General features: G+C 70.3%; 42 protein-coding genes and 1 tRNA gene. 18 read left to right on the top strand and 25 right to left on the bottom strand.

The window, feature by feature from the left end; all coding sequences use genetic code 11:
* Window positions 1-748: electron transfer flavoprotein subunit beta/FixA family protein (locus tag VGL85_RS04080; protein ID WP_331586257.1), on the top strand; the 748-nt coding region annotated here is incomplete at its 5' end.
* Window positions 748-1,692, top strand: a complete 945-nt coding sequence (locus tag VGL85_RS04075; protein WP_331586255.1) for an electron transfer flavoprotein subunit alpha/FixB family protein — start codon at window positions 748-750, stop codon at window positions 1,690-1,692. The genes VGL85_RS04080 and VGL85_RS04075, both read left to right, overlap by 1 nt.
* A gap of 299 nt (window positions 1,693-1,991) precedes the next feature.
* Here VGL85_RS04075 and VGL85_RS04070 read toward each other — a convergent pair whose 3' ends face one another.
* Window positions 1,992-3,341 carry an amidohydrolase family protein gene (locus VGL85_RS04070; RefSeq protein ID WP_331586253.1) on the bottom strand — a complete coding sequence of 450 codons (1,350 nt, stop codon included), beginning with the start codon at window positions 3,339-3,341 and terminating at the stop codon, window positions 1,992-1,994.
* Between the two features lie 110 nt (window positions 3,342-3,451).
* On the opposite strand from VGL85_RS04070, the gene VGL85_RS04065 reads away from it, so the two are divergent.
* Window positions 3,452-4,384 carry a LysR substrate-binding domain-containing protein gene (locus VGL85_RS04065; RefSeq protein WP_331586251.1) on the top strand — a complete coding sequence of 311 codons (933 nt, stop codon included), beginning with the start codon at window positions 3,452-3,454 and terminating at the stop codon, window positions 4,382-4,384.
* Between the two features lie 190 nt (window positions 4,385-4,574).
* Window positions 4,575-5,453, top strand: coding sequence for a 3-hydroxybutyryl-CoA dehydrogenase (locus tag VGL85_RS04060; RefSeq protein WP_331586249.1), 879 nt, complete (start codon window positions 4,575-4,577; stop codon window positions 5,451-5,453).
* 378 nt (window positions 5,454-5,831) lie between these two features.
* Here the strand turns inward: VGL85_RS04060 and VGL85_RS04055 are convergent, their stop codons facing one another.
* From VGL85_RS04055 to VGL85_RS04035, 5 genes are all read right to left on the bottom strand, one after another.
* Window positions 5,832-6,770, bottom strand: a complete 939-nt coding sequence (locus tag VGL85_RS04055; RefSeq protein WP_331586247.1) for a hypothetical protein — start codon at window positions 6,768-6,770, stop codon at window positions 5,832-5,834.
* A gap of 103 nt (window positions 6,771-6,873) precedes the next feature.
* Entirely contained in the window at window positions 6,874-7,518 is a 645-nt protein-coding gene (locus VGL85_RS04050) for a hypothetical protein (protein WP_331586245.1), read from the bottom strand.
* A 12-nt stretch (window positions 7,519-7,530) separates the two neighbouring features.
* Window positions 7,531-8,328, bottom strand: a complete 798-nt coding sequence (locus tag VGL85_RS04045; protein WP_331586243.1) for an alpha/beta hydrolase — start codon at window positions 8,326-8,328, stop codon at window positions 7,531-7,533.
* A 123-nt stretch (window positions 8,329-8,451) separates the two neighbouring features.
* Window positions 8,452-9,135, bottom strand: coding sequence for a hypothetical protein (locus tag VGL85_RS04040; RefSeq protein WP_331586241.1), 684 nt, complete (start codon window positions 9,133-9,135; stop codon window positions 8,452-8,454).
* 78 nt (window positions 9,136-9,213) lie between these two features.
* Window positions 9,214-10,311, bottom strand: a complete 1,098-nt coding sequence (locus tag VGL85_RS04035) for an aromatic ring-hydroxylating dioxygenase subunit alpha (RefSeq protein WP_331586239.1) — start codon at window positions 10,309-10,311, stop codon at window positions 9,214-9,216.
* A 123-nt stretch (window positions 10,312-10,434) separates the two neighbouring features.
* Between VGL85_RS04035 and VGL85_RS04030 the strand changes: the two genes are divergently transcribed.
* Window positions 10,435-10,824, top strand: a complete 390-nt coding sequence (locus tag VGL85_RS04030; RefSeq protein WP_331586237.1) for a hypothetical protein — start codon at window positions 10,435-10,437, stop codon at window positions 10,822-10,824.
* On the opposite strand, the gene VGL85_RS04025 is transcribed toward VGL85_RS04030, so the two are convergent.
* From VGL85_RS04025 to VGL85_RS04015, 3 genes are all read right to left on the bottom strand, one after another.
* Entirely contained in the window at window positions 10,819-12,435 is a 1,617-nt protein-coding gene (locus VGL85_RS04025) for an alpha-glucosidase (RefSeq protein ID WP_331586235.1), read from the bottom strand. The genes VGL85_RS04030 and VGL85_RS04025 overlap by 6 nt on opposite strands.
* A 5-nt stretch (window positions 12,436-12,440) precedes the next feature.
* The gene (locus VGL85_RS04020) at window positions 12,441-13,064 is read right to left on the bottom strand and encodes an ATP-dependent Clp protease proteolytic subunit (protein ID WP_331586233.1); all 624 of its coding nucleotides are present in this window, start codon (window positions 13,062-13,064) and stop codon (window positions 12,441-12,443) included.
* A gap of 74 nt (window positions 13,065-13,138) precedes the next feature.
* On the bottom strand, window positions 13,139-14,614 hold the full coding sequence (locus VGL85_RS04015; RefSeq protein WP_331586231.1) for a M20 family peptidase: 1,476 nt from the start codon (window positions 14,612-14,614) through the stop codon (window positions 13,139-13,141).
* Between the two features lie 101 nt (window positions 14,615-14,715).
* On the opposite strand from VGL85_RS04015, the gene VGL85_RS04010 reads away from it, so the two are divergent.
* The 3 genes from VGL85_RS04010 to VGL85_RS04000 all read left to right on the top strand — a co-directional run bounded on the left by VGL85_RS04010 (window position 14,716) and on the right by VGL85_RS04000 (window position 18,155).
* The gene (locus VGL85_RS04010) at window positions 14,716-15,513 is read left to right on the top strand and encodes an SDR family oxidoreductase (RefSeq protein WP_331586229.1); all 798 of its coding nucleotides are present in this window, start codon (window positions 14,716-14,718) and stop codon (window positions 15,511-15,513) included.
* A 308-nt stretch (window positions 15,514-15,821) separates the two neighbouring features.
* The gene (locus tag VGL85_RS04005) at window positions 15,822-16,457 is read left to right on the top strand and encodes a PEPxxWA-CTERM sorting domain-containing protein (protein WP_331586227.1); all 636 of its coding nucleotides are present in this window, start codon (window positions 15,822-15,824) and stop codon (window positions 16,455-16,457) included.
* Window positions 16,458-16,538: 81 nt separating this feature from the next.
* Window positions 16,539-18,155, top strand: coding sequence for a gamma-glutamyltransferase (locus VGL85_RS04000; protein ID WP_331586225.1), 1,617 nt, complete (start codon window positions 16,539-16,541; stop codon window positions 18,153-18,155).
* A gap of 28 nt (window positions 18,156-18,183) precedes the next feature.
* Here VGL85_RS04000 and VGL85_RS03995 read toward each other — a convergent pair whose 3' ends face one another.
* From VGL85_RS03995 to VGL85_RS03985, 3 genes are all read right to left on the bottom strand, one after another.
* Complete coding sequence (locus VGL85_RS03995) at window positions 18,184-19,029, bottom strand: hypothetical protein (protein ID WP_331586223.1); 846 nt, start codon at window positions 19,027-19,029, stop codon at window positions 18,184-18,186.
* Between the two features lie 76 nt (window positions 19,030-19,105).
* On the bottom strand, window positions 19,106-19,777 hold the full coding sequence (locus tag VGL85_RS03990) for an O-methyltransferase (protein WP_331586221.1): 672 nt from the start codon (window positions 19,775-19,777) through the stop codon (window positions 19,106-19,108).
* 24 nt (window positions 19,778-19,801) lie between these two features.
* Complete coding sequence (locus VGL85_RS03985; protein ID WP_331586219.1) at window positions 19,802-20,968, bottom strand: aminotransferase; 1,167 nt, start codon at window positions 20,966-20,968, stop codon at window positions 19,802-19,804.
* A gap of 59 nt (window positions 20,969-21,027) precedes the next feature.
* On the opposite strand from VGL85_RS03985, the gene VGL85_RS03980 reads away from it, so the two are divergent.
* Complete coding sequence (locus VGL85_RS03980; RefSeq protein ID WP_331586261.1) at window positions 21,028-21,480, top strand: GNAT family N-acetyltransferase; 453 nt, start codon at window positions 21,028-21,030, stop codon at window positions 21,478-21,480.
* A 1-nt stretch (window position 21,481) separates the two neighbouring features.
* Here VGL85_RS03980 and trhA read toward each other — a convergent pair whose 3' ends face one another.
* The 3 genes from trhA to VGL85_RS03965 form a co-directional block, all read right to left on the bottom strand.
* Window positions 21,482-22,162, bottom strand: coding sequence for a PAQR family membrane homeostasis protein TrhA (gene trhA / locus VGL85_RS03975; protein WP_331586217.1), 681 nt, complete (start codon window positions 22,160-22,162; stop codon window positions 21,482-21,484).
* An 82-nt stretch (window positions 22,163-22,244) separates the two neighbouring features.
* Window positions 22,245-24,077, bottom strand: coding sequence for a translational GTPase TypA (typA, locus tag VGL85_RS03970; RefSeq protein WP_331586215.1), 1,833 nt, complete (start codon window positions 24,075-24,077; stop codon window positions 22,245-22,247).
* 444 nt (window positions 24,078-24,521) lie between these two features.
* Window positions 24,522-24,926, bottom strand: coding sequence for a DUF2147 domain-containing protein (locus VGL85_RS03965; RefSeq protein ID WP_331586213.1), 405 nt, complete (start codon window positions 24,924-24,926; stop codon window positions 24,522-24,524).
* Window positions 24,927-25,055: 129 nt separating this feature from the next.
* On the opposite strand from VGL85_RS03965, the gene VGL85_RS03960 reads away from it, so the two are divergent.
* On the top strand, window positions 25,056-25,730 hold the full coding sequence (locus VGL85_RS03960) for a TetR/AcrR family transcriptional regulator (RefSeq protein ID WP_331586211.1): 675 nt from the start codon (window positions 25,056-25,058) through the stop codon (window positions 25,728-25,730).
* Between the two features lie 86 nt (window positions 25,731-25,816).
* Here the strand turns inward: VGL85_RS03960 and VGL85_RS03955 are convergent, their stop codons facing one another.
* Window positions 25,817-27,772, bottom strand: a complete 1,956-nt coding sequence (locus VGL85_RS03955; protein WP_331586209.1) for a serine hydrolase domain-containing protein — start codon at window positions 27,770-27,772, stop codon at window positions 25,817-25,819.
* A 62-nt stretch (window positions 27,773-27,834) separates the two neighbouring features.
* Here VGL85_RS03955 and VGL85_RS03950 point away from each other — a divergent pair, with 62 nt between their 5' ends.
* Entirely contained in the window at window positions 27,835-28,413 is a 579-nt protein-coding gene (locus VGL85_RS03950; RefSeq protein ID WP_331586259.1) for a TetR/AcrR family transcriptional regulator, read from the top strand.
* Window positions 28,414-28,455: 42 nt separating this feature from the next.
* Here the strand turns inward: VGL85_RS03950 and VGL85_RS03945 are convergent, their stop codons facing one another.
* The 4 genes from VGL85_RS03945 to VGL85_RS03930 form a co-directional block, all read right to left on the bottom strand.
* Window positions 28,456-29,160, bottom strand: coding sequence for a hypothetical protein (locus VGL85_RS03945; protein ID WP_331586207.1), 705 nt, complete (start codon window positions 29,158-29,160; stop codon window positions 28,456-28,458).
* 171 nt (window positions 29,161-29,331) lie between these two features.
* Window positions 29,332-29,880, bottom strand: coding sequence for a GNAT family N-acetyltransferase (locus VGL85_RS03940; RefSeq protein WP_331586205.1), 549 nt, complete (start codon window positions 29,878-29,880; stop codon window positions 29,332-29,334).
* A gap of 175 nt (window positions 29,881-30,055) precedes the next feature.
* Entirely contained in the window at window positions 30,056-32,065 is a 2,010-nt protein-coding gene (locus tag VGL85_RS03935) for a tetratricopeptide repeat protein (protein WP_331586203.1), read from the bottom strand.
* A gap of 11 nt (window positions 32,066-32,076) precedes the next feature.
* The gene (locus VGL85_RS03930) at window positions 32,077-32,991 is read right to left on the bottom strand and encodes an N-formylglutamate amidohydrolase (RefSeq protein ID WP_331586201.1); all 915 of its coding nucleotides are present in this window, start codon (window positions 32,989-32,991) and stop codon (window positions 32,077-32,079) included.
* 130 nt (window positions 32,992-33,121) lie between these two features.
* Between VGL85_RS03930 and cpdR the strand changes: the two genes are divergently transcribed.
* Both cpdR and VGL85_RS03920 read left to right on the top strand, forming a co-directional pair.
* Window positions 33,122-33,478 (top strand): cell cycle two-component system response regulator CpdR, encoded by a 357-nt coding sequence (gene cpdR, locus VGL85_RS03925; RefSeq protein WP_331586199.1) that lies wholly within the window; start codon window positions 33,122-33,124, stop codon window positions 33,476-33,478.
* Window positions 33,479-33,554: 76 nt separating this feature from the next.
* Window positions 33,555-33,629, top strand: a tRNA-Val gene (locus VGL85_RS03920).
* A 25-nt stretch (window positions 33,630-33,654) separates the two neighbouring features.
* Here VGL85_RS03920 and VGL85_RS03915 read toward each other — a convergent pair.
* The 4 genes from VGL85_RS03915 to motA all read right to left on the bottom strand — a co-directional run bounded on the left by VGL85_RS03915 (window position 33,655) and on the right by motA (window position 37,245).
* Window positions 33,655-34,062 (bottom strand): DUF6491 family protein, encoded by a 408-nt coding sequence (locus tag VGL85_RS03915; protein ID WP_331586197.1) that lies wholly within the window; start codon window positions 34,060-34,062, stop codon window positions 33,655-33,657.
* 63 nt (window positions 34,063-34,125) lie between these two features.
* Entirely contained in the window at window positions 34,126-35,931 is a 1,806-nt protein-coding gene (gene mnmD, locus VGL85_RS03910) for a tRNA (5-methylaminomethyl-2-thiouridine)(34)-methyltransferase MnmD (protein WP_331586195.1), read from the bottom strand.
* Window positions 35,932-35,965: 34 nt separating this feature from the next.
* Window positions 35,966-36,295 carry a hypothetical protein gene (locus tag VGL85_RS03905; RefSeq protein ID WP_331586193.1) on the bottom strand — a complete coding sequence of 110 codons (330 nt, stop codon included), beginning with the start codon at window positions 36,293-36,295 and terminating at the stop codon, window positions 35,966-35,968.
* A 77-nt stretch (window positions 36,296-36,372) separates the two neighbouring features.
* Window positions 36,373-37,245 carry a flagellar motor stator protein MotA gene (gene motA / locus VGL85_RS03900; protein WP_331586191.1) on the bottom strand — a complete coding sequence of 291 codons (873 nt, stop codon included), beginning with the start codon at window positions 37,243-37,245 and terminating at the stop codon, window positions 36,373-36,375.
* A gap of 105 nt (window positions 37,246-37,350) precedes the next feature.
* On the opposite strand from motA, the gene VGL85_RS03895 reads away from it, so the two are divergent.
* Window positions 37,351-38,694, top strand: coding sequence for an MFS transporter (locus VGL85_RS03895; RefSeq protein ID WP_331586189.1), 1,344 nt, complete (start codon window positions 37,351-37,353; stop codon window positions 38,692-38,694).
* 120 nt (window positions 38,695-38,814) lie between these two features.
* On the opposite strand, the gene VGL85_RS03890 is transcribed toward VGL85_RS03895, so the two are convergent.
* The gene (locus VGL85_RS03890; protein ID WP_331586187.1) at window positions 38,815-40,155 is read right to left on the bottom strand and encodes a lytic murein transglycosylase; all 1,341 of its coding nucleotides are present in this window, start codon (window positions 40,153-40,155) and stop codon (window positions 38,815-38,817) included.
* A gap of 166 nt (window positions 40,156-40,321) precedes the next feature.
* Between VGL85_RS03890 and ykgO the strand changes: the two genes are divergently transcribed.
* The 4 genes from ykgO to VGL85_RS03870 all read left to right on the top strand — a co-directional run bounded on the left by ykgO (window position 40,322) and on the right by VGL85_RS03870 (window position 42,575).
* The gene (ykgO, locus tag VGL85_RS03885) at window positions 40,322-40,447 is read left to right on the top strand and encodes a type B 50S ribosomal protein L36 (protein WP_293379178.1); all 126 of its coding nucleotides are present in this window, start codon (window positions 40,322-40,324) and stop codon (window positions 40,445-40,447) included.
* 14 nt (window positions 40,448-40,461) lie between these two features.
* A complete protein-coding gene (locus VGL85_RS03880; RefSeq protein ID WP_331586183.1) occupies window positions 40,462-41,070 on the top strand; it encodes an HAD family phosphatase in 609 nt (202 codons plus the stop codon).
* A gap of 116 nt (window positions 41,071-41,186) precedes the next feature.
* Window positions 41,187-41,873, top strand: a complete 687-nt coding sequence (locus tag VGL85_RS03875) for a hypothetical protein (RefSeq protein ID WP_331586181.1) — start codon at window positions 41,187-41,189, stop codon at window positions 41,871-41,873.
* 3 nt (window positions 41,874-41,876) lie between these two features.
* Complete coding sequence (locus VGL85_RS03870) at window positions 41,877-42,575, top strand: hypothetical protein (protein WP_331586179.1); 699 nt, start codon at window positions 41,877-41,879, stop codon at window positions 42,573-42,575.
* The last annotated feature ends 459 nt before the right edge of the window (window positions 42,576-43,034 follow it).

The raw sequence follows: 43,034 nt of genomic DNA, 5'->3' as shown, positions 1-43,034 counted from the left end.
GAAGGTGTTGGTCCCGGTCAAGCGGGTGATCGACTACAACGTCAAGGCCCGGGTGAAGCCCGACCAGACGGGCGTCGACCTCGCCAATGTGAAGATGTCGATGAACCCCTTCTGCGAGATCGCGGTCGAAGAGGCCGTGCGGCTGAAGGAAAAGGGCGTGGCCACGGAAGTGGTGGCGGTCTCCATCGGTCCGCAACAGGCGCAGGAGACCTTGCGCACGGCGCTGGCCATGGGCGCCGACCGCGCCATCCTGGTGCAGACCGGCGAGGACCTGGAGCCGCTGGCCGTCGCCAAGGTGCTGGCCGCCATCGTCGGCAAGGAAAGCCCGGACCTGGTGGTCATGGGCAAGCAGGCGATCGACGGCGACAACAACGCCACCGGCCAGATGCTGGCCACCCTGCTCGACTGGCCGCAGGCGACCTTCGCCTCGGCCGTCGAGGTCTCGGGCAAGAAGGCCAAGGTGACCCGCGAGGTCGACGGCGGCCTGCAGACCCTGGAGGTGGACCTGCCGGCGGTGGTCACCGCCGACCTGCGCTTGAACGAGCCGCGCTACGCCAGCCTGCCGAACATCATGAAGGCCAAGAAGAAGGAGCTCGCCGTCGAAGAACTCGCCAGCCTCGGCGTCGACACCGCGCCGCGGCTGAAGGTGGTCAAGGTGACCGAGCCGCCCAAGCGCACCGCCGGCGTCAAGGTGGAGACCGCCGCCGACCTCGTCTCCAAGCTCAAGACCGAAGCGGGGGTGCTCTGATGGCCGTTCTCGTCATCGCCGACCACGACAACGCGTCGTTGAAGGACAACACCGAAAAGACCGTCACCGCCGCCCTGAAACTCTCGAGCGACGTGGACCTGCTGGTCGCCGGCAAGGGCTGCAAGGCCGTGGCCGACGCCGCGGCCAAGATCACCGGCGTGCGCAAGGTGCTGCTGGCCGAGAGCGCCGAGCTGGGCCAGGGCCTGGCCGAGGCCATGGAAGCCCTCGTCGTGCCGCTGATGGCGAACTACGACGCGGTGCTGACGCCGGCCACCAGCCAGGGCAAGAACTTCTCACCCCGCATCGCCGCCAAGCTCGCCGTGGCGCAGATCTCCGAGATCGTCGACGTGGTCGACGGCTCGACCTTCGTGCGGCCGATCTATGCCGGCAACGCGCTGGAGACCATCCAGTCGGCCGACGCAAAGAAGGTGATCACGGTCCGCGCCACCTCGTTCAAGGCCGCCGCCGACGGCGGTTCGGCCAAGGTCGAGACCATCGCCGCGCCCGCCGCCCCGGCCAAGGTCCGCTTCGTCGACCAGAAGCTGGTGAAATCGGCCCGCCCGGAACTCACCGGCGCCAAGATCGTGGTCTCCGGCGGCCGCGCCATGGGCTCGGCCGAGGAGTTCCAGAAGGTGATCGAGCCGCTGGCCGACAAGCTGGGCGCTGCGGTAGGGGCCAGTCGGGCCGCCGTGGACGCCGGCTATGCGCCCAACGACTATCAGGTCGGCCAGACCGGCAAGGTGGTCGCGCCTGAGCTCTACATCGCCATCGGCATCTCCGGCGCCATCCAGCATCTGGCCGGCATGAAGGATTCCAAGGTGATCGTGGCGATCAACAAGGACGCCGACGCGCCGATCTTCCAGGTCGCCGACTATGGCCTGGTCGCCGACTACAAGACCGCCGTGCCGGAGCTGATGAGCGCGCTTACCGCCGCCGGCAAGTAGCGTCCGATCCGGACAGGAGACGAGGGGCGGCTGCCGCGCGGGGCCGCCCTTTTTGGTTCAGGCCCCCTTCGCTGAGGCTCTCGGGCATCGCCTGGCCGGCGGCAGTGGGCGTCGCGAATGGCAGCAACCCCAGGCCCAGAACGGCCTGGGCGCCGGCGCCCTGTAGGACGCCGCGGCTGGCGGCTTGATGGCCACAAGCGCGGAAGCCGCCGCCGCAGCGCCGGTCAGAAACATTGAAGCGACCGCCAAGATAAGTCCCGGGTTCCGCATTCCAGCTCCGATCCTGGTTGGTGGGAGGCTCAAGGCCTCGTCAGGTCGTTGCGGATGACTTCGCCGCCCTTCATGACGAAGCGCACGTGCTCCAGCTGGCCGACGTCGGCCATCGGGTCGCCGGCCACCGCGACCAGATCGGCGAACTTTCCGGGCTCCACGGCGCCCACCTTGTCCTGCCAGCCCAGCATGGCCGCAGCGTTGGTGGTGACCGCGCGCAGGATGTCGGCAGGCGGCATGCCGACGTCTCGCAGGGTCGTGAAGATAGTGGCCGTCGCCTCGCCGCGGGTCTTGCCCGGCCAGTTCCAGCACATGTCGGAGCCCACGGCGAAGGGCGCGCCGGAGGCCAGCGCCCGCTTGACCAGCGCCGTCATCCGCTCGCGGTTACGCGCCTTGCTGGTGGCGAGCGCGGCGCGCTGGGCGGGATCGTCGGTCGGATGGATCGCGGTCCAGAGGTCGCCGGCGAAGGCCGGGGTGATGTCGAGGTAGATGCCCTTGTCGCGCATCGTCTTCAGCTGGGCGTCGGTGACGTCGTTGCCGTGCTCGACGCTGTCGACGCCGGCGTCGATCGCCGTCTGGATGTCGCCAACGCTGGTGGCGTGGACGGCGACCTTCATCTGGTGGCGGTGAGCCTCGTCGACCAGCGCCGCCATCTCGGCCGGGGTCACATCGTCGCCCATGGTCATCTTGATCACGTCGACGTTGTAGAAGGCGTTCTTCAGCACCGCCTGGCGCGCGCCCTCCGGCCCTTCGGCCTGCAGCAGCTCCTCGTTCAGGATCGCGTCGGCCAGGGCGGGGTTGAGGTCCTGCAGGTAGTTGCCGCGCTGGGTGATCTTGCGCCCGGCGGCCAGGATGCGTGGGCCCGGCAAGCGCCCGGCGTTGATCGCATCGCGCAGCGCCGCGTCGCCGTCCACGCCGGAGTGGCCGAGGTTGCGCACGGTGGTGAAGCCGCTCTCCAGGTCCTCCCGGGCCATCTGGGCGCCCATCAGGATGCGCTTGCCGGGGGACTCGACGATGGCCAGGAGCAGGCCGGGCCCGAAGTCGCCGTTGCGGCGCCGGGCGGTCTCGATCGGGCGCGGCGGGACGATGTCGATCAGCAGGTGGGTGTGGCTGTCGATCAGGCCGGGCAGCAGGGTGGCCGAGCCCAGGTCGATGATCTTGGCGTCCTTCGGCGCTTCCGCCTGGATCCGGGCGGGCGCCCCGACCGCCTTGATCTTGCCGGCCTCGATCAGCACTGCGGCCGGAGCGGTGACCGCACCGGTCTTCGGGTCGATCAGCCGGGCGGCCTTGACCACCGACGGGCCGGGCGCAGGCGCGGCTGTCGCCACACCGGCCATGACGAGCCACGCCGCCGCCAACACAAGACCCAACCCACGCATCACCGACCCCGCAAAGCCCTGGACAAGGCCGCTGGGTAGCCCGCGCCCCGGCTGGGACGCGAACGATAGTGTTTGCCGCTGGTTATGAGCATCGCTAATGGCTTTGCCCCATGCGGCTGCCGTCTCTCTTCGCCCTGCGCGCGCTCGAGGCCGCGGTCCGCCATGGCGGCTACAGCGCCGCCGCGCGCGAGCTTTCGGTGACCCAGGGTGCGGTGAGCCAGCAGATCCGCAAGCTGGAGGCCGAGCTTGGCGCCAGTCTCTTCCATCGCCGCGGCAACGAGATGGTCCCGACGCCCGAGGCCGCGCGCCTCGCCGGCGAGATCGCCACCGCGGTGGCCGGGCTGCAGGGCGCGGTCGAGGGCTTCGCCGCCGCGGCGGAGCGCGAGCCCCTGGTGCTGAGCGTCGACGGCCGGTTCGCGGCCCGCTGGCTGGCGCCCAAGCTGCCGCGCCTGCTGGCCCATCCGGCGGGCGCGAACCTGGACATCCGCGTCGAGGATCGCGTCGCCAACTTCACCGCCGACGGCATCGACCTGGGCGTCCGCTTCGGCCGCGGCGACTGGCCGCTGCTGGCCGCCGAACGCCTGACCACCGATCGGTTCTATGTGGTCTGCACCCCGCAGTTCGCGGCCGAGCACCGGATTGCGACGGCCCGCGACCTGCTGGAGGCGCCGCTGATCCATTCCGCCGACCGGCCCTGGTCGATGCTGTTCGATCGCCTGCAATTGCCGACGCCGCCGGTGAACGGTCCGGTGTCCAATGACTCGCTCCTGGTGCTGGAGGCCGTCGCCCGCGGGGTCGGCGCGGCGATCGTGCGCAGCAGCATGGTGGACGACGACCTGGCCAGCGGCCGCCTGATGCGCCCGAACTCCGACAGCCTGCCGCTGCCGCTCGACTATGTGCGCCCCGGCCAGCTGGTCCGCCCGGTCGCCGACCCGGAGACGCTGCCCGCGCCCTATGGCTACTTCGCCGTCTGGCGCCCGGACAACCGCAAGCAGCGCCGCATCCGGCTGCTGTGCGACTGGCTCACGGCGGCCGGTAAATAATTCCAAGGCTCAACCGCAAGTGGGTCCGATAGCGGGCCGTCGACGCACGCCGCAGCCTTTACGTTTCAAGAACCCCCATGATCCACGCTGCGCCGCAGCAAAAGCTTGCGGCAGCACGGCGCCGCCGTGCTAGAAACCTGTCGTGCAATTTTCGCCGTTTCGTCACGGCTGTATCTCGAGGCGTTGCTGAATGGTTCAGATCAAGTCGGTCGGCGTCATTGGCGCGGGGCAGATGGGCACGGGCATCGCCCATGTGGTGGCCCTGGGCGGCTACGACGTGCTGCTGCACGACGTCAGCGCGGAGCGGCTGGACGCCGGCCTGGGCCTGATCGAGAAGAACATGTCGCGCCAGGTTGTGCGCGGGATCATCAAGCAGGACGCGATGGACGCGGCCCTGAAGCTGATCAAGCCGGCGGGCGAGTTGCAGGCCATCGGCCAGACCGACCTGGCCATCGAGGCGGCCACCGAGGACGAAGAGACCAAGAAGACCATCTTCAAGGCGCTGGGCCCGCACCTGTCGGACACCACGCTTCTGGCCTCCAACACCTCCTCGATCTCGATCACCCGCCTGGCCGCGGCCACCGACCGGCCGGACCGGTTCATCGGCCTGCACTTCATGAACCCGGCGCCGCTGATGAAGCTGGTGGAGATCATCCGCGGCATCGCCACCGGGCCGGACACCTACGAGACCGCCGTGAACTTCGCCCAGAGCCTGGGCAAGACCACCGCCAACGCCGAGGACTTCCCGGCCTTCATCGTCAACCGCGTGCTGGTGCCGATGATCAACGAGGCGATCTACACCCTGTACGAAGGCGTCGGCACTGTCGAAGCCATCGACACGGCCATGAAGCTGGGCGCCAACCATCCGATGGGCCCGCTGGAGCTGGGCGACTTCATCGGCCTGGATACGGTGCTGTCGATCATGAACGTGCTCTACGAGGGCCTGGCGGACTCCAAGTACCGCCCGTGCCCGCTCCTGGTGAAATATGTCGAGGCCGGCTGGCTAGGCCGCAAGGCCGGGCGCGGCTTCTACGACTACCGCGGGGACGTGCCGGTTCCGACGCGATAGGCCCCCTACGCTCGTCCAACCTCCATCTGTCATCCCGGAATGACGCGCAGCGGCATATCCGGGACCCATGAGCACGTGGCGCTGGGAATGCTCACGGCGGCGACGCCGAGCGTTTTCCGGCTGCGCGGAGTCGATGGGTCCCGGTCTTCGCCAGAGGCGAAACCGGGATGACACCTTGAGATTGTTGGCCGACATCCTCCGGAAGGCCCGCATCCACCGTGAGATTTAAGGCGGCGAGCGTCCTGGGAGGGCGTTTTCACCACCCCGCTCATTCCCGCGAAGGCGGGAATCCATGTGGCGTCTGGAGGCTCCCTTCAGATTGAATCCCTGACTCGGTTTGGATCCCCGTCTCCGCAGGGATGAGGGGTCTTGGGTTTCCTATTTCCCCGCAGCCGCAGCCTTCTCCGCTTCCTCATGCCGGGCGCCGGAGAGGATGTTGGCCAGCGAATAGTTGCCCTCGTGACAGGCGTGTTCGCGCATCGGCTTGTCCGTCCGGTACCAGGAGAATTCGGCAGTCCAGGGCCGCGTATAGGTCTTCGGGTCGATCACCGTGAACTTGTAGAGCAGCTCACGGTTAGAGACCGCGGTGAAGCGTTCGATCACGGTCGCCTCGCCAGAGACGATGAAGGTCGGCGCCAGCCGGTAGTTGTCGGCCTCGGGCTGGCCCACCGTCTCCACCACCAGGGTCTTGCCCTCCCAGTGGCCGATGGAGTCGCCCAGCAGGCCCCACAGCACCTTCGGCCGGTGCTTGTCGGTGAGCGGGACGATACGCAGGTCGTCGCCGTACTCGGTATGGATCACCACCGCGCCGGGCGCGCGCAGGATCTGCAGGCCCTGCTCGAAGGCGAAGCTCGAGAGCGGCGGCTGGCCCTCGCCCACCAGGCAACGCTCGCCGTTGTAGCGGTCTTCCGGGTTGTCGGACTTTTCGGGCGGCGCCGGCGCGTCCAGGTCCTTCCTGGCCTGGGCCGTGTAGGGCAGCTTGCCGTCGGCGGGGTCGATAAGAAGGCGTGTGCGTCGCTGCCCCTTCACGATCGGCAGGCCGTCGATGCGGGTCATATCGTCAGGCACCTCGGGATCGAGCAGTTTGGCGAACTCGTCGGAAAGGGCCTTCGCCTCCGCGGCGCCGATCGCCTTGGCCTCAGCGCCCGAGACCACCAGTTGCGGCGTGCCCTTCGGCGCTTCCATGACGAGGACGAAGTTGGAGACCCAGGTCCCCTCGATGGAGGCCCTGGCCTGCGGTGGCGCGGCGCGTGCGGCTATCGCGCCCGACAGCCAAACGGCGCAAAGCGCCGCGCTCGCGGCAGATCTCCCCCTCATGACGCCCTCGATGTCATCGAAGGTGCGAGGGTAGGCGCAAACGCGCCGCGCAAGGACTGACCAATTTTGTCCGTCCATACGATCCTGCGGGAATGGGCAGGAACTAGTCGCCCGGCGCCCAGCGCTCCAGCCACTTCAGCCGGGCCTCGAAGGCCTCCAAGCGGCGCTCCGCCTCAGCGGCCTGGCGCAGGATCGGCAGGCCGGCCGCGATGGCCGAGCGCACCTCGGCGGCGGTGGCGGGGCGGCGCTCGGCGTACCAGTCGACCCGGGCCGGCTCCTCCAGCCTGAAGAGCACGCCGCCGTTCGCCTGGAACGGCGTGGCGCCACGGCCCTTGGTGACCCAGATGGCCGTGGCGGCGGATGGCGTCTTGCTGACATTGGCCTGGACGGCGTAGCCGGCCGCCGGGCCGTGCTGCGTGCTGGGCTTCGCCGCCGCCGAGCTGAGATGGGGGCAACTCGCCACGGAAAAGGCCGCGCAGTCGCAGTGCGACGGCGGCTCCGGCGTCGCGCCCTCGATCACCGACATCGGCCCGACCACCCAGCCGCGCCACGCGCCCAGCCGCTCGCCGCAGACCCAGCAGCGCTCGTCGCGCCAGGCGAGGCCCAGCTTCTCCGCGTCCACCACCGGGAACTGCGGGGTCCCGTCGCGCCAGGAGACGAACCACGGCACGGGGAAGCCGCGCACATCGGCCGGCAGCCGGGCGATCCGCGCCGGGGCGTCGGGGAAGCGGGTCGGCGCTGGGCTCAAGCGAACGGCGCCCTATTCGAACGGCGGGAAGTCGTCTTCGTCCATCACCCCGTCCAGGAAGTCGAAGACCGCTGCCTTGGTGAGCGCGTGGGGGATGGCCGAGAAGTGGTCGCAGCCGGGGATCACCTTGCCATGGCCGTGCGGGAAGATCGCCGCCAGCGCCTCCGGGTCGCCCGCGCCCGCATCGCCCGCGCCGGCCACCACCAGCACCGGCATCGGCAGGGTGGCCAGGGCGTCGTGGTCGAAGGGCATGTTGCGGGTCTGGGTCATGGCCGCCAGCGCCTTCCGGTCCTCGCCCTGCTCGTCGGCGAACTGGCGGAACGAGCGCAGCATGGGCTCGGTGATGGTGGCCGGATCGTCGGCCAGCATGGCCTGCGCCATCTTCTCCGATGAGCCTTCCTCGCGCGGCTCCAGGAACTTGCCCCCGATCCCGCCCAGGACCAGGTGGTCAATGCGGCCGGGCTGGGCCACGGCCAGCTCCAGCGCCGTGCGTGTGCCCATGGAGTAGCCGAAGACGTCGGCGCGCTCGACGCCCAGGGCGTCCATCAGGTTCAGCACGTCGGCGGCCAGCCGCTCGCGCTCATAGGCGTGCAGGTCATGGGGCTTTCCGCTCTCGCCATGGCCGCGCTGGTCCAGCGCGATCACCCGATAGCCCCGCCGCTCGAAGGCCGTGTACCAGCCGGTGCGCTTCCAGCCTTCGTTGCGGTTCGAGGCGAAGCCGTGGATCAGGACGATCGTCCCCTGGGCCGGACCGGCGGGAGCGATGTCGTCATAGGCGATGGTGACGCCGTCGGAGGTGAAGCTGGCCATGTCGCCACCCTAGAGCAGGATGGGGCCAGGCGGAATCGCCTACCGCTGAATCGTGCTCGAGACGTCAAGAGTCTGAACCCGCAGGGGTTCGGCGCGCCGCAAATCCAAAAGGGGAGCGCGAAATCAGCGTGGCGGCTGCCCGTTGAGGACGTCGGGTTCGTCCGAGGGCCCGCACTGGTGCAGGACTTTGCAGCGCATGCCGGGAAAGTCGTTCGAGCTGGCCTGGCCGTGCGGGCCGTAGCGGTCGCCATAGGCCTTGAACGCATCCTTGGTCCTCACCTCGCCGGCCACGTCGGGCCGATTGGGCAGCCGCGGGAACGCGGGCAGGCCGCCGCCGGCGAAGACCGGGCAGGGCGGGGCGATGCGGTTGGAATGCTCGTCGGCCGGTTTGCAGTCGCCGGGCCCGGGCGGCAGGCGGCGCGAGTAGAGCGGGCGCTTGGCCTCCTCCTCATAGTATTTGTGCAGGTCGCGCCGGGGCCCGGCGCGCTCCAGCAGCTCCTGGTCGGTGAGCTGGCGCGGATCGAGCGGCTTTGGCGTCGCGGCGAGGGCCGGCGCGGAGGGTGATGCCGGGCGCGACAGGATCGGCGGCGCAGGGGTCGCGGCGGCGGCGGGCGCGGAATTGGACGTCACCGACGGCGGCGTCGGCTTCGGGCGCTCGGGCCGCTCCGGCCGCAACAGCTCCACCTGGATCGCCGGCGGCTCGGCCCATTGCACGAACGGGTGCGTCGCCAGGTAGGCGGTGAACAGCAGGGCGTGCGCGGCCAGGGACGCGGCGATGACCGCCGCCGAACGACGCCGAATGCGCAAGCCTCAATCCCCCGATCGAGGCCCTCCCCAAGACCGTCCCACGGTCACGCTCGGAAACCAGGGTGTTCGAACTATGGCTCAGCTGCGCCAGCGAAGTGTTGCGGGCTCGACGGGGTTGGCGAACGCCCGGCCCTCCCGGCGGCTCGCGGCCCATTCGCGCTTCAGCTGCTGGTACCACTTGGCCTGGCGGTCGGCGTCGTCGATCCACAGCAGCGAAGGGTCGTACTTCAGGCCCTGGTTCTGCAGGTTCACCATGTCGCCGTCCTGGCGCAGGAAGGCGCGCGCGCCGGCCGCGATGAACGGCCGCAGGAAGACGAAGGCCGGGTGGTCGGACCAGACGATCTGGGTGATCCGCGTGGTCGTCTCGTTCACCGGCGTCAGGCAGGTGAGGCTCAGCACCTGGCGGGCGCCCACGGTGACGTGCTCCCAGCGCAGGCCCGGGATGCGGAAGGTGATCTCGGTCAGCGGCTCGCCGCCCAGGATGGCGTAGGCGCGGGAATTCTTCGACGGCTCGTGGCGCACCATGGCGAAGCCCGCCTCGCGCGGCTCGAACCGCTTGGCCTTCTCGTGCTGGCTGGCCCTGGAGCGCCACCACCACTGCTGGTGGACGTAGGGGCCGTGCGCCGGGTCCATCAGGCCCACCACCGCGTGGTCGATGTGGGCGGCGAACTCCATGCGGTCGACGATCTTGGGCCCGCCGCCGACCACGCCCTCGAACACCGGCGGCGGCTCGGTGGGCTCGCCCAGGCCGCGGGCGTCGCCGGCGATCCAGACGAAGACCAGGCCCTGGCTCTCGGCCACCGGATAGCGCCGCACGCGGATGCGGGCGACGTCCATCGCCTGGTCGGCCACCAGCGAGGGGATGGCCGCGCAGGCGCCGTCCTTGCCGAACCGCCAGCCGTGGTAGGGGCATTCCACCGTCGTGGAACCCCCGGGCTCCTGATGGAAACGCCCGGCCGAAAGCGGCGCGGCGCGATGCGGGCAGATGTCGCGCAGCGCGAAGAGCTCGCCCTTGGGGGAGCGGCCGAGCAGCACCGGCTCGCCCAGGAGTTCGTAGCGGGTCATCTTCCCGCGCGGCAGGTCCTTGGCCAGCGCGGCGAAGTACCAGATGTCGGTCAGGAACCCCTGGCCGAACCTGGTCTCGCTGCGCGCCGCCCTGGTGTCGCCCTCGGCCATGGTCCGGTTCTAAGGCGGGTCGCGCCCGCGCGCCACTTTGGCGAAGGTCAAATCGGCCTCGCCGCGAATTCATTCCGCGCCGGCCCACGGCGGCGCTAGGCTGCGCCAGCCAGGGAGACCGCCATGTTCCGCATCCTGCTCTGCGCCCTGTCGCTGTCGCTGCTCGCCGCACCCATCGCCAGGGCGCAGGACGAGGCGGCCACGCTTGGCGACTTCTTCACCGGCACGCTGGAGATCGACGTCCCGGCCGGCGACTGGAGCGCCAAGCGCTATCTCGCGCCGGACCATACCTATCGCGAGGTGGGGTCCGATGGGACGGTGCGCGGGACCTGGGCGGTGCGCGACGGCAAGGTCTGCACCACCGCCCAGCGGCCGGTGCAAAGCGAAGACCGCGCCGCGACCTATTGCAACGCCATCCTGGGCAAGCACGCGGGCGACATGTGGCGCGACGCGGACCCGGTGACCGGCAACGCCGTGCTGTTCAAACTGACCGCCGGGCGCGACCGCTCATAGCCGCAGGAACACCGCGGCATAGGGCGAAAGGCCGATGGAGCCGCCGCGCAGGTCGGCGTCGCCGGCCCGCAGGTCCAGCAGGGTCGCGCCGGAAAGCGCCGCCGCCTCCACGAACCGCGGCGCCCCGCTCAGGTTGAACAGGCAGAGGATCGCCTCGCCCTCGCCGCGCCGGACGAAGCCCAGCACCGGGTCCGGCAGGTCGAGGATCTCGAGGTCGCCGGCCGTCAGGGCCTGCGAGCCGCGGCGGAAGTCGATCATCGCCCGGGCGAAGCGGAGCGCCGATTCCGGATCGGCCTCCTGCGCCTCGACGGTCAGGCCGGCGTGCTCGGCGGCGGCCGGCAGCCAGGGCGTCCCGGTGGAAAAACCGAGGTTCGCCCCCATCGTCCACGGCATCGGCGTGCGGCAGCCGTCACGGCCGCCGGCGTAGGGCCAGTAGAGGTCGCCCACCGGGTCGCGCAGCTGGTCACGCCGCAACGACGCCTGCGGCAGGCCGAGCTCCTCGCCCTGGTAGATCAGGGTCGTGCCCTTGAGCGCGAGCAGCAGGGCGAACATCAGCTTGGCCACTTCCGGCCCTGCGTCCTCGCCGCCGAACCGGCTCACCGTGCGCGGCACGTCGTGATTGGAGAAGCTGATGGTCGGCCAGTGGCCCGGGAAGCGGTCCAGGGTGGCGTAGTGGTCCTTGAAGACCTGCGGATCCATCTTCCGCGCCAGCAGCAGGACGAAGGTGTAGGCCGAGTGCAGGCCGTCCTGCGGCGTGAGGTAGGCGCCGCAGCGTTCCTCCTCCTCGGAGACCTCGCCGAAGACGAACTTGTCGCCCCCATCTTTCCCGTCGTGCGCTTCCACGCGCCGGCGGACCAGGTCCAGCAGCGGCTTGTTCTCCGGCAGGTTGGAATCGAACAGGTGCTTCTGCAGGTTGCCGGCGTGGCTCCAGTCGTGGCGGGTGCGCTCGGCCATCGGCACGGGCGGGTTGGGCGTCAGGCCTGGGTCGTGCAGGAAGGCCCCGGCCACATCCAGGCGGAAGCCGTCGACGCCTTGGGCGAGCCAGTGGTCCAGCACCGAAAGCGCCGCCTCGCGCGCCTGGGGATTGCGCCAGTTCAGCTTCGGCTGCTGGCGCAGGAACTTGTGGTGGTAGTGCTGGCGGCGCGCCGGCTGGTAGGCCCAGGCCGGGCCGCCGAACACCGACAGCCAGTTGTTGGGCGCGGTCCCGTCCTCCTGCGGGTCGGCCCAGACGTACCAGTCCGCCTTCGGCCCATCCTTGCCGCCGGTCAGGCTTTCCACGAACCAGGGGTGTTCGTCGGAGGTGTGGGCCAGCACCTCGTCCAGCACCACCTTCAGGCCGCGGGCGTGGGCGGCGCTCAGCAGGCGGGCGAGGTCGTCGGGCGTCCCATAGTCGCCCTGCACGCCCTGGTAGTCGGCGACGTCATAACCCCAGTCGCGGTTGGGCGAGGGATGGATCGGCGACAGCCAGACCCCGTCGACGCCCAAGGCCGCGATATAGTCCAGCTTGGCCTCGACGCCCGGCAGGTCGCCCTGGCCGTCGCCGTTCGAGTCGAAGAAGCTGCGGACATAGACGTGGTAGAGGACCGCGCCCTGCCACCACGGCCTCCCCACCGGGACTAGACCTCAGACGTGTCGTTGATGATCCGCGAGACCAGGCCATAGGCCTTGGCCTCCTCGGCGTTCATCCAGAAGTTCCGCTGGGTGTCCTTGAGGATCTTCTCGAGCGGCTGGCCGGTCTCCGCCGAGATCATCCGGTTCACCCGGTCGCGCATCTTGATGATCTGCTCGGCCTCGATCTGGATGTCGCTGGCCTGGCCGCGCATGCCGCCCGCCGGCTGGTGCAGCAGGAAGCGGGTGTTGGGCAGGCAGAGGCGGTTTTCCTTCTTGGCGCCCAGGAAGATGTGCGCGCCGGCGCTGGCCACCCAGCCGGTGCCGATCGCCTTCACCTCGACGCCGCAGAAGCGGATCATGTCGTGGATGGTGTCGCCGCTCTCCACGTGACCGCCCGGCGAATTGATGATGATCCGGATCGGCTTGTCGTTCTCGGCGGCGTAGGCGGTGATCTGGGCGGTGACCCGCTCGGCCAGGCGCATGTCGATCTCGCCGAACACCAGCACGGTGCGCGACTTGAACAGCGCGTTCTGCACCGGGCCGGAGGTCAGCGGCATGTCGGGCTGGCGGCCCTTGTCCTCTTCGTCGCCGTCTTCGTCGTCGAGGTAGTTCCGGTAGATGTCGCGCATAGGGTCCTCAGAGGGGAAACGCTCAGGCGGAACGTGCGTCGCCGCAGCCCCGACTGCAAGGGTTGGCCGGTCTTTTATCCCGCCGCTGTGGCGATCAGGCGCGCGTAGAAGCGCACGCACTGTTCCAGGTTCGCGAGCGTCAGGTGCTCGTTTGTACCGTGGATCATTTCAATGTCGTTGAGACCGAAGGCCATGGGCTGGAAGCGGTAGACGTCGGCGGCCACGCCGGCCATGTAGCGGCTGTCGGTGCCGGCGGTGACCAGGCTGGGGGCGACCGGCGCGCCGGTGACCTGGCCGGCCACCGCGGCCAGCACCTTCCAGCCGCCCGAGCGCGTCGAGGAGACCGGCGAGGGCTCCGACGGCGGGTCCACCCAGGAGAGCGCCACCGGCAGGCCGCGCACCGCCGCCTTGGCCCGCGCCATCACCGTGGCGGAGCTGTCGCCGGGTTCGATCCGGTAGTTGATCCAGGCCGCGGCCTCCTGCGGCAGGACGTTCTCCTTGGGGCTTCCCTGCAGCATGGTGGGCGCGATTGTGGTGTGCAGCAGGGCCGCGCCGGAGGGCGTGGCGCCCATCTGCTTCACCAGCATCGGCTTGAACAGCCAGGGGTTGGCCACCGCCATCCGGACCGCGAACGGCGCCTTCAGCGCCACGGCCTGCAGCATCGCCGCGCCGGGGCCGCGGAAGTCCATGGGGAAGCCGTGGCTCGAGATCGCCTCCACGGCCTTCGACAGGGTCACAACCCCGCCGCCGTCGCTGGGCGGCGCCGAGGAGTGGCCGCCCTCGGCCCTGGCGGTGACCTTCAGCGTCGCATAGCCCTTCTCGGCCGTGCCGATCATCGACAGCTTGCCGTGGGTGATCGGATTGTCGGTGATCTCGGCCAGGCCCTCGTCGAGCACGAACTCGGCCTTGATCCCGCGCGACTTCAGCAGGGCGGCGGCGGCGCGTGCGCCGGTCCCGTGGGTCTCCTCGTCCTCGCCGGAGACGATGATGATCGTGCGCTTCGGCCTGAAACCCTGCTTGGCCAGGCTCTCGGCGCCTTCGAACAGGGTGATCAGCGAGCCCTTGTCGTCGACCGAGCCGCGGCCCCAGACCGCGCCGTCGGCCACCGCGCCGGCGAAGGGCGGATGCTTCCACTCGGCCTCGGTGCCCGGCGTCACCGGCACCACGTCCTGATGGGCCATCAGCACGATGGGGGCGAGCGAGGGGTCGGAGCCCTTCCACGTGTAGACCAGGGTGTTCTTGCCGACGATCTCGCGGGTCATGGCCGCGTGCGCCGCCGGATAGGTCGCGACCAGGAAGTCGTGCAGCCTGGCCCATTCCGCCGGCTGGTCGTCCTTCAGGTCCTGGTGGCTCACGGTCTGGATCTGCACCGCCTGCGACAGGTGCTGGGCGGCCGACGCCACGTCGATCTCGCCGGCCGGGACCACGCGGATGTCGGCGGTCGAGACCTCCCCGGGCAGCCGGTAGGTGAGGGTGCGCACCAGCGCGATGGCGATCACCGCGATCACGCCCAGGAAGACAATCAGCGCGATCCGGCTCAGCACACGCATTCGGCCCCACCTCGAAACTTCAGCCAGCTTACCTTGACGCACAGGTGGCCCACATCGCAAATGGCCGGCAAATCAAACGCGCGTTTAAGGGAGCGCTTAAGATGAGCGACGTGATGGAAAAACCCAACGCCCTCACCGGCAAGCTGTTCGACCTGACGGGCAAGGTGGCGGTGATCACCGGCTCCTCGCGCGGCATCGGCAAGGCCATCGCCGAGCAGATGGCGGCCCACGGCGCCAAGGTGGTGATCTCCTCGCGCAAGGCCGGCCCCTGCGAGGAGGTCGCCGCGGCGATCAACGCCCGCAGCGCCGGCCACGCCATCGCGATCCCGGCCAACATCTCGTCGAAGGACGACCTGCAGCGGCTGATGGACGAGACCCGCAAGGCGTTCGGCCAGATCGACATCCTGGTCTGCAACGCCGCGTCCAACCCCTACTACGGCAGCCAGCTCGACATTTCCGACGACGCCTTCGGCAAGATCCTCACCAACAACATCGTGGCCAACAACTGGATGATCCAGATGGTCACGCCGGAGATGCGCGCGCGCAAGGACGGGGCGATCATCATCGTCTCCTCCATCGGCGGCCTGCGCGGAAGCGAGGTGATCGGCGCCTACTGCATCTCCAAGGCCGCCGATATGCAGCTCGCCCGCAACCTCGCCAAGGAGCTGGGGCCGTCGAACATCCGGGTGAACTGCGTCGCGCCGGGCCTGGTGAAGACCGACTTCGCCAAGGCGCTCTGGGACACCCCGGCCGGCGAGGAGCGCGCCAGCTCCGGCACCCCGCTGCGCCGCCTGGGCGAGCCCGACGACATCGCCGGCGCCGCGGTCTACCTGGCCAGCCGCGCCGGGGCCTGGACCACGGGCCAGACCATCGTGGTGGACGGCGGGACGGTGTGCTGAGGACGGGCAGGTCTTCTTGGGTGTCATCCCGGTTTCGCGTCAGCGAAGACCGGGACCCAGGGATACCGTGTCTCCCGAAGAGGTGACACATCACTACCGCGATCCATCCTGCGGCGCGGCGTCTGGGGGGCCCGGACAAGCGCTGCGCGCTTTCCGGGATGACATTCGATGGGCCTTGTTCCTTTCCCGCCCGCCAGTCGCTCCGAATACCCCTCACGGGCGAATCTGGTCTTAGGACTTTCGTCCAATAGCGGCGGCGCGACGCGCGCCCTACCCTCAGGTCAGCTTGATCCTGGGAGGGATGGGAAATGCGCTGCAAGATCCGTTGGACGATGCTCGCCGCGATCGCGGGCGCCTGCGCCGCATCGCTGTCTGCCGGGGCGGCGTTGGCCGCGCCGGTGATCCAGAACGGCGACTTCGAAACCGGCGACCTGACCGGCTGGACGGCGTCCGGCGTGGTCGGGGCGGACCCCGAGGGCGTCTACGCCGGCCCCAGTTGCTGCGGCTTCACGACCAGCCATCCGGACAACGAGGTGGCGGTGTTCGGCGGCGGCGTCGGAAGCGGCGACGAGGTGCTGAGCCAGGATTTCGCCACCGAGCTCGGCGTCACCTACACCATCAACTACGACTTCGCCTTCATTGGCGGCGGCGCGCTGAACTTCCTGGACGTCTCGGCCGGCGGGGTCACCCACAACTTCCAGGGCGCTGGCTCCACGGACATCGACACCTCCTACATGCACGACGTGCTGAGCTTCGTCGGCGATGGGAATGTCGCGACGGTTTCCTTCGAAGTGTTCGACGGCCCGGCCGACAGCACCGACACCATCCTCGACAACGTCCGCGTCTCGGTGCCGGAGCCGGCGACCTGGGCGCTGATGATCACGGGCTTCGGCCTGGCCGGGGTGGCGCTGCGGCGGCGCAGGGGCGCGCTCGTCCGCGCCTGAGCCGTCGGCGCCCTGTCAACGCCCTTGACCTGGACCTAAGGTCCAGGTTGCAGAGTGCCTGATGACCCGGAGGGCGTGGCGATGCGAGGGCGGTGGATCGGCGTGGCGCTGGCCCTGACCGGCACGGCGGCGCCGGCGGCGGACCTGTCACCGGCGCGGTGGCCGGCGGCGGAGCGCGCCCGGCTGGAGCAGATGGAGCAGCGGTTCTTCCCGGCCGCGACGCGCACCCTGCAGGGGCGGACGCAGATGGTGTCGGCGACGCTGTCGCCCTTCGCCGTGCACGCCGGGATGGAGGCGCTGGACCAGGGCGGGACGGCGGCCGACGCGGCCGTCACCGTGGCCCTGACCCAGGTCGCCACCGACCTCGGCGCGGTGGTGTCCTATGCGGGCGTCGCCGAGCTGGTCTACTACGAGGCCAAGACCCGGCGGACCTATGTGCTCGAGGCGAACTGGGGAACCTATGCCGACGAGCGCGCGCCGCTGACCATCCCGGCGGAGGACCTGAGCGAGGTCACCGGCGGACCCTCGACGGCGTCGGCGGGCCCGCAGGGGCGCAAGACGCTGGTCCCCGGGTTCATGGCCGGCATGGCGGCGGCGCACGCCCGGTTCGGGCGCCTGCCCTGGGCGAACCTCTTCCAGCCGGCGATCTGGTGCGCCGAGAACGGGGTGACGGTCTCGCCCCTGCTGGGCGCCTATTTCGGCATGACCGGCGGCCAGCTGGCGCGCACGGAGGAAGGCCGCCGCTTCCTCGGCCAGTCCGGCCGCAGCCTGCCCCGGGCCGGCGACCGCTTCGTGCAGCCGCAGCTCGCGGCCCTGCTACACGCGGTCGCCGACAAGGGCGCGGACGAGATGTATCGCGGCGCCTGGGCCCGGCAGTACGTCGACATCGTGCGGCGCGAGGGCGGCGCGGTGACCCTGGAAGATCTCGCCGCCTACCGGCCGGTCTGGGAAACCCCGGATTCCGTGGCCTTCGGCGACGCGGCGGTGATGGGCCCCAGCCGGGCGGCGCGCGGCCCGGCGGCGATCTATGCCGCCCTGGCGAGCCTCGATCGCGACAAGGCGACCGGGCCCTATTGGACCGATCCCGACACCTTCGCCGCCTACGCTCGCGCATTGCAGCCGGCGGCGACCCAGGCGGGCCACCACAGCGACGCGGTGGTGGTCGTCGACCGCTGGGGCAATGTCGCGGCGCTGGTGCATACGATCAACGCGACCATGTGGGGCGAGACCGGCATCGTGGTCGGCGGCGTGCCGATCTCCGGCGCGGGCGGCCTCTACAAGCCGATGATGGCCGGGCTCGCGCCCCGGGCCCATGTGCCGTCCGACATGGCGCCGGTCCTGGCGCTGCGCGGCGGAAAGCCCGTGCTGGCCGTGGCCAGCGTCGGCAGCTCGCTGGCGCAGGAGACCACCCGGATGACCGCCGGCCTGCTGGGCGGCGGCGAACCGCAGGCTTGGGCCGCCGCGCCGCCCCTGCTGCTGGCCCTGAGCGCGGCGGAGCGGGACGCCATCGGGGTTCCGGCCGGCGCCTATGACGCGGCGTTCCGCGCGGCGCTGGCGGCGCGGGGCGTGAGGCTGCGCGAGGAGCCCATGCAGCGCGCCCTGGCCCTGCGCGGCACGGTCGCCTTCGCGGTCCGCGCGGCCGACGGCTGGCGCACCGCCGAGGTTCCGACGACCACGGTGTTCGCCGACTCGCGCTGAGGCCCCGATCTCCCGCGAAGGGAGACGGCTAGTGAACCGGCGCCAGCCACATCCGGCCGTGCGCCACGTCGAAGGTGACCACCCAGCGCCGCAGCACCGGCGCGCCGATATTGCCGTCGAGGATCAGGTCGGCGACGTGGCTCGTCGCCTTCAGCGGCACGCCGCCCGCCAGCTTGCCGTCGAAGGGCTGGGCGCCCTTCTTATCCGGATCGAGGCCGAACAGGGCGGCCACGTGCTTGCCCACGATCACCGCCCCGTCGCTGCCGCTGTCGATGGTGAACCAGACGCGGCCCGACGGCGTGTCCAGCCCGGCCATCACCGACGGGGCGTAGCCCTCGGCTTCCCAGACCACCTGCACCGGGACCTCGGTCGCGTGGGCGATGCGGGCCTTCAGGCTGGCGGGCGTCTCGACGATCAGCCGGCGGCCGGAGATGTCCAGGGTGACGGGCCGCTTGCCGAACGCGTCCAGGCCCACCGAGCCCAAGAGCGGCGGCGCGTCCTTGGGCAGGAACTTGGAGAAGTCGACCACCAGGGTGGTGGCGGGCGCGAGCCTGGCGCCGGCCGCGGTGATCGCGATCCCGTCGCAGCGCGGCGCGTCGATGCGGTCGCCGCGCATGCGGAAGCCGGTCAGCCGGCCCCAGGGCCGGCAGCGCGCCGCCTCGGCCGCCGGCGGGGTGATGACGGTGATCCCGCCGCCGGTGTCGAACTGGAACAGGCCCTGGACGCCGCCGATGCGCCCGCGAAAGGCCAGGTGGTCGTTGTCGACATAGGGCTCCAGCGGGATCACCGCCGCCGGTCGGGCGACAGGTCTGGCGGCAGGTTTGGCGGCCGCCGGCGCCGCGATCAACGCCAGGGCCGCGGCGAGGATGAACAAGCGTCGCTTCTGCATGGCCCGACCCTAGCGCAGGCCCGGCGGCCGTTCGTTTCGATTTGCGTCGAACGGTCTGCGTTCAGCTTTTGACGATCATCTCCAGCCCACCCTCGAACGGCAGGGTCATGGCGCTGAGGCCGTTGGCCGGGTCTTCGACGTAGTCCAGGAACTTCGCATAGGCGTGGCGCACGCGCGTGGTGTTGTCGGCGACGATCACCGCGCCCGGCCGCAGGTGCGGGCCGATCAGCTCGATGGCCGGCCGGGCCATCTCGGTCCAGATGTCCATCAGCACGAAGTCCACCGGCCCTTCGATCGTCTTCAGGGTCTGGCGCAGGTCGCCCTCGCGCAGGTCGATGAGGTCGGCCAGGCCGGCTTCGGCGAAATTGGCCCGGGCGATGGCCGCCTTGGCCGGCTCGTGCTCCGTGCCGATCACCACGCCGCCGCCGTTCGCGCGCACCGCGTCGGCCAGGTAGAGGGTCGAGACGCCGTGCGAGGTGCCGACTTCGACCACGCGGGCAGCCCGCAGCGCGCGGCAGATCAGGTGGCAGAACGCCGCCTTGGGCGGCTCCAGCGCCACCAGCTTGTCGGCCATGTAGCGGTGGGAGGTCTCGTCGAACCCGTCCCAGGAGAGCTCGCCCCGCTTGCCGCGCTCGGCGAACCAGGCGCCGGTCTCGGCCTCCTGGGCCTGGCTCTGCGCCTGCAACCGGTCGGCCAGGGCCTGCAGCTTGGGATCGGTGAGCACGCCGGTCATGGTCTGGTCTCCTGTGGAGCGGGTTCAGCCCGCCCGGACGATGTCGCGCGCCCGGGCCAGCCGCTCGATTCCGGCGTCCAGGGTCGCGTCGCGCTTGGCCAGGCACAGGCGCACGATGTGGGTCACCGGCTCTTCCTCGTAGAGCGCCGAGATGGGAATGGCCGCCACGCCGGCCTCCTTCACCGCGCGCAGGCAGAAATCGCGGTCGCCGAGCGCGATCCCCGAGGCGGTCAGGTCGAGGTTGAGGAAATAGGTCCCCTGGGCCGAGAGCACCGCGAAGCCCTCGCGCTTCAGGCCGGCCCCCAGCCGGTCGCGGGAGCGCTCCAGGTCGCGCGGCATGGCCTCGAACCAGTCGCCGGGATTGTCCAGGCCGAAGGCCACGGCGGCCTGCAGGTTGGGCGGCGTCGTGAAGGTCAGGAACTGGTGGGCGCGGGCCAGCGCATGGGTGAGCGGCGGCGCGGCGCAGAGGAAGCCCACCTTCCAGCCGGTCAGGCCGAACATCTTGCCGGCCGAGCCGATCTTCACCGTCCGCTCGCGCATGCCGGGCAGCGCGATCAGCGGCCGATGGCATGCGTTGCCGAACACCACCTGCTCCCAGACCTCGTCGCAGATGGCGATCAGGTCGTGGGCCACGCAGACCTCGGCCAGAAACGCCAGGTCCTCGTCCGACAGCACGGTCCCGGCGGGATTGTTCGGGTTGTTGAGCACCAGGTATCGGGTCTTCGGCCCGATCGCCGCCTCCAGCATGGCGCGGTCGAAGCGCCAGTGCGGCGGCCTGAGCGTGACCAGCCTGGCGGTCCCGCCGGCGCGGCGGATCAGCGGCAGGTAGGCGTCGTAGAGCGGCTGGAAGACGACCACCTCGTCGCCGGGCTCGATCAGGCCCAGGAAGGCCGCCGCCAGCGCCTCGGTGGCGCCGGAGGTGATGGTGACCTCGCTCATCGGGTCCAGGTCCAGGCCCTGACAGCGGGCGTAGTGGCCGGCCACCGCGGCGCGCAGCTCCGGCAGGCCGGTCATGGGCGGATACTGGTTGTAGCCGTTCAGCACCGCGTCGGCGGCCTTGGCGCGGATCGCCTCCGGCCCCGGGTCGTCGGGGAAGCCCTGACCCAGGTTTACCGCGCCCAGCGTGCGGGCCAGCCCCGACATCTCCTCGAAGACGGTCATCGGCAGGCTTGAGAAGATCGGATTGGCCATTAGATCATCAGCTTGGGGGGCGACTTCGCCTTCATGACCGGCGGGAGGCGGATGTGTCCATGGAGATCGTCGAGTTCGAGCCGGGGCACGCCGCCGCCTTCCACGACCTGAACGTCGCCTGGATCGCCAAATACTTCGTGCTGGAGGCCAAGGACCGCGAGGTGCTGGAGGACCCGCAGGGCAAGATCATCGCCAAGGGCGGGCGCATCTTCATGGCCCTGCAGGACGGCCGCGCGGTGGGCTGCGCGGCCCTGCTGAAGATGCCCGACGGCGGCTATGAGGTCGCCAAGATGACGGTGTCGGAAGACCTGCGCGGATCAGGCCTCGGGCGCCGCCTGATGCAGCGCTGCATCGACGCCGGCGCCGAGCTCGGCGCGCCCCGGCTCTACCTGGAGACCAACTCCAGCCTCGGCCCGGCGCTCGGCCTCTACCGCGCCATGGGCTTCTGCGACCTGGCGCCGGCGGAGACGGCCTACGTCCGCGCCGACGTCTTCATGGAGCGGCGCTACTAGCTCAGCGGGTCGCCAGCACCACGCCCAGCAGCACCGCGGTCCAGTGGGCGGCGGCGGCGGCGACCACGTGGCCATGCCAGATGGCGCGGGCGAACTTCAGGCGCTTGTTCACATAGAAGATCACGCCGGTCGAATAGAGCACCCCGCCGATCAGCAGCAGCAGCAGGGCGTACCAGGCCACGCTGGCGATCATCGGCTTCAGCGCCACGATCACCAGCCAGCCGAGCGCCAGGTAGAGCGCCAGGGAAAGCTTGCGGTCCACCTTGGGCAGCGCCAGCTTCATCACCACGCCCAGGCCCGCGATCGTCCAGACCGCGATGGTCATGCCCCAGGCCCAGGCGCCGGTCAGGTTGTGGATGGTGAAGGGGGTGTAGGAGCCGGCGATCATCAGGAAGATGCCGGCGTGGTCGAGGTTGCGCAGCGTCGGGCGATAGCGCGCCTTGGCGAAGTTGTAGGCGGTGGAGAAGGCCAGCATGGCCAGCAGACCTGCCCCGTAGATCGAGACGCCGACCACCGCGCTGATCGAGCCGGCGCGCACCGCCAGCAGCAGCAGGATGATCCCGCCCACCAGGGCCAGAGTCAGGCCCACGATGTGCACCACCAGGTCGGCGCACTTGGCCGCCGAGGTCGGATAGTGCCGGGGCGGCTTGGTCGGCAGGGCGGGAAGCTGGGAAAGGGTCATCTCGGTGGTGCTCCGGTCCGCCTATCGGTCTCACTCCGGCGGCGCGGCGTCCAGTTACGGCTTGGACAGCTTGAACCTTGGCCTAGTCTTCCTTCACCCGCTTCTTGCGGAAGCTGGGGTTCAGCACCTTCTTGCGCAGGCGGATGGACTTGGGGGTCACCTCCACCAGCTCGTCCTCCTCGATGTAGGCGATGGCCTGCTCGAGGGTCGGCCGCCTGGGCGGGGTCAGGCGCACCGCCTCGTCCTTGCCCGAGGCGCGCACGTTGGTCAGCTGCTTGGCCTTCATCGGGTTGACGTCCAGGTCGTCGGACCGGGAATTCTCGCCGATGATCATGCCCTGGTAGGTCTTCTCGCCGGCGCCGACGAACATGAAGCCGCGCTCTTCGAGGTTCCACAGCGCATAGGCCGCCGTCTCGCCGTCGGAGTTGGAGACCAGCACACCCTTTCGCCCGGCGTCGATGGGCCCCTTGTAGGGCTCGTAGTGGCTGAACACCCGGTTCAGCACGCCGGAGCCGCGGGTGTCGGTCAGGAACTCGCCCTGGTAGCCGATCAGCGAGCGCGAGGGGCTCATCAGGCTGATGCGGGTCTTGCCCGCGCCCGACGGGCCCATGTCCTTCAGCTCGGCCTTCCGGGCCGACAGCTTCTCGATGACGATGCCGGTGAACTCCTCGTCCACGTCGATCATCACGTCCTCGATGGGCTCCAGCCGCTCGCCGGTGTCCGGGTCGGCCTGGAACACCACCCGCGGGCGGCTGATGGACAGTTCGAAGCCCTCGCGGCGCATGCTCTCGATCAGCACGCCGAGCTGCAACTCGCCGCGGCCCGCCACCTCATAGGCGTCCTTCTCCGACGTCTCGGCGACGCGGATGGCGACGTTGGCCTCCGCCTCCTTCAGCAGGCGCGCGGCGATCACCCGGCTCTGCACCTTGTCGCCCTCGCGCCCGGCCAGCGGACTGTCGTTGACGCTGACGGTCATCGAGATGGTCGGCGGGTCGATGGGCTGGGCCGGCAGGGCCTCGGTGACCTCCATGGCGCACAGCGTGTCGGCCACGGTCGCCTTCGACAGGCCGGCGATGGCGACGATGTCGCCGGCTTCGGCCTCCTCGATCGGCTGGCGCTTCAGGCCGCGGAAGGCCAGCACCTTGGTGATCCGGCCGCGCTCGATCTCCTTGCCGTCGATGTGCAGGGCGTGGATCGACAGGCCGGGCGTGGCCTTGCCGCTCTCGATGCGCCCGGTCAGCAGGCGGCCCAGGAAGGGGTCGTTCTCGATCAGCACCGAGAGCATCTGGAAGGGCTCGTCCTTGCGCGCGATCGCCTTGGGCTCCGGCACGTGGCTGACGATCAGGTCGAACAGCGGGGCCAGCGTCTGCGACGGCTGGGCCAGGTCCATGGTCGCCCAGCCATTTTTGCCCGAGGCGTAGATGTGCGGGAAGTCGAGCTGCTCGTTGGTGGCGCCCATGGCGTCGAACAGGTCGAAGGCGTCGTTCAGCACCCGGTCCGGGTCGGCGTGGGCGCGGTCCACCTTGTTCAGGCAGACGATGGGCCGCAGGCCCATCTTCAGCGCCTTGCCCAGCACGAACTTGGTCTGCGGCATGACGCCTTCCTCGGCGTCCACCAAGAGCACGCAGCCGTCCACCATGCCCAGGATCCGCTCCACCTCGCCGCCGAAGTCGGCGTGGCCGGGGGTGTCGATGATGTTGATCCGCGTCTCGCCCGCCGCCCCGTGCCACAGCACGCTGGTGCACTTGGCCAGGATGGTGATGCCGCGCTCGCGCTCCTGGTCGTTGGAATCCATGGCGCGCTCGGCGTGCGCCTCGTTGGCGCGGAACACCCCGGACTGGGCGAGCAGCTGGTCCACGAGCGTCGTCTTGCCGTGGTCGACGTGGGCGATGATGGCGATGTTGCGCAGGGACATGGGAATCGAGACGTCTTTTCGGGAGCTTGCGGGCGGGCAGGGCCGCGCGCTTTTAGGCGAGAGCGCGCCTGGCCGCCAGCCTTGAGTTACGACGAATGGCGCCGCTGTTGTGCGCTGCAACCTAAATGGGGTTTACGCGGCGTCGCGCAAGGCTCGGAAAAATCTCGCTTTTCACATGTCAGCACAATGAAAACGCAGGTTTTTTGTCGCAGACGCTTGCGTCGTTGTGCATTGCACCGTAGATTGTGCAGATGAGGCGTCGCTGACGCCTCTGCCCTTCCTGGGCGTTTCCTCCCTATGAACTGCCGCGCCTTCGGGCGCGGCTTTTTTTTGGCCCAATGCGCGTGGAGTGCGGACGGGACGGAAGTCGGCACGGGTGGAGCGCGGCGCCGGAAACTGGCGGCCTCGCCCCGCTCCCGCTCCCGCTCCCGCCCTCGCCGTCGGCTAGGAGGCCGTCCGCGTCCAGGTCAGGGTCTTGCCGAAGACCGGCAGCACCACATAGGGGCGCACGCTCATCGTGGCGCCCATCGGCTCGACCAGACAATCATAGGTCTTGCCCCGCTCGCGATCGAAGAGCTTGCCCTTCCACTTCCCGGCGCCTGCGGGATGGAGCGCGGTGATGATCTTCATCCCGATCTGGGCGGGGGCCGCGGCGCTGGCGCCCGCGCCGGCCATCGACCGGTTCGCCATCACCCGCGCGACCGAGCCGCACATCGCCGGGCCGCAGGGCGCGAAGACGATTTCGACATTGCCGGTCGGCGGGACCCAGCGGCCGTCCAGTCCGTCGGCGGCTCCGGCGGCGCCGGCAAGGGTCAAAGCCAGTCCTGTTCCCACGATGAGGCTCCTCACGGTCTTCTCCCTGCGATGGCGTCGCGCCACGAAACGTGAGCAGTGCTTACGTTCAAGGCGGACCCCTCGTCAAGAGGACTCGCCGACGGGGGCGTTTACTCGCGCGGCGCTGTCGGCTCAAAGAGAGGGATGGCCAAGCCGACAGCCCCCACAGACCCGCCGCCTGAACGGCGGTCGAGCTATCCCTACGGCGCCGTGCGCGAGGCCATGGTGGAGGCTGCCGTCGCCCTGATCCAGGAACGCGGCCCAGGGCGGGTGACCGTGCGTGAGGCGGCCCGACGCGCCGGCGTCTCCTCGGGCGCGCCCTTTCGGCATTTCCCGACCCGGGCTGCGCTGATGACGGCGGCGGCGGAAGAGGCCATGCGCCGGTTCAGGGCGGAAATCGATGCGGCGATGGCCGGCAGCGACAGCGGCGATCCGCTCGTCCGGCTGGGCGCGCTCGCCCGAGCCTACCTGCGCTGGGCGGTGCGCCATCCCACCTTCTTTGAAATCCTCGGGGACCGGCGGTTGTTGGACCTGAGCGCCTCCAAGACCCTTGAGCGGGATCTGGCGGAGGCGCAGGCCCTGGTCGTGGACCTCCTCGCCGCCGCCAGCGCTCAGGGACTCCTGCGGTCGGACGACCTCTTCAACACCACGCTCAACGCCCGCACCATGATCTACGGCCTGGCGCGCATGTACGTGGATCGCCAGCTCGGGGACTTCGGCATCGAGGACGCCGCGGCGGAAGCCGCGATGGCGGCGGCCGTGCGCCATTTCCTGCGGACGCTGGCCGTCGAACCGGACAGGCACGCGTTCGAGGCCTGACGCCGCCGGTCGGGGCGGCGTGCGGGTCTGTCCGCCGTGACCATGCGAAGCCTTCCCGGCCGGGGTCAGGGGTCAGGGGTCGGGGGTCAGGGGTTCCAGGGCTGCAACGCGCCGCGGGTCGCCAGCAGAAGGCCGAGGGCGGAGAACACCAGGATCGTGGCCGTGAACCGGAGCTTGCGCCATCCGCTCCACCCGTCCCGACCCGCCCAGGCGAAGGGGGTCAGGGCGGCGGCGGCCCAGCTCAGCGCCGCTGCGGCGAGGCCGGCGGTCGCGGTAGCGATCACGATGGGCTGCGGCCAGCCGAAGACCACCGTGCTCTGATCGGCGACGGCGGCCTGCAGTTTCAGCGCGAAGGCCGGGACGGCGAACAGCCACAGCGCCGCGGCGGGTCCGCGGAGCGCGCCGGCGATCCGCTGGACGCGGGTCTGGGGCAGCCGCCAGCGTGCGGACGCGCCCAGGCCGAAGAGGATGGCGAGCGACGCCAGGAGGGTCAGCACGACCAGGAGTCCCAGGGTGCGGGTCTGGTGGCCCCAGTCGGCCCGCTGGAGTTCGCCGCCGCCGAGGTCAAGGGTCACGGTCCCCCCGGGCCCCGTCTTGGCCTGGAAGCGGACCCACGGGTGATCGGCGTCCTGGAACAGGCCGGGCTGGCCCGTCGCGACGAACCGCTCGCCACCCAGGATCAGGTAGCCGGGCGCCGCGACCGAAACCGGCGTGGACAGGAAGCTCATGGCGAAGGCTTCCAGCCCATGGAAAGGCCGGCGCGAGGACTGGTACTCGCCGGCATAGCGGCTGGCGTCGCGTAGCAGGCCCGGCGTGGGAGCAAGCGGCGGCTGTGGCGCGACGTAGAAGGTCTGGGCGATCAGCGCCGGAAGCGCGCCGGTCAGCGAGTGCTCGTTCTCGGTGTTCGTCGACACGAAGACGCCGAGTCGCAGGGCCGGCACGATCAGAAGGTTGGAATGGAAATCGATGGTCGCGCCATTGTGGCCGTAACCCATCAGCCCGCCGCCCAGCGGACCCTGGAAGAATCCCCCATCGACCCCGCCGCCGCCGGGATACAGCCGCATGGGCGTGCGGATCGCCGACGCCGTGGCCGGGCCATAGATCGTGTGGCCGTCGATCGCGCCGCCGCCCAGCAGCAGGGTCATGTAGCGGGCCATATCGCCCGCCGTGCTGGAGATCGCCCCGGCCGGCGCATTGCCGCCGACCAGCTCGAAGGGATCGGCAGTAAAACCGGCGCCGTTCCAGCGATAGGCCGTGGACATGTCGGCGGCGAGGCTCGCGGGCATGGGCGCGGGCAAGCCTGCGTGCGGCGGATAGATCTCGCGGCCCGTGGTGTGAGCCATGCCGGCGGGCCTGAGGATCTCGGCTTCCAGCAGGTCCGGCCAGGGCGCGCCTTGCGCATGGGCCAGGGCGTCGCCGGTCAGCGCCGCGGCATAGTTGGAATAGGCGCCGACCTCGCCGGGCGGATAGACGCGGTCCGGACGCCAGGTCGCCAGGTCGTCGTCGATCGGCAGCAGTTGCGCCGGGTCGCGCACCATGAGGTGCTCCAGCGGCGTGTCCTCGAATCCCGGCGTGTGGGTCATGGCGTCGCGCACCCGCACCTGGCGGTAGCCGGGATGGTCGGGAATGCGCACCTTGGGCGGCAAGTAGCTGTTGAGCGGGGCGTCCAGGCTCATGCGGCCCTGGTCGACGGCCTTCAGGACCATCAGCCAGGTGAAGGTCTTGCTGATCGACCCCACCCGGAAGAGCGTGCGGTCCGGGTCGACCGGGCGCTGGTGCGCGACGTCGGCGAAGCCATAGCCCTTCTTCAGCACCACCTGGCCGTCCTGGACGACGGCGACCGTGACGCCGGCGATATGGTCGCGCTCCATCGCCTGGCGGACGGTGGCGTCCACCAGCGCCGCCAGCGCCACAGGCGGGATGTCCTGATCCGGCGGGAGGGGCAGGGGAGGAGACGTCGGGGCCGCAACCGCCAGGGAGGCCGAAACGATGATCCCCAGCGCCACGCCGACGCGCGCCAGACGAGACCGCAGCTTGCGCATGATCTGAGCTCCCCCGATCAGAATATACTGGAGTTTTTTATACCGTGGTATAATCCTTGGGCGTGGTCAAGCCGCAGTTCAGCCCGAAGCGCCAGCGCACCCGCGCCGCCTTGGTCGAAGCCACGGCGGCCCTGGTCGCCGAGCGGGGCCTCGGCGCCGTCAGCCTCGACGATATCGCTGCGCGCGCGGGGGTGACCAAGGGCGCGATCTATTCGAACTTCCGGACCAAGGCCGAACTGCTGTGGGAGGCCGTCGACCGCCGCCGCCTGCACCTGGACGTCGCGATCACGCCGGGCGATGCCCGGACCACGGCGCGCGACGTCGCCCGCGCGCTCATGGCGCAGTTCCCGCAAGCCGAGGCGGAGGCCGCCTTCTACGCCGAGCTGCAGGCCTATATCCGCACCGACCCGGAGATGCGGGCGCAGCAGGCGGCGCAGCAGAAGGCGCAGTTCGACGAAATCGCCAGGCGGATCGAAGCCGGGTTCGGCGCCGAGATGGCGGTTCCGTCCCGGGTTTTGGGGCTGGCGGTCCAGGCGCTGCTGCTGGGCTTCACCATGCAGTGGGAGCGGACGCCGGACGAGGTCACGCAGGAGGTCGTCGCCGCGGCCTTCGAGACGCTGGTCCGCGGCGCGAGGCGATAGGGCGGCATGGCGAAGGCGCGGGCGCCGGGATGAACCCGGCGCTCACCCGAACTGCAAGGTATTGGCGAGCGGGACGATGGCGCTCTGCGTGTTGGCCATGACCACCAAGATCATGAAGTAGATGCATGGGACCGAAGCCAGTCCCAAGGCCAGCTGTGTCAATTCCGGGAGCGTCCAGCCGTGGGTGCGCACGCTCCGCTTGATAAGCAGCGATTTCCATAGGTAGGCGCTCAGCGGCGCCAGAGAGAAAAGGAACAGCAGTCCGATGGACAACCGCGTCGCGTGAAATACACGCCGATGATGAAGGCTTTGCCGGACGACCTCTGGCGTTTCAGCGTTCTCGGACAGTATCCAATCGTCGAAGGCCCGGTGCAGCCCGGCGGTGCGCTGCGAAACAGCAATGGAGGGGATGCTGCCCGAAAAACCTGGAAGGGGGTTGGAGGCGTTGGTGACGTTTGCCGTGATCACCAGCGCCAGGAGCAGGGCGGTGGCGGTGAACAACAATCCGAAGAGGAAGGGTACGGCCTTTTCAAACGGCCAGCTGAAACCCCGCGGCCCGGGGATTTTCCGGAACGCTGAGAAGGACCGGAACGCCAGGCCTAGAAAAATGATCAGGAAAGCTGCGCCGGTGATGGCAAGGACGGCGTGATAGCGGGCGTAGCCATCGATGATCTGAAGCATCGCTGGGTTTGACTGCCAGCCGGCGTGAATGTGGGCTTGCAGCGTCGCTTTCAGCTCGTCTTTCATCCTGACACCGAAGCAAGCGTTGTGCGGGCAATTGATGGCGATGCGCTGGCTCGTCGAATATGCCGCCCCGGCAGGCCGCGAACAAGGACGCCCGCCGTCGGCTGGACACGTCTCTCAGAGGCGGTTGGCGCGCCTTCGCGGCATGGCGGCCTTCAGAATGGAAATTCGGGATCAAGGCCGGGCGCGGACCGGTCGCGCCACCCAGACCAGGCCAGACCATTCCCCGAAACCGTCGTAGGTGGCCGTGAAGTCCCGCGACGGGTCCCGACGCAGACCCAGCCGCGCCATGACGGCTTGGGACCGGAGGTTCTCGCGCGACGTATAGGCGAACGCCTCGACGAGACCGACGCGCATGAAGGCGTCATTCAGCGCTGCGGAAGCCGCTTCGGTCGCGTAGCCCCGGCCCCAGGCCGTTCGCTCCAACCGCCAGGCCAGGTCGAAATGAGCGCCGAGCGGATGGCTGGCGCGATGCAGGAGGCCGGCGTACCCGAGGAACTCTGCGCTCCCGCGGTCCTCGATCACCCAGCGGCTCAGGCCGTCGCGGTCGAAGGCCGCAGCATACCGATCCAGCTTGCCGTCGCTCTCGGCCCGCGTGATGGGGCCGCCGAGGTCGTGCATCACTTCAGGATCGGCGTTCATTGCAGCAAACGCCGGCCAGTCCGTATCGCGCCATCGACGCAGAAGCAGGCGGGGGGTTTCGATCATCGCGCCGTCCGGCATCCAGGCTCCAAGCTCTTCCATGATCTGACCGGCATCATGCGGGATCAGCCTCCCAATCGCTCGCCCGCAACCGCGGGCGCCGGATTTCGCTTGTCGGTGGGCGCCCAGCGCCGCGGTCGGCCGGGTTGCGCATGTTAGGCCTGCGCCGCCCTGTCATGTACGCCCAATATAGGCCTCAGGCCGGCTGGGGCGGCAGATGGTCGGGGGCCAGGCCCGCCAGCCGGCGCTCGTGCATGCGCCGGTAGAGCGCCTCCAGGTTCGCGACGTAGCGCGGCGTGTCGAACAGCGGCGAGGCCGCGCGCGCCGCGGCGACCCGCGCGCGGACGCTCGCCACGCGGTCCGGATCGCGCGCCAGGCCGAGCGCGAGGCCTTTGTAGGCGTCCCAAGTCTCTACGATCAGCTCCGGCAGGCCCGCGGCGGTGAGCAGGCTGGCCGCCACCCGTCCGGCGAAGGTCTCGCCCTTGCGGGTGACCAGCGGCAGGCCGGCCCACAGCGCGTCGCTGGCAGTGGTGTGGGCGCCGTAGGGCAGGCTGTCGAGGAACAGGTCGGCGTGGCGCAGCCGCTCCAGGTGGCGCGCCAGCACCACCGGCGGGGCGAACACCAGCCGCGCCGGATCGACGCCCGCGCCTTTGGCCGCCGCCTTGAGGTTCGCCGCCGCCACCGGCTCGTCGCCCAGCAGCCACAGCACCGCGCCCGGGACCTCTCGCAGCATCTCCATCCAGAGGCTGAACACGCCCGGCGCGATCTTGAAGGAGCCGTTGAAGCTCGCGAACACGAAGCTGTCGTCCGGCAGGCCGTGGTCGGCGCGGGTGGTGACCCGGTCCGAGATCTCCCGCTTGCGGTCGTTGGGCTGGTAGCAATCCGGCAGCCAGGCGATCTTCTCTGAATAGTCGGCGGTCTCACCCATTTCGCCGCGTTTGGGGGGTGCGATCAGCACCGGGTCGGCGACCAGATAGTCCAGGAACGGCGCGCCGCTGGTCATCGGAAAGCCCAGGAAGCTCACCTGCACCGGCGCGGCCCGGCCGGCGAAGATCTCGGGTCGCGAGCCGGCGGTGAAGCCCTTCAGGTCGACGGCGATGTCCAGCGGCAGGCCGCGCGCCATCTCGGCGATGGCGTGGGCGCCCAGGCGGCGCACGTCATAGAAGCGCTCCGCGGCGGCCTGGATCCGCCCGCGCATCGGGCTTTCGTCATCCGGCCCGAAGGAAAACAGGGTCACCTCGAAGGTGTCGCGGTCGTGCAGCTCCAGCATCTCGGCCATCAGGAAGGCGGTGGCGTGGGCGTGGAAGTCGGCGGAGAAGTAGCCCACCCGCAGGCGCGGCCCGGGCGGCGGCGCGAGGTCCCGCGGCGCCAGCGCGAAGGTCTGGGCGCTGTAGGTGCGCGCGCAGAGCAGCTGCTGGCGGCGCGTGATCGGCAGGGCGGCGGTGGGCAGCGGCGTGGCGGCCGGTTGGCCGGCCTCGATCCGCCGGGCGAGGTCGGTTGAGAGCGCCTCGAAGTCGGTCCAGTCGCAGATCCGCTGGCGGCTCATCAACAGCTGGCCCAGCAGGTGCGGCAGGTCGGGCGCCAGGGCGTAGGCCTTGCCGTAGGCCTCGGCGGCTTCGGCCCAGCGGCCCAGCATGGCGAAGGCGTGGCCCCGCTCGGCCTGCACCCGCGGCGCGCCCGGCAGCCGGGCGGCGAGTTCGGCGTAGACCGCCATGGCGTCGTCCGGCCGGTTCATCTCGAACAGGGTCTTGGCCAGGTTGAAGCCGATCACCGGCTGGCCCGGCGCCAGGTTCATGGCCTGGACGAAGGCCTCCACCGCATCCTCGCGCCGACCGAGGCCCGCCAGCGCCTGGCCGCGGGCGGCGTGGGCGGCGCCGTCGGCCGGGGCGGCGGCGCAGGCGGCCTCGGCGCTCGCCAGGGCCTCGCCCCAGCGCTGCAGGTCGTTCAGCAGGTTGGCGTGGTTGACCCGGAGCGCCGCGGAGTCCGGGGCGATCGCCAGGCCCTGCTCGAAGGTCGCCAGGGCCTCGGCGGCGCGGCGTTGCACGCGCAGCATGGCGCCCAGGTTGGAGAGCGCGCCCAGGTTTCCGGGCTCCAGCTTCAGGGCCTGGCGCGTGGCGGCCTCGGCCTCGGCGTAGCGGCCGGCGGCGTAGAGGTCGGCGCCTTCGTCCAGCCAGGCGCGGGCGGTCTTCTGGGTGGGCTCGCTCACGGTCGCGGCGCTCAGGTCTTCAGCGCGTTCCAGTCGGCTCCGGCCAGCGCCGAGGTCAGCCGTTCCAGATGGCCCTTCAGCCGCGCGAAGCCGGCGGTGGGGGTCAGCCGGGCCTCGTCGAGATAGAGGCTGCGGTTGATCTCGATCTGCAGGGCGTGGGTGCGCCGCTGCGGGCGGCCGTAATGTTCGGTGGTGTAGCCGCCGGCGTAGGGGGTGTTGCGCGCCACCCGGTAGCCCAGGGCCTCCAGCTCGCGCTCGACCCGGGCGGTGAGCCCGCTGGCGCAGGCGGCGCCGAAGCGGTCGCCCAGCACCATGTCGCAGGGCCGGTCGCGCCCGCCCGCCCGGGCGGCGGCGGCCGGCATGGAGTGCCAGTCGATCAGGATCGCGAAGCCGTGCGCCTTGTGCGCCTCGCCGATCAGCCGCTCCAGGGCGGCGTGATAGGGCCGGTGTGCGCCCTCGATTCGGCTGCGCGCCTCCTGGAAGGTGAGCTTGCGGGCGTAGATCTCCTGGCCCTCGGAGACCACCCGGGCGATCGCCCCCAGCCCGGCCGCCACCCGGGCCGTGCGGGCGCGGGCGAATTCCGGCAGCTCGTCCTCGAACATGCCGGGGTCCAGCTCGAAGGCTTCGCGGTTCAGGTCGATGTAGGCGCGGGCGTAGCGGGCGGCGATCACCGCGGCCCCCAGCTTCGGGGCCTCTGAGATCAGGTCGTCGACGAAGGCGTCCTCGGACCGGCGGATGGTCTGGGCGTCGAGCGCGGCGGCGGCCATCATGTCGTCGGGGTAGTCACGCCCGGAGTGGGGCGAGGCGAACACCAGGGGCGTGGGCGGCGCCTGGCCGTCGGCGGCGGCGCGGCGCAACTCGAACGGCGCGCGCCGGGCCTCACGCTTGGGCGTGTCCTTGGCGGCGATCGGCTCCCAGGCGTTCATGCGGCCATAGAACGCTGAGCCTGGGGCGTGGTCAAAGGTTCATCACGCGTTAACCCGTCGGAAGTTTACCGATCCGAAGCTATCGTCGGTGTTTCATCACGGCCCGAAGCGTTTCAGCCTGCAGAGCCCCATGCCCCGCATCCTCCTCGCCGAAGACGATGACAGCCTCCGCGGCTTCCTGGCCCGCGCCCTGGAGAAGGCGGGCTACGACGTCACCGCCTGCGCCGACGGCGACGAGGCCGCCGCGGTGCTCGACCAGGACTGGGACCTGCTGCTCACCGACATCGTCATGCCCGGGCTGGACGGCATCGAGGTGGCCCGCCAGGCCGCCGCCCTGCATCCCGAACTGCGCATCATGTTCATCACCGGCTTTGCCGCCGTGGCGCTCGCCGCCGGCAGTCAGGCCCCGGCCGGCGCCAAGGTGCTGTCAAAGCCCATCCACCTGCGTGAGATCGTCTCCGAGGTGGAGCGGATGATGGCCGCCTAACGCCGCCCGCTTGCGCGCCGGCTTGCGCGCTCAGGGCCGCATCGGTATATCCCCGCCTTCCCGAGACCACGGTGACGGACGCGTAGCTCAGCGGGAGAGCACCTCGTTGACATCGAGGGGGTCGCTGGTTCGATCCCAGCCGCGTCCACCACCCGCCCTTCCAGGCCTTGCGGTCCTTACGGCTTCGCCCCCTTCGGCAGGGTGGCGATCTCTTCGGGCGTCAGCTTGGTCAGCGTCTTCACCGGGCAGCGCTGGCGGCCGAGGCCGGTGGCGTGGCTGATGATCTCGGCGTCCAGGGCGTTGCAGATGCTTCCCCCCGCGCCGTGGCTGGATTGCAGCGCGATGGCCTGGTTCCAGTTCACGTCCGGGCAGGAGATCATCAGGTCCAGGCGGTAGACGTCGCGCTGGTTCACCCGGACATAGACCGTGTGGTCGTCGGGCGCGGCGAAGCTGGTGACGTTGCGCGCCCAGAAGCAGACGTCCTTGCTGGCGGGCTTGCTGTCGGCGTGGCTGTCGAACGGCGCGCCGGCGACGCCCAGCGCCAGGACCGCGGCCGAGGCGGCGATGGCAAGAGGGGTCTTCATCGATCAGGATCCTCGCGAAGTTCCGTCCCCCTGACTGAACTTATAACGGCCACGCTGGGTTGCCTAGGAACGCTTCGCGGCGCGCTTTCGGAAGCGGCTGGGGTCGACGACGGCGGCGATGGGCGCGGGCAGGGGCGAGGGCGCCCCGAAGATCAGCGCCGCCACGTGCTCGGCCAGCAGGGGCGCCAGCGTGAAGCCCCGGGCCCCGAACCCCGCCAGCACGAACAGGCCCTGCGGCGCGCCCGGCGCCGCGCCCGCGACCGGCAGATGGTCGGGGCTCGCCACGCGGATTGAGGCGCGGCCCTCCAGCGGCGCTTCGGCCAGGCGCGCGGCGAGCCGGGGCATCCCTTCGGCCAGGAAGCGCAGGTTGCGGGCATGGTCTTCCGCGCGCACGTCTCGGGCCACCTCGCCCCGGTCGTTGGTGGCGCCGAACAGCACGCCGGCCCGCGTCGGGATGGCGTAGCCGCCGAAGGCCGCGGCGGGCGGCGCCTCGCCCACCGCCGTGAAGCTCGCCTGGCCGCGCACGGGGGCGAGCGGCAGGCCCGTCGCGAGCTGCGCCGTCTCCAGGGCGCAGGCCAGGATCACCGCGTCGGCGACCGCCAGGGTCTCACCATCCTCGCCGGCCAGCCGCCAGCCGGGGCCCTGCGGCTCGACCCGCGCGACCCTGGCCTCGGTCACCTGCGGGGCCCAGGCCGCCAGCAGGGGCGCGGGCTCGATCACCCGTCCGTCGATGAGCGCCAGGGCCTCCGGCGCCGGCTCGCCCAGCCGCGCGGCGGTCTCGGCGGGGCTCAGCGGCGCCAGGCTTTCCGGCTCGAACAGGTCCGAGCCCGCCACCTTGGCGAAGCGGGCGGCGTCGCGCGCGCCGGTCGCCACCTGCAGGGCGCCGCGGGCGATCCCGATCCCGGGCAGGGCGTCATAGAGGCCGACCGCACGGCGGAAGGCCTGGGCGAAGAGGGCGGCCGGCGGCCCCAACCCCGCGTCCAGCCGGGGCGTCACCAGGGCGGCGGGATTGCCGGACGCGCCCGAGCCGCGGCCCTCAGCGTCGAACACCAGGGCCTCGCCGCCCAGGGCGCGCACGGCGCGGGCGGCCGCGGCGCCGGCGATCCCCGCGCCGACGACGGCGATCTTGAGGCCGGCTCCGATGTCTTCTCTAACGATGAGCGGCGCGTCCGTCAGGCGCGCGACCAGCCGCTCGCGCTTCCTGCCGAAGCCCGGGGCCTTCTCCACCGCGAACCCGGCGTCCGCCAGCCCGCGCCGCACCTGGCCGGCGACGGTGTAGGTGGCGCAGGCCGCGCCGGGCGCCGAGCGGGCGGCGACCAGGGCCAGCACTGCCTCGCTCCACATGGCCGGGTTGCGGGCCGGGGCGAAGCCGTCGAGGAACCAGGCGTCGGCAGGCCCCGACCAGCCGGCGAGCGCCTCGGCCACATCGGCGATCGCCACATCGACGATGACGCCGAGGTCGGCCAGCTCCAGGCGATGCATCCCGCGCGCACGGCCGGGCCATTGGTCGGTGAGCCGCGCGGCGAGGCCGTCCAGCGCCGGCCAGCGGGCCAGGGCGCGGCGCGCCTCCTCGGCCGCGATCGGATGGGCCTCGACGGAAAAGACGTGCAGCCGCCCGCCGGCCGGGCGATGGCGCGCCCAGAGGTCGATCAGGGCCGCGATGTTCAGCCCGGTCCCGAAGCCCAGCTCGGCCACCGTGAACCGCGCCCGGCCGGCCCAGGCCTGCGGCAGGCCGCAGCCGGCCAGGAACACCGCGCGCGCCTCGGCCAGGCCGTCCTCGGCCGAGAAGTAGACATCGTCATAGAGCCGCGAGCGCGGCTGGCCGTCGCCCGTCCATTCCAGCGGGCTGTCTGTGGCGTCGGGACCCATGGTGGCGAGCCTACAGGGCCGCGCGGTCGGCCGCCTAAGTCTTCGGCGCTTTCGGCGGCGTCGCAGGCGTCGGGGCCGGGCTCGGCGCAGCGGTCGGCGGCATGGCCGGCGGCGGCGTGGTGGCCGGAGCGGCCGCGGCGGGCGGCTGGACGTCCTCGTCGCGGTTGGAATCGGCCGCGGCGTCGGCGGCGGCCGCGGCGGCGTCGCGGGCGATCGCGGCCTGGGCCTCGGGACTGTTGGGCGCGGGCACGGCCGCGGCGGCCGGGGTCTCGCCCGGGTCGGCCTTCTTGCCGCAGCCGGCGAGGCCGAGCGCCAGGGCGGCGGCCCCCAGGATAAGCAGTTTGCGCAGGGGATCGCGGGTCATGGGGCTCGTCCTTCGACTGACTGAAGGCGAGGGATTATGCGCCGCGTCGCGGGTCCCGCAAATCGTCGCGACCGGCCTTAGGCCGCGTCGGTCGGGATGGCGTTCAGCGCCTCTTCCAGCTCCAAGAAGCTGGGCTGGGCGCCGGAAGGCACGCTGCCGCGGCCGATCTCGACGGAGATCTGGGCGGCGTTGCCGTGCAGGTGGGCCACCAGCACCGCCTGGATGATCTTGTAGAAGGCGGCGTCCTCTTCGACCACCGCGGCCATGCGGGTGGCCATCGGGCCGACAAGGCCATAGGCCAGGAACACGCCAAGGAAGGTGCCGACCAGGGCCGAGCCGATCATCTCGCCCAGAACGGCCGGGGGTTCGGTGATCGCGCCCATGGTCTTGATGACGCCCAGCACGGCGGCGACGATGCCCAGCGCGGGCAGGCCGTCGGCCAGGTTGGTCAGCGCGTGCGGCGCGGCCAGGGCCTCGTGATGGTGCTTCTCGAGCTGCTTCTCCATCGCGTCCTCGACCTGGTGGGGATCCTCCAGGTTCATGGTCATCATCCGCAGGGTGTCGCAGATGAAGTCGACGGCGAAGTGGTCCTTCATGATCTTCGGATAGCGCGAGAAGATCGCGCTCTCCTTGGGCGTCTCGATGTGGCTTTCCAGGGCGATCACGCCCTTGGACTTCATGGTCTTGGTGAGCGTGAACAGCAGCGAAAGCAGGTCGCGGTAGTCGGCCGGCTTCCAGGACGCGCCCTTGAAGACCTTGCCGAAGCCGCCGCCCATGGCCTTCAGCACCGTCATGGAATTGGCGATCAGCAGGCCGGCAACGCCGGCGCCCATGATGGCCATCAGCTCGTGCGGGGCGGCGCCGATGATCACGGCGATATTGCCGCCCGTCATGATGAAGCTGCCGAACACCAGGCCGAACAGCAGCACGATGCCAATGATAGGGAACAAGGGATTCTCCCGCGGACGCCGGCGGGGAACATGACCGTTATTCATTAATGGGCCGTGATCGCAGGGGGGTTTGCGCTGCGACGCCTGGGCGCATAAGGCCAAGGCATGGCGACCGCCTCGCAGATCGGGACGACGAAGGCCCCCGGCAAGGCTTCAGGCGGATCGAGCCTGCCCAGGAGCGCGTTTGCGATCATCTTCTGGTCGTCCGCCGCCACCCAGATCGGCAACAACGGCCTGGTCTCGGTCCTGCCGCTGATCGGCCGCTCGCTGAAGATCCCCGACGAGATGGTGGTGGCGATCTTCTCGCTCTCCGCGGTCCTGTGGGCCTGTTCCTCGCCGTTCTGGGCCCGGGCGTCCGACCGCTACGGCCGCAAGCCCCTGATGCTGGTGGGCCTGTTGGGGTTCATGGTCTCCATGACCCTTTGCGGGGTGATCGTCGGCGCGGGCCTGCGCCAGCTCGCCGCGCCCCTGGTGATCTTCATCCTGCTGCTGCTCGGCCGCGCGCTGTTCGGCCTGTTCGGGGCGGCCTCGAACCCCGCCTACCAGGCCTATATCGCCGACCACACGCCCTATGAGGAACGCACACAGGCGATGGCCATGCTGGCCGGGGCGATCGGCATCGGCACCCTCGTCGGGCCCTGGCTCGCGCCCTATTTCATCTATCCGGTCGTGGGGCTGGCCGGGCCGCTGTTCACCTTCGCCGGCATCGCCGCGGTGATGCTGTTCGTGGTCTGGCGCTTCCTGCCGGAAAGCCGGCGGCGGCCGGAAGCCCTCGCCGAGGCGGCGCAGGAGGCCATCGCCGAGAAGCGCCGGCCCCTGTGGCGCGATCCGGCGATCCTGCCCTTCGCGATCTACGGCTTCGTGGTCGCCACCTGCCAGACGGCGCAGCAGCAGACCCTGGGCTTCCTGGTGATCGACAAGCTGGGGGTCACGCCGCTGGCGGCGAAGGAGCAGATCGCCACCGCCATGGCGTTCGGCGCGCTGGCCGGCCTGTTCGCCCAGTGGGGCATCATCCGCATGTTCCAGATGTCGCCCAAGCAGCTGCTGCGGTGGGGCGTGATCTGCGGGGCGGGCGGCAACCTGCTGGTGGCGATCGCGCCGGACTTCCACACCGTGGTCGCGGGCTATGCGCTGGCCAGCATGGGCTTCGGCTTCGCCCGGCCGGGGTTCACGGCGGGCTCGTCGCTGGCGGTGGGCTGGAAGGACCAGGCCCGGGTGGCCGGCGCCATCGCGGCGGTGAACGGCATCAACGCGGTCTTCGCCCCGGCCTTCACGGCGCTCTACCGCGCCAACCACGCCGCCCCGTTCTTCCTGAACATGGGGCTGATGCTCTGCCTGCTGGTCTACGCCTATCTCTCGCCGGCGCTGCGCAACGCCGACCCGGCCGCGGTCACCCGCGAGGAAGCCACCATGGCCACCATCGAGCGCACCGACGAGGGCGGCTCCTGATCCAAATGATCGTCATGGCCGGGCTTGTCCCGGCCACCCATAGCCGCCGATGGCGGGGATAGGCCTGCGGCGCCTGAGCGTATGGGTCCCCGGCACAAGGCCGGGGATGACGGGTTGACGTTAGGAGGCGCCGGATTCCGTCTTCAGCTGCTGCACCATGACCGGCGACAGATAGCCATCGGCGGTGAGGCCGCGCGCCTTCTGATAGGCCCGAAGCGCGGTGCGGGTGCCGGCGCCGACGATCCCGTCCGGCGTCCCCGGATTGAAGCCCAGGGCGGCCAGCGCCCGCTGGGCGGTCATCCGGTCGGCCAGCGACAACGGCTGCTCGGCGGGCCAGGGGCGCACCAGCGGCGGCGCGCCCGCGATCCGGTCGGCCAGCAGGCCCACGGCCAGCGCATAGGCCACCGAGTTGTTGTACTTGCGGATCACGAAGTGGTTGGGGAACAGCAGGAACAGCGGCCCGGCCGCGCCGGCCGGGGCGATCAGCTGGGCCTCCTCCGCCTTGTCGGCGTCGTCCCAGGGCAGGCCGTCGGCGCGGGTGACCCCCAGCGCCGCCCAGGCCTCGGGCGGCAGCTTCGGCCCCTCGGTCAGGCTGAAGTCGAAGCCGTCCGGGGCCACGACCTCCTTCGCCCAGCTTTCGCCCCGGCGCCAGCCGCCCTTGGCCAGCAGGTTGGCGGCGGAGGCCAGGGAATCGGCGGGCGAATTCCAGATGTCGCGCTTGCCGTCGCCGTCGCCGTCCACGGCGGTGGAGAGGTAGGCCGAGGGGATGAACTGGGTCTGGCCCATGGCCCCGGCCCACGAGCCCTTGAGCTGCTCGCGGGTGGCCTGGCCGGTGGCGATGATCCGCAGGGCCGCGATCAGCTCGGTCTCGGCGAAGTCGCGCCGGCGGCCCTGGGCGGCCAGGGAGGCCATGGAGCGGATCACGTCGAAGTCGCCCTGGATCGCGCCGAACGCGCTCTCCCGCGACCAGATGGCGATCAGGATCTCGCGCGGCACCCCGTACTTCTGCTCGATGTCGGCCAGCTGCGGCGCCTCGGCCCGCTCCTGCTCGCCCTTGGAGGCGGTCCCCGGGGTCACCGCGCCCTTGATGTAGGTGGAGATCGGCTGGGAGAACTCGGGCTGGCGGCTGTCGCGGGCGGTGACCCTCGGGTCGGGCGTCAGGCCCTTCATCTCGCGGTCCAGCACCTCGCGCGGGATGCCGGCCTTCAGGGCCTTGGGATAGAAGTCCGCCGCCCAGGCGTCGAACACCATGTCGCCGCTGACCGTCGGCGGGGTGACGGGCCCGGCCGGGGCGGGCGGCGCGGCCTCGGGCGGCGTGGGCTGGGCGGGCGGCGCGACCGGCGGGGCCGTCGGCGCGGGCGATGGCGGCAGGCGCGTCGGCAGGGGCGTGGGCGTCGCGCAGGCCGCCGCCAGCAGGGCCAGGAGCGCCGTGGCGGCAGCCGCGGGAAGGAGGCGACGCAATCGCATCCTGGGAATGGTAGAGGGCGTCGCGAGGCCGCTCAATCGCCGTCGCCGTCCATGGGCTGCGCCACATTGACTTGCGCGAGGCGTTTCCGTATATCCGCGCGCTCTTGTGAAACCCCCGGACGCTCTCGTCCGCGGCCGATATAGGTCCCCTGGTAGCCCAATGAAGGTCAGAAGCTCGCTCAAGTCGCTCAAGACGCGTCACCGCGACTGCAAGCTCGTGCGCCGCAAGGGCCGGGTCTACATCATCAACAAGACCAACCCGCGCTTCAAAGCCAAGCAGGGCTGATCCCCTAGGTCGTGATGTCCACGGTGTCCGTCGTCGTCTGGGACGTCGGCAATGTCATCGTGCGCTGGGACCCGCGCACCCTCTATTCCACGATCTTCCCCGATCCGGCCGAGCGCGACCGGTTCCTGGGCCAGGTCTGCACCATGGCCTGGCACGCGCCCACCGACCGCGGCCTGAGCTTCGACGACAACTGCGCGGCCCTGGCGGCGAAGCATCCCGAGCATCGCGACGCGATCTGGGCCTGGAAGCACCGCTGGGGCGAGATGTTCTCCGGCGCGATCCCTGAGACCGAAGCCGCCATCGCCGCCCTCCATGACCGCGGCGTGAGGCAGTACGCGCTCACCAACATGAGCCATGAGACCGAGGACGCCACCTTCGCCATGAGCCCGGCCTTCGCCCTGCTGGACGGGCGCATCGTCTCCGGCCGCGAAGGGGTGATGAAGCCGGACGCGGCGATCTTCCAACTCACCTGCGACCGGTTCGGTTTCGCGCCGGACGAAGCCCTGTTCGTCGACGACAGCGCCACCAACATCGAAGCCGCCCGCGCGCTGGGCTTCGCCACCCACCACTTCACCGACCCGGCGGCGCTGCGACCCGCCCTGGAGGGTCTGGGGCTGCTCTGAATCGGCTGCCCGCGCCGAGCCGGCGGGGGGTCGGTCTCGTTGCGACCCATTGCCGACGTTCGGGGAGTCCGGATACCGGTAGGACCTGAGTGATCGCTTGGGGGAGCGACTGGCCCATGGACATCCACAAACCCAAGCCCTGGCACGGGTTTCGGGAGTTCCTGAAGGAGTACCTCATCATTGTGGTGGGCGTGCTCACCGCCTTGGGCGGCGAACAGGTGGTGGAGACGATCCACAGGCATGAAGCCGTCGCCGAGGCGCGCCGCGCGTTGAACGCGGAAGTAACTTTCGACCTCGCCGTTTTCGAGCTCACGGCCTTTCAAGCTGACTGCATGAACCGTCGGCTAGATGAGATCGGCGGGTGGCTCCAATCCTGGGATCGCGGAAACCCGCCGCCGCTCTCGCGCTCCTTGCCGTTTCCCAGGGCAACCAACTACCGCACCGCTGTCTTCCGCGTCGCCAGCACCGGAGCGCTTGTACAGATGCCCTTCGAGGACCGGGTGGCCTATGGGCATCTCTATGACGCGTTCGAGAACAACGCGGACGTCCGGCGGGAAGGGTGGCGTGAGCTCTGGGGCGACATCGACGAACACGTCGGCGCCCATCATCTGAGCGAGGATCAGCGACTTCACATCGCGGCGGAGATCCGACGCCTCCGCACCATAAACGAAGCGTTCCAGCACAATTGGAACGGTGTCTCCGAGGACGCTGGCAAGCTAGGGCTGAAGCCGCCAGCCCGTGTAGAAAAAGCCCGGGACGAAATGGCTTCGGCGCCGCTCTGCAAACCGATATCGGCGGGTTGAATCATGGACATCCACAAACCCAAGCCCTGGCACGGCGTCCGCGAGTTCCTGAAGGAGTATCTGATCATCGTCGTGGGCGTGCTGACCGCGCTGGGGGCCGAGTCCGTAGTCAATAATCTCCACGAGCACCGTCTCTCGGAGGAGGCCAAGGGAGTCGTGCGAGATGAGATGAACGTGGACATTACCGCCTATGCGCGAAGGTTCGAGGTCGAGTCATGTGTCACGCGCCGCATGACAGAGATCGAAGCTCTGTTGGATGCCGCTGAAGCCGGTCAGCAATTCACGCCTCCGGCTCGGATCGGCGGTCCTCGCGAGCCCGGAATCTACACCAACCGCTGGGAAGCCGCCACGGCTGGCGGACGAACGAGTCTTCTTTCGTCGGAAGAGCAGAGGCAGTTTGGGCGCGTGTATCAAAACCTGGAGCACCTCGAACTGCGCCAGCAGGAAGAGTATCAAGCGTGGCTCACGCTGCACGCGCTCGTAGGCCGGCGCCACCTTTCCGCGGGAATGATCGACGAGCAGCGGCTCGCACTATCCCGCGCCCGAGATGCCGAGGTAGCGATCCGGCGAGCCTTCGAGGGGGCGAAGTTCACGGCCCAGCAACTCGGCGTCAAAGGGGACGCACACCTCGCTTCGTTCCGAGCGCCGCCCGGACCGTCTGAGGTCTGCCAACCGCTCAATGGCCCCCCGCAACCTTCTTAGTCAACTCAACCGGCCCGAGACCGCCTCCCACCCGTCGCTGACCGTCACGAAGTCCGGTCCCCGGCGCACCCGCGCGGAGCGCCCCTTCGATCTCATGGATGATGCGAGCCTTGGGGCCTCGGCTTGTCAAGGACCGGCCCCTGGCCGGCCGCCATGCGGCGCGCGTTCCGCGCGTCCTTGAGAAGCCGAGGCCCCAAGGCAGACTGGCCGGCATGAGATTTAAGGCAGAGTCTGTTTAGGCCGCTGCTCTCCCAGGCGTTGCAGCGCCGTGGAGACTCCGGTCGATGTACGAAAATCCTTGACTCTGGGCTCAATCTATGTTCTTGTTTTGTTCTATGACACCGGACACCACCAAGCGCGAGAGAGCCGAGCAGATCCTGGGCGAGCTCGCAGAGCTCGGCCTGATGCTGGCCCGCGACCTGGCGGTGCAGGCCCGCGCGGCGGAGACGCCGGAAGAGC

The sequence above is a fragment of the Phenylobacterium sp. genome (assembly GCF_036501465.1).
Taxonomy (GTDB): domain Bacteria; phylum Pseudomonadota; class Alphaproteobacteria; order Caulobacterales; family Caulobacteraceae; genus Phenylobacterium.
Note: the sequence above shows the minus strand (reverse complement) of the source record. Positions and strands in the feature narration are given on the sequence as shown.

What these genes read in the sequence shown, in the direction of transcription:
- VGL85_RS04075 (WP_331586255.1), top strand. Translation starts at nt 748, where the DNA reads ATGGCCGTTCTCGTCATCGCCGACCACGACAACGCGTCGTTGAAGGAC.
- VGL85_RS04070 (WP_331586253.1), bottom strand. Translation starts at nt 3,341, where the DNA reads ATGCGTGGGTTGGGTCTTGTGTTGGCGGCGGCGTGGCTCGTCATGGCC.
- VGL85_RS04065 (WP_331586251.1), top strand. Translation starts at nt 3,452, where the DNA reads ATGCGGCTGCCGTCTCTCTTCGCCCTGCGCGCGCTCGAGGCCGCGGTC.
- VGL85_RS04060 (WP_331586249.1), top strand. Translation starts at nt 4,575, where the DNA reads ATGGTTCAGATCAAGTCGGTCGGCGTCATTGGCGCGGGGCAGATGGGC.
- VGL85_RS04055 (WP_331586247.1), bottom strand. Translation starts at nt 6,770, where the DNA reads ATGAGGGGGAGATCTGCCGCGAGCGCGGCGCTTTGCGCCGTTTGGCTG.
- VGL85_RS04045 (WP_331586243.1), bottom strand. Translation starts at nt 8,328, where the DNA reads ATGGCCAGCTTCACCTCCGACGGCGTCACCATCGCCTATGACGACATC.
- VGL85_RS04035 (WP_331586239.1), bottom strand. Translation starts at nt 10,311, where the DNA reads ATGGCCGAGGGCGACACCAGGGCGGCGCGCAGCGAGACCAGGTTCGGC.
- VGL85_RS04030 (WP_331586237.1), top strand. Translation starts at nt 10,435, where the DNA reads ATGTTCCGCATCCTGCTCTGCGCCCTGTCGCTGTCGCTGCTCGCCGCA.
- VGL85_RS04020 (WP_331586233.1), bottom strand. Translation starts at nt 13,064, where the DNA reads ATGCGCGACATCTACCGGAACTACCTCGACGACGAAGACGGCGACGAA.
- VGL85_RS04015 (WP_331586231.1), bottom strand. Translation starts at nt 14,614, where the DNA reads ATGCGTGTGCTGAGCCGGATCGCGCTGATTGTCTTCCTGGGCGTGATC.
- VGL85_RS04010 (WP_331586229.1), top strand. Translation starts at nt 14,716, where the DNA reads ATGAGCGACGTGATGGAAAAACCCAACGCCCTCACCGGCAAGCTGTTC.
- VGL85_RS04005 (WP_331586227.1), top strand. Translation starts at nt 15,822, where the DNA reads ATGCGCTGCAAGATCCGTTGGACGATGCTCGCCGCGATCGCGGGCGCC.
- VGL85_RS04000 (WP_331586225.1), top strand. Translation starts at nt 16,539, where the DNA reads ATGCGAGGGCGGTGGATCGGCGTGGCGCTGGCCCTGACCGGCACGGCG.
- VGL85_RS03990 (WP_331586221.1), bottom strand. Translation starts at nt 19,777, where the DNA reads ATGACCGGCGTGCTCACCGATCCCAAGCTGCAGGCCCTGGCCGACCGG.
- VGL85_RS03985 (WP_331586219.1), bottom strand. Translation starts at nt 20,968, where the DNA reads ATGGCCAATCCGATCTTCTCAAGCCTGCCGATGACCGTCTTCGAGGAG.
- VGL85_RS03980 (WP_331586261.1), top strand. Translation starts at nt 21,028, where the DNA reads ATGGAGATCGTCGAGTTCGAGCCGGGGCACGCCGCCGCCTTCCACGAC.
- trhA (WP_331586217.1), bottom strand. Translation starts at nt 22,162, where the DNA reads ATGACCCTTTCCCAGCTTCCCGCCCTGCCGACCAAGCCGCCCCGGCAC.
- typA (WP_331586215.1), bottom strand. Translation starts at nt 24,077, where the DNA reads ATGTCCCTGCGCAACATCGCCATCATCGCCCACGTCGACCACGGCAAG.
- VGL85_RS03960 (WP_331586211.1), top strand. Translation starts at nt 25,056, where the DNA reads ATGGCCAAGCCGACAGCCCCCACAGACCCGCCGCCTGAACGGCGGTCG.
- VGL85_RS03955 (WP_331586209.1), bottom strand. Translation starts at nt 27,772, where the DNA reads ATGCGCAAGCTGCGGTCTCGTCTGGCGCGCGTCGGCGTGGCGCTGGGG.
- VGL85_RS03945 (WP_331586207.1), bottom strand. Translation starts at nt 29,160, where the DNA reads ATGAAAGACGAGCTGAAAGCGACGCTGCAAGCCCACATTCACGCCGGC.
- VGL85_RS03940 (WP_331586205.1), bottom strand. Translation starts at nt 29,880, where the DNA reads ATGCCGGACGGCGCGATGATCGAAACCCCCCGCCTGCTTCTGCGTCGA.
- VGL85_RS03930 (WP_331586201.1), bottom strand. Translation starts at nt 32,991, where the DNA reads ATGAACGCCTGGGAGCCGATCGCCGCCAAGGACACGCCCAAGCGTGAG.
- cpdR (WP_331586199.1), top strand. Translation starts at nt 33,122, where the DNA reads ATGCCCCGCATCCTCCTCGCCGAAGACGATGACAGCCTCCGCGGCTTC.
- VGL85_RS03915 (WP_331586197.1), bottom strand. Translation starts at nt 34,062, where the DNA reads ATGAAGACCCCTCTTGCCATCGCCGCCTCGGCCGCGGTCCTGGCGCTG.
- mnmD (WP_331586195.1), bottom strand. Translation starts at nt 35,931, where the DNA reads ATGGGTCCCGACGCCACAGACAGCCCGCTGGAATGGACGGGCGACGGC.
- VGL85_RS03905 (WP_331586193.1), bottom strand. Translation starts at nt 36,295, where the DNA reads ATGACCCGCGATCCCCTGCGCAAACTGCTTATCCTGGGGGCCGCCGCC.
- VGL85_RS03895 (WP_331586189.1), top strand. Translation starts at nt 37,351, where the DNA reads ATGGCGACCGCCTCGCAGATCGGGACGACGAAGGCCCCCGGCAAGGCT.
- ykgO (WP_293379178.1), top strand. Translation starts at nt 40,322, where the DNA reads ATGAAGGTCAGAAGCTCGCTCAAGTCGCTCAAGACGCGTCACCGCGAC.
- VGL85_RS03880 (WP_331586183.1), top strand. Translation starts at nt 40,462, where the DNA reads ATGTCCACGGTGTCCGTCGTCGTCTGGGACGTCGGCAATGTCATCGTG.
- VGL85_RS03875 (WP_331586181.1), top strand. Translation starts at nt 41,187, where the DNA reads ATGGACATCCACAAACCCAAGCCCTGGCACGGGTTTCGGGAGTTCCTG.
- VGL85_RS03870 (WP_331586179.1), top strand. Translation starts at nt 41,877, where the DNA reads ATGGACATCCACAAACCCAAGCCCTGGCACGGCGTCCGCGAGTTCCTG.